Below are 57,507 nucleotides of genomic sequence, written 5' to 3' on the forward strand. Positions count from 1 at the left end.
GAGGCTTACCCCAATCAGGTTGTGCTTTATCAAAGAAGTTCTGCCAAGCATTGGCCAAGTCCGTAACGGCTAGCTGTAAACATCTAGATGATAACTGATACTGCCATTCTGCTTTATTGGCAACTAATTCATCTCGCACTCGATATTCGTTTGGACTAGGATTATCTTCCTTGTTTAAACTACGAGCTTCATAGCTTGATTGGGTTTTAATTCAACTACTTGAGCTTTGATCACTTGTTCCACCTCCAATGCAAACATTAGTTTAACAACTTAAGCAGTTAAGACAAGCGAACAAATTCTTAAATTTTTAGCTTTCGAAAACTGATATACCTCTATGTTTTTTACTTTCTGAGTAGATCAGTTTCCATAATTAACCATGTTTTTCTATGTTTTAGTTAATCATTGCAGCCTCCCTTTTCTTACTTTTTCATAGTCGCTTTTCTATTATAGGTAACTATCGTGAAAATGTACAATGATAAGTTTCTATAGGAAATGATAGTTTTTATGTATTTCAAACTACTAAAAAAGCAATGGCTTAACACCATTGCTTTTTACTCATTAATTAAATGAATTTCTTTATCAAATAAATTATTCATATCCTCATTAAAATTATGGGCAATAAAAATTATAGTATATGGACTCTTCATCAACTGTTTTAAAATTTTCATGGTTGCTCTTTGATCAACAGCACTTGTGCCTTCATCAATCAAAAGAAAATTATCATCGTGAATAGCGGCTCGGGCTAAGACAATCTTTTGCCTTTGACCTCCAGAAACATTTAATGCTTGTAAACTTATTTTAGTTTGCAATCCTAATGGTAATTTTTCAATATCTTGTTCAAATGAAAATTTATCAACATAATCTTTAACTTTACTTTTAAGATTAGAATTAAACATCGTAATGTTGTTTTCAATACTGTCAGGAAATAAAACAGGATCTTGTGGAATATATCCTAATTTAATTTCTTTAGGATTAATCTCATTCCCAGTATTATCCTTAAAAACAACTTTACCCGTATAAGTCTTAATCTTACCAAGAAGCACTTTAAATAAAGTGGTTTTCCCTGCACCAGAGTCTCCAGTTAATAATACCTTTTCACCTTTATTAATTTTTAAGTTAGGAAAATGAATCTCTTTACCATTAGCAAAACGAACTGAAACATTGTCAGTTGTCAAACTAACTGGTGACTTTAATACAAAGAAACTATCCACCTTAGTACTATCTTGATTAATTTCTTCGTTTAATTTATCGACTGAATGAATTTGACCCAACTCAGTAATTAACATTTTAAAAGAAGAATTTATATAAAGACTAAAACTTTCAACCGTTACTATTACACCAAATAAAACCAAATGCTTAGTAACCAAAATAGCAGTCACAGCTAGTAAAGCAAATTGTAATAAAGCGGCCGTTGCTTTGTTTAAGATGGTAAGTGCCTGCACTGTTCCTGTTCTTGTAACATTAGCTTTTTCTAAAGTATTAGAAGCTTGATCCATAACTTTAAATAGCTGTAAACCAGCAGCAAACTTACGTAACTCAGCTAAACCATCTAACCACTTCTCGACTGCATTTAAATAATTTCTATTTGCCCTAGATAAACTTGAAGCGGCTCTTTGCAATGCGGGATGAAGAAATTTAGGTAAGTAAAAGCTTAACATACCCAATAATAAAACAACTACTAACAAGCTCCAATGAAATAGTAATAACCCGATACATGAAAAGATTATCTGTGCTGCGTAGTAGGGAATATCTGTATATACTGACAGCTTTGATTGTTTAATTAAATTCAAATCATTAGTTAAACGATTTTGAACTTTAGCTGGATTATGATTTTCTTGATCATAAAAGTAATGTCTTACAATTTTAGTTCTAACTAGATGATTATATTGTTGAATTTGCTGTTCAATCCAGTACTGACAAACATTCAACCCTATATAACTTATGGCAGAGGCAATTAAAGCCGCAATAATCAGAATAATGAACCGTTGCCATTTTTCTTCTTTAATAGCAGTAATCTGATAGGTTGTAATATAGCTAACTCCAATTGTTAAAGCTGAAGTCAGAAACTCCAAAATAAGTAAAGCAATCATTCTTGGCTTATTAACAGAATACAATCCCTTAAAAGACATTACCATCACCTCTTATTTGCAAGATATATCTTTTTGCTAAATAACTGTTTGGTAGCAGAGTTTAAATTATGAGCTATCACAATAACTGTTTTATTAGAAGACATCAAATTTTTTAATATGCGATAGCTACTCTTAGCATCAATTGCACTCGTGGCTTCATCAGCCATAATAATAGAAAAATCGTAAATTTCATTACGCGCTAAAATAATTTTCTGTTTCTGACCACCTGAAAAAATATTTACGTCAAGATCAACTTCTGTATCAACCCCATTTGGCATCCCCGCTATGTCCTTTTCAAAATCATTTTTTCTAATAATTGAGCTTAACATCTTCTTCAAGCGTCCATTAAACATCGTAATATTATTAGCAATGGTTGTAGGAAATAAGATTCCATCTTGTGGGATATAACCAATTTGACCATAATCTGGAGAAATTATCTGCCCCTTTTTATCTTTAAAGATAATCTTTCCTTTAGTAGGATGTAATTTCCCTAAAATCAATTTAAACAACGTGGACTTTCCAACTCCACTATCTCCATAAAGTAAAACTTTTTCGCCTTTTTTAATAGTGACATCAGGATAAGTAATTGTTTCGCCATTCTTAAATGAATAGCTCAAATTACAAGTGCTTATAGAGTATATATTCTTGGAATTATTAACCGATTTATCCTTTCTAACACATTGCAACTTAATTAGTTCTTGATTAATACCTTGAACTGATTGAATTCTAGTTAATGCCGTTGTAGTCGTTAACAAACAACTCAGAATAGCTGTAGAAAAATTGCCTGCAGCAATAACCACACCAAAAGCAATTTGATGATTAAAAAATAAAATAGCAGCCAAAAGAAGAATAGCAAAATACTACTAACGATAAATAATAAAAAGCCCAATAGTATATTTTTTTCTAGTTGATTGTAGGCAAATTGAATAATGTATGAACTAGCTGCTGATCCCACTGCATACAGTATTTCTAAAATAATTACAATAATGAACAGAGGCTTATCATTTCGAATTAGTTCTCGAAACTTCATTTTAAATCACCTACTCATTGAGATATTTCTCTAATAACTTATCATTGCTTGGCATTAAGCTACATATACTTGTTGAATATAACCAATCTGTTTAAAGATTAGTCTTATAATATTGCTGATTTATTAATAAGTCAATGCTTTATCTCATTTTTTACTTATTTATTTAAGCTCGTTTTAATAGAAATGGTAATCAAAAAAGCAATGGCTTAACACCATTGCTTTTTAAAATCTTATTATTACTTACGATGTCTGACTACATAAACTAAGGCCGCTCCGATCAGGAACAAAGCCCCAACGGTTACGGAAATCCGCGTATCCGGATTAATAAACATAAAGACCACAATCAAGGTCAACATGAATAAGGCAAAGTAATTAGAATACGGATAAAGCGGCAACTTGAACGGATGCTTCTTCATCAAGTCAGGATTCTTTCTTCTGAAGCGTAATTCAGCTAACAAAATTACGAACCATGCTACCATCCCTGGCAAGACGGATGAACTATAAACAATTACGAAGACATTCTCAAGTGACTTGCTAAAGAGCTGAATAATTACATTCAGAATAAAACCAATAAAGATCCCTGAAGTAATTCCGATAATGGCATGACTAGGAACAATTCGCTTGGAAACATGCCCAAAAGTCTTAGGCGCATAACCTTCATGAGCCATCTTATACAGCATTCGGCTTGAGGAATAAATTCCTGAGTTAGCCCCGGACAAGGCTGCCGTCAAAACTACGAAGTTAATCACAGAAGCTGCAGCGGTAATGCCCACTTTTGCAAAAGTTGTTACAAATGGTGACCCAATATTGCCCAGTTCATTCCATGGATAAATTGTCACAATCACGAAGATCGCACCGACATAGAAGATTAAGATGCGCCATAACACTGACTTCACACTCTTCACAATGGCTTCTTGCGGATTAGCAACTTCCCCAGCGGAAATCCCTATTAATTCAATTCCTTGATATGAACCAACGATAATCGCCATTGAGAATAAGAAGCCTTTGATTCCCCCGGTAAAGAAACCACCATGACTCCATAAGTTAGAAAAGCCAATCGGATGGCCCCCATTACCAAAGCCAAAGAGAATTACCATGAAGCCAAGAATAATCATCAAAACAATCGTGACTACCTTGATCATCGCGAACCAGAATTCTAGCGTTGCATAAGCCTTAGCACTCGCTAAGTTAGCCAGCAGCAAGAAGGCAATAATGATAATTCCGGCAATCCAATCAGAAGTATTATTCCACCAGAAGCGTAAATATTCAGTTGTCGCTACTACTTCTGAAATCCCAACGACAACGTATTGGAAAACGTTCGCCCATTCAGCTAAATAGCCTGCAATAGGATGAACATGTTCCGTTGCATAGTCTGCAAACGAACCAGTACCTGGATCAACATAGAGCATTTCTCCTAAAGCCCGCATCACAATATACAAAATTAAGCCGACAAACATATAAGCCAGTAAAACTGACGGCCCGGTCCACTTAATTGTTGAAGCTGACCCCATAAAGAGCCCAACCCCGATTGCGCCTCCGAGCGAAATCATTTCCATCTGCCCAGCAGTCATCGAGCGTTTTAATTCTGGCGCTTTCTTCTGCTTTCTCATCTAAACTCTCCCTAATTTAGTTATCAAAGCAGATTATTTCCTCGGAAATAGTCTGCTTTTTTTAAAATCATCTATCTTAAAAAGCTAATTTCAACAATTTTCAATTGTTTTTAATTATAAGAAGCATCTAGATAATTGTCAATTGCACCAAAAAAGCCATCCGCTAAGCGGATAGCTTCTTCATTTATTTTTAACTAAATTAGTCTTCTTTCTTGTCTTCTTTGGCGTCATCCTTAACTTCGCCATCAGCTACTTCAGCTGGCTTAACTAAGTCTAAGATTGACTTACCGTTCATGTACAAGTGCTTGTCATCAGCAGTAAATTCAACCTTCTTAGTGTCAGGGTAAGCCATGATTAACTTAGCAATTGGAGTTTCAAGGTCTTGTTCAACCACTCTTCTAAGTGGACGAGCACCGAATTTCTTGTCGTAGCCTTTTTCAGCAATCACTTTCTTAGCTTCGTCAGAAACTGTTACTGCAACACCCTTCTTCGTCAAGATGTGTTCCATCTTCTTCAAGTAGATGTCGATGATCTTGCCCATGTCCTTTTCAGTCAATGAGTTGAATGGTACGATTGCGTCCAAACGGTTCAAGAATTCAGGTCTGAAGTAGTTTTCAAGAGCGTGAATTAACTTGTCTTGGTCAACCTTGCCGTCTTCAAGTAACTTGTCTGAGAAGCCAGCATTAGAAGTCATGATCAAGATGGTGTCCTTGAAGGAAACAGTTCTACCTTGAGCGTCAGTTAAACGACCATCATCCATAATTTGAAGTAGTGCGTTGAAGACTTGTGGGTTAGCTTTTTCAATTTCGTCAAACAAAATCAAGCTGTATGGTTGGTGACGAACCTTTTCAGTTAATTGACCACCTTCACCATAGCCAACGTAACCTGGAGCAGAACCGATTAACTTGTTAACGGCCATTTCATCTTGGTATTCAGACATGTCCAAACGAATGAAGTGGTCTTTGTTACCAAAGAGGTTAATTGCTAATTGTTTAGCAAGTTCAGTCTTACCAACACCAGTAGGACCAGTAAGTAAGAATGAACCAGTAGGACGGTCGCTGTCTTTGAAGACTTGCTTACGAGCAATTGCGTCAGTAATTACATCAATTGCCTTGTCTTGGTCAATAACGACTTCCTTCAACTTCTTAGCTAAGTCTAAGTTCTTCTTAGCTTCATCAGCATGAAGTTCACTCATTGGGATATTAGTCTTTTGTTCAATTAAAGCGTAAATATCCTTTTCAGTAACAACTGGAGTTTCAGCCTTATTAGCCTTCTTCAAGTCTTTTTCTAATTCTTCAATCTTAGTCTTGATTTCGCCAGCTTTGTCATAGTCTTCAGCCTTAGCTGCTTCTGCTTTCTTAGCTTCTAAAGCATGAATCCGAGTCTTAAGACTAGCTTCGTCAGCTGGTTCAACAAGTAATGCCTTCTTAGCACCAGCTTCATCCATCAAGTCAATAGCCTTGTCTGGTAAGTAGCGACCTTGAATGTATCTTTCAGATAATTCAACCGCTAACTTCAAAGCATCATCATCGTATTTTACGTGGTGGAACTTTTCGTACTTCTTCTTAAGGCCTTCCAAGATCTTTACAGCAACCTTAGTTGAAGGTTCTGGAACTTGAACTGGTTGGAACCGACGAGCAAGAGCAGGATCTTTTTCAATTCTTTGGTATTCACTAGTAGTAGTAGCACCAATTAATTTCAATTCACCGCTTGCAAGAGCTGGCTTCAAAATGTTAGCAGCATCCCCATTGTTAGTTTCTGAATCAGTAGAACCAGCACCAACAATGTTGTGTAATTCGTCAATGAAGAGCACGATGTTAGGATTCTTCTTAGCTTGGTCAATTACTTCCTTCAACTTCTCTTCAAAGCTACCACGAAGGCTAGAACCAGCAACCATGTCATTAATATTAATAGAAATAATGTGCATGTCTTTCATCTTAGCTGGAACATTACCTTCAGCAATTCTTTGAGCTAAGCCTTCCACAATTGAAGTCTTACCAACACCAGCAGGTCCGATCAAAACTGGATTATTCTTCTTACGTCTTGACAAAATTTCAATTACTTCGTCAATTTGTTTGTCACGACCAATCACTGGGTCGTATTTATTATTTTTAGCTTGTTCAACTAAATCGATCCCAATTGCTTTTTGCTTTGGTTGTTGTGGATTTTGTTGAATGGTTTGTGGATTTGCCATGTTACTTGAGTAGTGAACTGGAATTGAACCATTAGATGAACTTCTAGTAAAGTCATCATTAAAGAATGAGCTGTTTAATTCGTTAAATAAGTTATCAAAATCATTGTTAAAGTATGCCATATTCGCAACACTCCCTGTATTCAAATTGGTAATTAGCACTCTCAACTTTCAAGTGCTAATTCTTTATATTTATAAGTATAGCAGGTTATCCACAAAAAGCAAACAAAAATATAAAAGTTTTCCACAAATATTTCAATTTTTGTGAAATGGTAGTTTTTATCGGCTGAAATTATCGGTATAAAGCTATTTTGCTCACTTCACAAATTCTAAAGAATTTCTTAAGAAAGCGATTAGCTAGTTTATCAATTCAATAAGTTTTCCACAGAAGCTAAAAAATAAGAACCTGAGTAGGATTTGCTCAGGTTCTTATATTGACTCAATTAAATTGTGGATAAATTACTTAATTTTCTTCTTTTCGCGTTGCTTTCCTTTTTTATTATCTTTTGGTATTGGCGCATTTTGCTTATTCTTACTTAATAAGTATTGCTTCATTACCTGCACTACCTGCTCATTTTGCGGTAAATCCGAGTGGTTAGCTTGCTTACCGGTCACCGTAATTTCCATAAAACTCTTTACTTGGTTTTGGAAAATATACTTGGCGGCAGCTACACTATTTTCAGGTACAATCCCATCTGACTCATAAGTTTGACCACCCGTTAATGAATAGACCTTGAGACTCTTAGGGAGCTGCTTCTTATATTTAATAAAGTCGGCCAACATTTGCGTCCGGTGATTTAAATTGTCTTCGTCAAAGTTAAACGGCGAGGCCAAGGTCATCAAGCGTTTAATTTTGATTTCTGACTCATACTCTGAATAACAGTGCTCTAACCAATAGGTCCAGACTAAACCACCATTTGAGTGGCCAAAGGCCTTAAAGTTGTTAAACTTATAAGTCTGCGAGATCTCATAAAAGGCCGTATCTAACCAACCTGCTTGCTTTTTGATATTGCTGTAGCCATCTTTATTATTTTCGAAGCCAATCACAATAAAGGGTTCATTATCGCCACGATTGATGCTTCCTTTATATTTCAGACTACCATCTTTCATCACCTTAATTTTTAAAACACTGTGCGGGTGAGGCGAATCTTCATTCAGCATCGCAATTAGTGAATTGAAGCGCTCGATTGTTGCACTTGATCCTGGCACCATCACTACTGGTGACAAGAGTGATTTTCGCCGCTGGGCCCGATCATGGTTGGTCTTTTTCATCCAAAAAAAAGCTGGAATTGATAAAGCTAGTAAAACTATGAACAGTACCACTAAACACTTTAAGTTACGTTGATTGAACTCAATTTTCCATTTCTTGTTCATATTGCGCCAGCCTTTCACTGATTCTTTGACCAATTAAAACTACTGGGATCAGTATCAAAATGTCCAAAATAAACAACAAGACGGTAAAGATAAAAGTCGGCCAGTTACCGTTTGAACCAAAGAAAGAAATCAAAATTCCAGGAGTTCCACCAAGAACCGGATAAACGCTGGGCCAAATTAAATTAAGCGTAATTGCACCAGCAGCAATCAGTTCATTAATTGCCGGAATCACGATAATCGGTAACAAATAAAGTGGATTAAGTATCATAGGTAAGCCAATTGCTAAGCCATTAGAAGCACCAAAGGCAACTGGCAACAGGTTTATCTTCGCAATCGATTCTAATTGCTTATTATGCGTGTACAGTAAAATTACCACGGTTAAGGACAAAGCCACACAGGCATCCCCCATCAAACCATAACCCTGAATCAAGGAAGAACCCAAATATTTATAAGGAACATTGGCACCACCATGCCGCAAGGCGTAATTTAAATTGGCGATTGCAGCTCCACTATTAGAGGCTGAAACCATACTAGCCAACGGATAACCAATCCCGCACCACCATAAAAAGGTAGCAAGCATGGTTAACGGAATGATTAAGGCTAAGTTATTCGAAGCCTTCATTCCACTGATTAAGCTGCGGAAGTAAACATCATCGAGTAGTTTTACCTTAAAAAGATAAATAATAATGCCAAAGACAATTCCTACTAATAAGGATACTGCCGTTGGAATTAAGGCGCTCCAAGCCCGTGCTTGAATGTGAGCAGCGTGTTCATGGCGAATGTGGTGATAGTCTTGCCCTAGCCAATGGAAGACTTGACCAACCAGATACCCACAAAGTAAGGCAAACAAGATCCCGTTGATATTGAGAATTCGGGAATAAAAAGTAATTCTCGTTCCGCTCACCCGGCCGACCCCACTTAAAAAGGCTGTAAAAGTAATCACGATAACTGAAGTAATTCCGGCCATCGTAGCGTCTTTATGATAGATGCGGGCCGTATAGAGCGCAGAAAAGTAAGCCGCAAAAATCCCAAAGATTCCGAAGGTAACTTGCACCATGCCGGCGCTAACTAAATTACCCACATCCCATAGGCGATCTGACATAATATAGTCAAAATTGAAAATATTATAAATTAAACTATCTGGTGAAAAAATGCAGTCACGTAATAATTGAAAGTATGAGCCAATTACCGCTACCGGCATCAGCATCATAAAGGTGCGTTGCACTACCCTAAAAAATGACCGCCGCCTCAACCAGAAGAGCAATTGGACAACTCGATCGGACATAATTCTCATTCCTTTATTCGTTCTTGTTTTTTACATTATACACGCCTACAAACGCATAAGTTAGGCAAATTTTTGAAAAATGATATAATTATTAACAAAGGTAAAAGGTGAAAAATATGGCAAAAAGAAAAGTTGAATTAGACAGTCAAGCCGATAAGTTAGCAGAAAAGTATATGGAAATAACTGAATCAGACTTTAACGAACTAACTAACGCCGCTCTTAAGTACTATATTTCAAAGCGGTTAAGTTCTAAAGAAATTAGACAAATTATGAAAGAAAAAGATTCTGAAGATTCAAAGTATCTTGATGAATACTTGCAACATACTTTGAATAGTAATTGGAATATTTAAAAAAGCCTGGGAAAATAAATTTCCCAGGTCTTTTTACTTAAAGTGCTTATATCTAAAGTACTTATAACCAATCTTTTTGCCTAAAATCTGCTTAGAAATCTGCGTCTTATTGGTTAGCCAAATATAAAGGGCTAAGCCTAATAAACCATAGATCACTAAGTAAACAAAACTCCAAGTTCGACTAGTAATACCATCGAAATGTTGGCCAATAATAAAGTAATAAAATGCAACGGCGATAAAGAAAATAAAATTGTCTTTGAGTAGCGGCAATAAGTTACCTAACTTGACAGCATAAGTTTTATCAAGGGCAGCATAACTAACTAGCACTACGACAATCATCGCTACATTAGTTGAGGCAATCGCACCGTTGGTTTGAAACAGCTGCACTAATGGAAATTGCAGGGCCAGTTTTAATACTAAACCTAAAAGCATGTAATAAACGGCGAGCCGGTTCATATTCAAAGCTAAAAGCAAAGTCAGTGAGTTCATAACTAAGCCTAAGAAGAGACTTTGAATAATGTTTTGCATCAAATAATAAGTCCCCACATTATCATGGGAGAACAAGATGGTGTAAATAGCGGAACTAGCAAAGGCCGCCATCGTAACGATTGGCAACAAGACAAACAAGAGCAAGCGGTAGTTTTCAATTAATAACTTACGGATCTTAGCAGTTTGCCCATTGGCTCTTAGCCCTGAGAGTAGTGGCAAACTGGTTTCAGAAACAGCCGTAGCAAGAGAAATAATTACCGTGGTAATCTTGCTAGGATTAGCTGAGAAAACTGTGTAGAGGTAACTAATGTAGTTATTACTCCAGTGGGTGGTTTGCGCTAAAATCTGCTTGAAGAAAACTTGATCTACAAACTGCGTCAGCGTAATAAAAGAACCGAGCAAAACAAAGGGAATGGACCGATACCAAAGAGTAATTAAGTTAGACGTTACGTTATCAAGCGTCCGCGGCTCACTGCGAGTTAGATTTTCCCGGTAAGTTGCCATTTGCTTTTGTCCATAAAAGAAAAGATAAAGATATGAAGCAATTGCACCAACCCCGGCCCCAAAAACGCTTAAGTAAACCGCAAAAACATAATTCTGGTGGAGCACTTCGATGACAACGAAGGTGGCAGCTAAAATAAAGAGCACACGTGAAAATTGTTCCCAAAGCTGTGAAATGCCGTATGGTTTCATGTCATTGTTCCCTTGGAACCAACCTCTAACCATACTCATCGATGGCAAAATAATGACGGCAGGAACTAACACTCGAATGGAAAAAGTACCTTGCGCAACTGAGGCAACTGGACTATTTTTCGCAATCATTGGTGCGGCTATATAAAGGGCAACTCCGCACAAAACACCCATAATTAACATGACTAACCAACCGAGCTTAGTCAGATAAACCGCGTCCTTGTAACGCTTTTTTGAATTAAGCGCTGCTACTTCCCGCGCGATTACTGAAGGCAAGCCCGCCGTTCCTACTGACAGAAACAAAGCATATGGCGTATAAGAAGAATTAAAAATTGCTTGAGCATTCAACTGATGATGATAACTGCCCAGCATGATCAGCCATGGAATTAGGTAGATAACTCCTAATACTCTGGAGAAAATGCTGCCGAAAGACAGCCAAAATGAACCTGATAGCATTTTCTTATTCAAAACAATCCCTCATTTAACTTTTGCGTCAACTTTCAATCCTTCATTATAGGCAAATTTACGTAAAAAAACAGGTAAGAAAGCCCATTTTAAGGGTTTCTTACCTTAATTTGACATTAAGCCATTACTTTCACATAATGCCGATTATACAAATACAAGCAAATAATTGCAGCAATTGCGAGTGGGAGAAATACTCCTGCCACTACTCCTAATGGAAGAGTTCCTGTACCAACGTCTTTTGCTACAAGGATTGGCTTAAAATCGATCCAAAAATGCAGCAGTATTCCCCAGGAAATATTGTTAGTTGCTAATCGCAAGAAGGCCAGAATTAGCCCCAATGTAGCAGCAACTATCACCTGTCCTAAAGTTGATTGTAATGGTTGATGTGACAAGTTGACCAAGTGCATAAGGCCGAATAAAACTGCAGTAATGATACTTGTCCAGAAGAAGCGATATTTTTGCTTGGCTAACAGCAATATGACGGCATTAAACAGTAACCCGCGGAAGAGTAATTCTTCAACAAAGGCAACTAATACAGCCGTAATGAAGACTTGAATCAACTTTTGTCCTGGTAAACGCAGTGCTGTGATTGTTTGACCAAAATTGCCAATGATGAACGGCAAGCACACCACTACTAGCACAATCCCCCAGATAATTTGCACTTTATTTTGCGGCAAGCGCGTAATTAAAAGTTTAGTCGTCCGGCAAAACTTCCAAGCACAGAAAGCAATGAGTGCAAGTACGACTATTAAGACTAGTTGATGGAGCCAAAACTCTTTGATATGAGCAAGTCTAATAATTCTTTGTCCGAAAACGTAAGCGATATTTAAGATAATGGTAGCTAAAAGCATAGTTAGAACATTGTGTCTTCTGCTATTTTCATTATCTATTTCAATAAAATCACTCAGTGCTAACTCATAATTATTTTGCATAATTGTCCTCGCTTTCTTCCTATTTGGTCAATTCTTGTTGCGCTAAGTTATAATCCTTAATCAAAGCCTTCATAACCCGGCCAAAACGCCGTGAGAAAGTAATTACTTCCCCACTTGGAAAAGTAATCGTGTGCTTTTTCAAATCGATCTGACGGACGTTTTTCGGGTTAATTAAGTAAGACTGCGAAACTTTTCTCAAAAATTCATGCTGTTCATCAACACTTTTAATATCACCAACAAATTCAGCCTCACCATCCTTCCGCACTAACCGCAATTTGTGCGGGCTTTAGTGGTTGAAATGTAATAAATATCATCAATATTGACGTTTTTGATAATCCGCCCTAAGCGGTAGGAGAAAGTCATTTGCTTAGTAAAGTTTTCGGTATCTAAGTTATGAACAGCATCCCGCAAGGTTTCGTTTAACCGTCTTTGCAAATCGGGATTATTCTTGTTGATGTAGTCCACCGAGCCGATGCGACGTTCATAGGTCAGCTCCATGTATTCGTTATAGGCCGTGACAAAAACGATCTGCGCTCTCTGGTCCAGCTTTTTGATCTGTTCGGCTAAATCCACGCCGTTTGGCGCATCTTTACCCTGACCTAGTTCAATATCAAGGAGGTAAATTCCGCCGTCTAAGGGATGCTGGTCTAAATATTCCAACACTTGCCCATAACTACTAGCAATTGTGCCGATCTCTAATTCAATTCGGGTCTCAGGCGTTTCACCCGACTCCATCATAGCGGCTGTCCTTAACTTTAAAGCTAAATTCGATGCTTGTTTGACGTCATCATCACAAATTATTACGGTATATTTCATTTTCACTCCTACGCAATCACTAAACTAAAGCTGAACCAGTTGTTCTTGCTGCCGTACTCGATAAACATATTGTCATATTGATCATTAATCTCTTGAATATTAGCTAGTCCTAAGCCTTGATGATGCTCCTTAGTCGTGTAGCCCTTTTCTTTAATTTGGGTCAAATTTACCTGCTGCAAGCGACTCTTATTCTTAAGCTCAAATTCCAATTCACCGGGCTCTTCTTGATAAAACATCGCCTTCACCTCGGCTTGCTCAGTGCCCACTTTTTGACTCTCTTCGATGGCATTATCAAAAACGATGCCAATAATGCGCACCAGATCGAAAAGTTTGACGTTTTTTGGCACAGTGGTGATTTCTTGCTCACACTCAAAAGAATACTTGATGCCAAGCTCATTTAAGCGATTCAGCTTCTCGACTAGCAAGCTCTTCAATGCATCATTATGCAAGTGATTCAGGTTCTTGTACTTCCAGAGATTCTGCTGGTTCAGCTGGCTTTCAGTATATCGGTCTAGTTCCGCCACTAGCTCCTGGTTAGCACCACTTTCAGCACTAGTCCGTAAACTCGCTAAGAGATTGGGGTAATCGTGCTTGAAGCGGCGCAATTGGTCCTCACTCTGTTCTAAGTCATGCAGATATTCTTGTAAATTTTGTTGTTCTTGTTCATCAAGTAACCGCGTTTGAATTTTCGTATTGATAAAGTACATGTAAAAAGCAAACCCGATCTGCGTTAACAGCAAGAAAATATAAAGTAAGAGTACCTGCGATGACTCACCGTAAAGCATATTTAAAATGACAATCACTCCTGCAGAAAAATAGGAATAGCCAACTGCTACCAAAAATGAGCGGGCATTCTTTCCAGTAATTTGGTGATAAAACCAACTTGCCTTTTTCTTTACGAAAATAATTGCGAAAAGGTAGAAAATGATAAAGATTAACACTGCTAACCAAGGTCTAACAGCACTACCTTTAGTAACTAACCTTGCTTTAAGTAAAATATTAAAAATAATAGATTGCAAAATCCAAATTACTAAGTAAAAAGTAGTCCCAGAAATGACGGCGTTTACGATCGCTAGGTGGTCGTAACGCCGATAGCGTAAATAAAACAAGAGCATACTGGCTAAAGTGGTAATTAAAATCCCATATGAACCAAAGATTGCTGGAATATATAGCAAGACTGAGATTATTCCGAGAAAGAATTTGTTTTTAAATCCCGCTTTAGGCAGACGAGTAACTTTGAAAAAATACCAAATCAGGAAACTAGTTGAAGTAATCGATTCAACTAGCATTAAAACTAAATAGCCTAAAATAAAATCAGCATGGGGGCCAAAGCCGGAAATGAAACCTTGGATAAAATCGTGAACTGCCTGCATCCCTCTCACCTCGTTAGTTAGATTTTACCCTGCTTTGCCTTTTTCTCATACAAAAATTCAAATTCGGTTGTTTTAGTGCAAATTTGGACAAGAAAAAAGGATAGCCACTACCGGCTATCCCATTTTTTACATTAAATTACCAAAGCAAAGCCCGCGCCATTTCAACTCAGATCCACTTTGACTAACCATCGCCAAATACAGCTCTCTCACCTTATCCGACATTTTTCCTTGCAAAGCAAGTGGCTGCAATCCATCTTCAAGGTCGCGTAAAACTCGCGGTAAGTACTCGTTCTTTTCCAAACCAGCCTTAGCTACTTGCAAAATTTGCCGTTCTTGCGGACTAATTGATCCATCTTCAATCAAATCATTAAGATTAGTAAGTAATTGTTGTTCTGCTTTTTTAGTTTTCTTAATCCCAAACATATTCTTATCTTCTTTCAATTTACATCAAAAATTATAACGCAATTGATTTTGGTGAGACATTAGGATTCAAATTCGGTTGATTTTTAAGCGGATTTGGTAAAAATCAGGACCATCCCTAAATAATCGGTATCATTTTACCCGATTTGATACCGATTTTTCAACTATGATCCTAATTACTGATCTAAAAAAGCAGCCCGTGGGGCTGCTTTTTCTCAATTATTCCAATCTAACATCCGCTGCTGCGCTTCAGGATACTGATCCCGATTAAACTCAGCTACGGTGCCGATTTTTAAGACCGTTACTGTTTGCCCTTCCAGAGCAAACTTAATTTCCATTCCTAATTCTTCATTGACCAAGTACTCAGCGCCCGTTAAATCATCTTGTTTTAAATGTTCCAAGCCTTGATCAATATACGTCCGTTGCGCACCGGTTAATTCTTCGTACTTTTCTTTAGCAGCTAATGAAAATCTAAGCTTTTTCATTTCTTAACCCATTGATCTTCTTTACTAATTGGTACAGAACTACGGCTGCGCTCGCCACGTACTTCAGAATCAGGAAAAGTCTTTTGATTTTTGCTTTTTTCGGCAACATACATAAATACCACCTTCCGTATCTCTAACTATACAGAGGGTGGCATTTAAAAGATATTTTACTGCCTGCTTAGCAGCATTATTTATTTTTCCTTAAGAAATTGATCGCCAGCTAAATTCCGGTAGAAGTTAGCCATCGTTTGCCGGTAGTATGGCGTGATCCAAAGAAAACCAATTCCACAAGTAATGGTTCCAAGAATTGCCCAGCCAATGAAGCTCAGCCATAAAACAAATAAGTCAGTCTTGTGACCATCCATCAACTTCCGGCTAGCAGTAATGGCTTCTGTAGCTGCAGGTTTCTTACCTGCATCGTACATGTCTTTCATAATATAAGGCGTCATGGCATATGAAAAGCCTTTGATAATTCCAGGAATAATAAGTAGACAAGTCCACAAAGCTAAAAAGATAACTTCAACTAAGTAAGTCACAAAAGCTGTAGTAAAGCGACCGTTGGTATAAGCACTAAAGATTCCTTTGATAATGTCATCTTTTTTACCAGTATCTCTAAATTTAAGAATGGTAAAAGCAACACCCCAAAGAATTAAACCAATAATTACAGTGGCAATTAATTGGACAATTTCTCCGGCTGCACTCTCTTGGCTCGCAACAACATAATCTACGCCATTAACAATATTAGAAACTTGCTTATAAACAATGTCTTGCCCATTAAAGATCAAGCTAATAATGTCATTGATTAAATAAGTAATTAACCCAGCAATAAAGGAGACCAAAACGGCCCAAGTCCAATTACCGCGAAGTTGATCTTTAGCAGCTTGTTTTAATTCTTTTCTACTCATCTTACTTCTCCGATCTATCCACAAAATCTATATCTATGTACACATTGTAACACTATTAGAGCATCAAAAAAGCCTAATTCCAACAACGGAACTAGGCTCACACAGTGTGTACCACCATCTCTGACCACATATAGAAGATAACATTTTCGCTACCGGAGAAAATGACTACTTTCTAGTGGCGGTACAATCTTGATTGTAGCATTGACAACTGCAAAATACAATTTTTTATACTTGTATAAAAAACTTTTCTTAAGAAAAAAGGGTTAGAAATTAATATTTCCAGCCCTTTTTGTTAAATCGTAAGATTAACGACATGATATTATTAACTTTTTTTCTTAAATGAACAAAGCGGCCCTTCTTAGTATGATTAGATTGAATAATCAACATATTCTGACCATCATCACTTGCTCTAAAGAAGGTATAATACCCTGAACCAGCACCATTAGCGGCTCTAAAACGTGGTAAGTTGTAAAAACCACCATTATAGTAAGTTGGTGCTTGACCCTTAAACAAGATGGCCTGACTCTTCTCACTTAATAACTTGCCATGCAGAATTGCCGTCATCGTTTTGGCTAAATCATGATTCGACATCACAATTGAGCCGGCTCCTAATTCATCATGCGCATCCTTGACAGCTTTAGCATGCGGGAAGCGCCGATAACGCTGGAGTTCAGAGCGGTATTCATAGCCAGGTAGCCAATGACTAGCCTTTAGTTCGGCTTTACTTGACCACAAAAATTCCGTCTGTTTCAACTTCAATGGTTGAATATAAGTCTTTCTGAATAATTGCTCATAGGACTTATGCTCCAATTTTGAAATTATCCCGCATAACAAGATATAGTTGATGGCCGTGTAGTGCCACTTACCGAGCTGTTTTTCATCAAAAACCGTATTAGCAATGTCACTAGCTAAATTCATCTTATCGGAAATAAATGGATCGGTCCCCAATTCTTTTCCTTTGGCAAGATTCAAGCCAGAAGTCATGTTAAGTAAGTTCTTAACCTTCACTTCTTTAGCACCTGGAACATCAGCAAAGTACTCACTCAAGGGATCATTCAATTTCATGTGATGCTTTTCAACTTCGCGCATCACCATCGTTGCCGTCATTGATTTTTGAACGGAATTAATCAAATAACTAGTGTCAGCCTTATTGCCCGTTGCATAATTGAGCCAAGGTTTGCCATGTTTAATCACAAGAACTGATCCCTTAACGTTCAAACGGTCAATAGCATGTCGCACTACTTGTCTTTTAAAGCTTCTTTGTTACTCAAATTTAATGGCTTAACATTTTTCTTGTTTTGCCATTTCTTTGAGAAGTAGTAGTTACTCAAATCATAATTACAACGACGATTTGGCGTTGCCATAAATGGCTTAACAGCATCATCCACAGCTAACCAACCATTCCACCCAAGGTGAATCGTATCTTCCATGAAGTACTTCTTACCACCATCTTTCGATAAGTCGGCAATGTTTTCAAAGCCTTGGTTAGTCAATTGATTTTCAATCTTAGCCACTGATTCTTGATACATCTTTTGTGATAAACCAGTGTACTTCGCCCATTTAGCATTAATTGGTGGAATGATAAACAAGACATTCGTGTGTTGCTTCGCAAACTGCGTTAACAATAATTGGAAATCGGCATATTCAGGTGACTTAACGTAATCAAAGTGCTTTTGACTACCCTTCAGCTTCTTCAAGACCTTCTTAGGTAACCGTGTCCGGTAGAAGGTATTATCGATCCCCAAATTATTAGAGTTAGTATGCATTGCTGCTTGTTCATCCGCTACTTTTCTCAAAGCAGACTTGGAATAAGTATTCGGCAACAACTTAGCTTTTTGGCAAATCTTATTTACCCGGTTACGCAATTGGAAGGTGCTGAAAAAGTTATCTTCATTAACTAGCATCCGTTGCCGCTGCTCTAACAAGAAGCGGTCCCAATCACTTAACTTTTGACCGCGAGCCACCTTCTTCAAGCAACTCTTAATAATCCCGTTCTTAACGGTTGGCATTGCAGCGATTCTTTGAGCCGCATAACGGTCAGCTTTGCTTTTAGCGTTAGCCTTCAATAAGAACATTGCTGTTTGCAATGGTGAGTAGTATAAATCAAAAGCTTGTGGATTTTGACCTTGTTTGGTGAACCATTGTGGTGAAATAATGACCACAGCTTTTTTATCTCTCAGTTGTTTACTTGTTCCTTGCATCCCTACAAACTGAGCCAAACTCTGACTACCGGCACCACCCAATAAGAATGGGCGGTAATTACGGTGATACTTTTCGGCAAGAATACTTGGGTGCAGCGGATCAAACCGTGACAATTCACTTGAACCGTAGAAAGGCACGTAATTGCGCTTAAAGGCTTCCTGCTTCATCTTCACACCCTTAAAGACAGTGGTGTTTTGCGAATTGGCAGCTTCATAAATTGCCTTATTAGAGAAAGTCCGCTCCCAAGGAATCAAGAAAACAACGATCAACAAAATAACAGCGCAAATAACTGGGCCAAAGATTTGCCACAGCCGGCGTTTATTATTCATTTTCTAAGCTTTCCACCTTTGCAACAATCTTGTTAGGAGTATCCCATTCATCACGGTTGAATTCTGAAACTGGCACATCAATGCCGAACTTTTCTTGTAAACTTAACAACATTTGTACACTAGCCATGGAGTCAAGTAAACCATCTTCAAAAAGGTTGCTGTCCATGTTTTCTGATAAATCTTCACCAGTTAAATTGTTTAAAATGTCTAAAACTTCTGTCTTTGTATCCATAATAAAAACCTCACTAAAATAAAACTAACTATCCCCTCTTGGCTTATTTCCAGCCAAACCAAAGTTGGCTAAGGAAACCTGAGAAGATCAAGAAACTGAAGCAAACTACATTGAAAGTTAAGAAAATAGCAAACCATTCCGTAAACTTATTACGTGGAATTTGCTTTTTATGTTTACGCTTGAAGCGCAGCCATGCATCGTTGATACAAATGGCGGTCGCATGGAAAATACCATAGACAATGTAGTACCAGGTTAAACCATGCCAAAAGCCCATGATCAAGAAGAGCAAGAAGTAAGAAACTTGCGATAATCTAATCCGACTCTTAAATAATTTCTTCTTCATTGCAAAGAAAGTGAACCGCATGTAGATGTAGTCCCGGAACCAGAAGGACAAAGTCATGTGCCAACGATTCCAGAAGTCCTTGATATTCTTAGAAATAAATGGCTTGTTGAAGTTCATTGGGGTGTGAATTCCCATGAAGTAGGAAATTGACACAGCAAATAATGAATAACCAGCAAAGTCAAAGAACAAATACATACTGTAACAGTACATATAAGCTAAGACCCACCAAGATAACTTCAAACCACCAACAGAATTACCAACTAATAAGGCTGCCTTAGCAATCTTAGGTAAACAATACGTTCCAAAGAACCAACCGATAATGAACTTGTACAAGAAGCCTTGGAACAAGTATCTCACGGCATATTGCATATCTGTAATATAGTCTTCTCGGCTTGGTGCTTTATCAAAGTCTTTCTTAAAACGCCGGTAACGGTCAATTGGTCCTGAAGAAATGGTTGGGAAGAAGAGTAAGAATCGAGCATAAGTGCCGGGTTCAATCTCCTTAATTGCGCCATCGCGGGTTTCCATAATTACCTGCACATTCTTGAAGGTAATGTAAGAAAGACCCAAGAACCCCACAACAAATGGGACTGTTCCGACCGGCATTGCCGTTAAGATTTTAACTGCCGTTAATGGCAAGATTGCTAAAATCACCGCTAAGTAAAAGACCCAAGTCTTATTCGGGCTCTTCTTTTTCGTCCGGTATTTCAAATATGCAAAAGTAATCACAAATTCATAAATCAAATACAGGATGATGTTAATTCCTTGTTGCCAGTGATCACCATCAAAAATTAAGAAGATAAAAACTAATGAAAAGATTGCTTCATATGTTTTAAATCTCTTACCATTGTAAAGACCAATGATCATTGGAATTAAGGCAATTAACAAGTAAATAAAGTACTGCGGATTGGAGTAAGGTTGTAAGTTAATGAAATTAAAATTCACTACTTATTAACCTCCTTAATCACGGCCTTGATATCTACCTTGCCGTTTTGTGAAATTGGCAATTTATCTTGATAGATAAACCGTTGTGGGATCATGTATGGCATTACGTTCTTCGCCAAATCTGCCCGAATCATTTTGGTTAAAGCAGCATCAGAATACTTCCGGCGGACGCCGTCTTTTAATTCAATTTCAGCTACAATCTGTTGCACAGCATGATCCTTGTTGTATTTAGGAGCTGCAACCCCGTAACGCACTAAGTCATTCTTAGTTAAGTAGAAGTTAATTTCTTCTAGTTCGATCCGGTAACCGTTGAACTTAATTTGGAAGTCAATGCGGCCACGGTAGAAGAGCATGCCGTTATCATCAAAGAAGCCAGCATCCCCAGAACGGTAACTTGCATATTCATCGCCATCGTTCTTAAAGAAAGCAGCTTCTGTTTTTTCAGGATTATTCAAGTAACCCTTAGAAACGCTTGGACCACTGATGATAATTTCACCTTCGCCAGGGTTATCGCCTTTGGTAGTATCGATACTAATCTTCGTATCTTCTTTGGTGCGACCAATTGGCAAACGATCATACTTGGCTAAAATTTCATCAGTAATTTCAACTTGCGTTACGGCCACAGTGGTTTCAGTTGGACCATAAGTGTTGAAAATGTGAGCTTCTGGGAACTTCTTCTTAAGCATCGCAGCTTCAGTATGAGGTAATTCTTCCCCGCAGAAGAGGAAGTGCGTCATCTCTGGATGATGCTCACCATCGAAGGTCTTATCCAAAAAGCACATTTGTGCAAATGAAGGAGTTGAAACCCAAACGTTAAAGTGCATCTTTGGCAAAGTTTGGAACAATTGCGCAAAGTTTTGGGTCGTTTCGTGTGGCAAAACCACTAACTTACCCGCAGCAGTTAAAGCTGGATACAAGCTCATAACTGACAAGTCAAAGGAATATGGTGCTTGCGCCAAAAAACTTGGATGTTCTGGCAAGTTAAAATCAGTCAATTCCCAGTTAACAAAACTGAGTAAGTTGTCATGACTAATTTGCACACCCTTAGGTTTACCAGTCGTACCGGAAGTGAAGATAATGTAAAAGTTATCGTCACCTTCCACAAATTGACTTTCATCGATCGTGTAATCGCCGTCAGTAACTTCTTCTGACTTAACTACTACTAAGTTAGACACATCAACATCAGGTAAGTCATCAATTGCCAAAACAGCTGGTGATTCTGATACTTCTTCAATCATCGTTAATCGTTCAGCATTAGAGTAACTAGCGATCGGAATGTACGCATGTCCTGACTTAACACAGCCTAAGAAGCTAGCAATCATTTCAAAATTTTGCCCACCCCAGATCATAATTGGTGCATGAGCTGGCAAATCTAAACTAGCTAATTTGTGTGCCCAAGCATCAGAACGCTGTTTAAGTTCCCCATAAGTATTAGTTTCACCTAAATAGTCATAGGCAACGCGATCAGGATCTTGAAGTGCGATTTCATCAATCTTCTTGATTACATTATTAATCATTATTTGCACCTGCTTCCTAAAATTCGTTATAAATAAAGTGAACTGCGTTCAGACCACTATATTCATACAAATATATAAGGGCCATCAGGATTGCAAAATAAATTACAGTCTTTAAGATAAACATCCCTATTTGTTTACCTCGAGATTCAACTTTTTTTGTTTTTTCCATTATTTCTCCCTTAAAAGTAACAATAGATTTTCATGGTCCTATCTTACTACAAAAAAGCCTATATTAGTAACATTTGCCATTTTTTTACTAAATTTAAAGATTTGATAAGTTCAAGCTTAATTACTGAATAAGGCGTTGATATTTAATGAAAGGATTCGATCCATAATTACTAAATCCCGTTTGGCATATTGCTTAGAACCTGATTCAAAAATGCATAGTAGTTGCCCCTTATAAGCAGTAATTTGTTCCAAGTAAGGCGGCATGATAATCACTTTTTCGGCATTCTTTTCGTCTAAGGCATTTACTGCGGTAGATGGGAAAATATAGAGCTTAGAATCACCACTGCCGTAGGACTGACTAAGAAAGATCTTATTGTCATAAATGGCAAGCCCTTGAATCTGTTTATCCATTGAAGTTTCCCCGGTCGGGTCTGACCAAGAAACAGTTCCCGTCACTGACTTAATTTCATTATTAGTAATTGAGCCCTTGTGTTTACCGCTACGAGCAATGGTGTAACCAGCAACCCGGCCGCGGCCGTACATGTTGAAGAAGCCGACAAATAATTGATTATCATAATAAGTAACCGCTGATGCTCTTTCAATGGAAGGAATTGAAATCCGGTGGTTATATTCAATCGGCATGCGCTTAGCCGGATGATACTTTTTCAGTGCAGCAAGTGAAAAAGACATTAAGGCTGAGGATTCACCCATTGAGCCCGTTACCCAGATATTCTTGGCAATCGGATCATAAGCAATCCCGCCTAGGTGCGGCTTACCTGGAACTTGGAGCGTCTTCAAGTATTTGCCGGTTTTCTTATCCAAAACATAAACCACTGATGCGTGCACGTGATCGCCATCATAAGCCGTCAAGAGTAAGTATTTGCCCGCCACTGTAATTCCTTGCGGCGTCATCGCTTCGGCAGTGTCCGTCTTTTTCGTCTTGAAGTTATAACTCTTAGTTGTCCGCAGTCCCGGAATAATTGCATCTTTACCATCCCAAGTGCGCGGTGGCACATAAGTCGAGGCCCGGTTAATAAAGGAATAATGCTGGCGCAACTTCTTTTGATAAGTAGCAAAATTCTGCCAGGCTGCACTGGTGTTAGTGCCGTCTTTTGCTTTAACTAATTGGGGGCGATTGTGCCAGAATTGCTGGTCTTGGAACCATTCGTAGCCAAAATAGCCACCAGTCCCCACTGCGGCAATAATTAAAATTGCGCCTAAGATGTGCAATAATTTCTTACCGATTTTTTTCACGAAGAACTACCTTTCCGTTAAATTTTTGCAATTATAAATATTATACTTAACTTTCGATGCTTGCCAAATCAAGGTTTTTAGCCTAAGCAAAAACTTATTGTCCAATTATTACTAACTTTGAAACAATTTCATCACAGAAAGTTCACATTTATAAGTTATTTTTTATGTGTAACGAAATACGAAAACAAAATAGTTCGTTACACTCAACTTTTTTGTTTTTCATTCATACTCCTCCAAGTAAATAATGAAATAAAAAAGAATTGGCTTTTGCCAATTTCATATCTATCCCTTTCGGCTCACGTGCGTTGCGTGAGCTTTTCTTTTTGCCCTTAAAAAAATCTCTTACATTTCTTTACTTTTTCATAATATTTTAGACACTTTTAGTTCACAATTTCACCGTATTATATAAACCGTAACGAGATGGTAGAACTTGTTACATACTCCCACTTTTTTATTTCATTCATTCTTACTCCTCCAAAGTAGATGAAACTAATAAGGCTCGCATAACTTGCGAGCCTTTTTCCTTTTTCGCAGAAGTTTAGTACACTAGAGGGAGAAAGCGAGGAAGACGATTACATGTTCTCACCATCAATTAAGCACCTGATCCAAGAAAAATCAGGCTCCTTTTTAATTCCAGCCAGTCGGATTGCCTTTGTGCAAGATGATAATCCACTCTATCACGCTTTTTTGATTTTAACTAAAGTTAAATATTCAAAAATTCCTGTCTTAGACAAGGAAAAAAGAGTTGTTGGCTTACTTAGTTTGGCCATGATTACAGACGAAATGCTTAAGACGGATGAAATTTCAATCGATCCGTTAAACCAGTTAAAAGTGCGCGATGTGATGCAAACCAAGTTCGATAAGATTAACTTTGTGCAAACTACCCTAGAAAAACAGCTGCACTTGTTAATTAACAATGCTTTTTTACCTGTCGTTGATGATCACGGCGTGTTTCAAGGTTTGTTAACTAGGCGTGAATGGATTAAGGCTTTTAACTATGTGGTCCACACTTATGATAGCCATTATGAAGTAGTCAATATTAAGGAAGAAGTTGAGCAATAACTTTCCTAGACTTTTTAATATTCTTTACTACAGAATTGTCGTGTTCAGAAACTTTCTCAAATAGTTTCTGAACACTTCTTTTTTTGCTTTTCTAATTTAGAATGATTATAATTTAGATATAAAAATACTACAGGATTTATCATTTAATTATTTTTGGAGGGGAAAATGTTAAAGAACCAGTGGAAATTAATCGTTGTATTAATTCTTGGTGTCATTGGCGTAATTCTTGACTTCCTATGTGGGAAACCCACAGTCGGGAACTGGCCAATCGCTGGAGTTTTAATTGATATTTTTGGGATTTATGTTGCTATCGGCATGGCCATCGAAATGATCGGCGATATCCGCAAGGGTCGTTGGGGTGTCGATATTTTAGCCATTATTGCTATTATTTCTACCATGGCAATTGGTGACTACTGGGCAGCTTGGATGATTTTAGTAATGTTCACCGGTGGTGAATCACTTGAAGATTACGCTACTAGCCAAGCTGACAAGGAACTTCGTTCTTTGATTAGTAACTCACCACGGAAGGCTAACAAGTTAGTCAACGGTAAGGTAACGCAAGTTGAAGTTGATGACTTGCAAATTGGTGACCATATTATTGTTAAGCCAGCTGAACAAGTGCCAGTTGACGGTAAGATCGTTAAGGGAACTTCAAGCTTTGACCAATCATCATTGACTGGTGAATCTGTACCAGTTAATAAGAAGCCAGGCGATGAATTAATGTCTGGTTCAATTAACGGGGATGTTGCGGTTGAAGTTGAAGTTACTAAGTTAGCTAAGGATTCTGAATACCAGACAATTGTTGCCTTGGTTAAGTCTTCTGAAGCTCAACCTGCTAAGTTCGTTAAGATGGCTGACCGTTACGCCGTGCCATTTACTGTTGTTTCCTTAGTAATCGGAATTATCGCTGCTGGTGTCAGTGGCTGGGACTTTACTAGATTTGCGGAAGTAATGGTTGTGGCTTCTCCATGTCCATTGTTGATTGCCGCTCCTGTGGCTTTGGTTTCAGGGATGAGCTCCATGTCACGCCACCACATTATTGTGAAGTCTGGTCCAACCTTGGAAAAATTATCTCGGGCTAAGACTTTTGCCTTCGATAAGACTGGGACTTTAACCCAAAACAAGTTAAAGGTTAGCGAAATCGTACCTGAACAAGGTGTTGATAAAGATGAATTACAAGCTTTAGCTGCTAGTGTTGAACAACAATCAAGCCACATTATTGCTTCTTCATTGGTTGACAGTACTGCTAAGAGTGCCATCATGCCAGTAACTAATTTGAAAGAAACTACTGGTGAAGGTGTCACTGGGACAGTTGATGGTAAAGAAATTAAAGTTGGTAAGTTAAGTTTCGTCGCACCAGATCACGCTAAAATCGATGCTGGTGCTACCGCAGTCTACGTAGCCATTAACGGCAAGTTTGCTGGTTACATCACCTTTAAGGATCAAATCCGTCCTGAAACCGCTGAAACCATTGCTCGTTTGCGCCGGCAAGGGGCTAAGCAAATTATGATGCTGACGGGTGACCACAAGAACGTTGCTGAACAAATCAGTCAAGCCGCTAAGATTAACGATAGCGAAGTCCACGCTGACTTGTTACCTAAGCAAAAGATTGAAGCTATCAGAAACGTGCCTAAGGACCTACGTCCAGTAGTCATGACTGGGGACGGGGTTAACGATGCCCCAAGTTTAACGGCTGCTGATGTCGGAATTGCCATGGGTGCTAAAGGCGCAACGGCTGCGAGTGAAAGTGCTGATGCCGTTATTATGGTTAACGACTTAAGTAAAGTTAACGATGCGGTCGCTATTGGTAAGCACACCATGAAGGTTGCTAATATCGACGTTTTGACAGCTATTACGATCGTAATTATCTTGGAAATCATCGCCGCAACTGGTGTGATTCCGGCCTTTATTGGTGCGATCTTGCAAGAAGTTGTCGACTTGATTACCATTTGCTTGGCCTTGCTTGCTAAGACTGAACCTAAGAATCCTGAACAAACAGGACTAGAAAAGTAAATTAAAAATTATATTTAAAAAAGGACGAAAGCTATTCGCTTTCGCCCTTTTCTTATGCCCTATTTCAACATGTTATAGTCACTTTTCACTTTCATGTGCGTTAAGACATCTTTCAGGATAACTGACAAGATCATAATTCCAATGACGGCCACCCAGAAGACGACATCATTTAAAGCAGCCAAGCCAATTAAGACCAACATGGTAATGACTGCTACAACTACGTTTAACCACCAAAGTAATTTTTTGTTATTAACTAACTTTCTGATTTTGACCAAGCGATCAAAGTCTATAATCGCTACCCGCATCTCTACTAAAACACCGGAACCCAGGGCGAAATAATAAAACTTAATGCGGATCAAAATCACCAATACTGCAATGGCAATAACGATCAAAATCCCGCAAACAATGTTGACGATTTTGATCAGCTTCGCATTTTCATTAGTAACCACGTGCTTTTCATTGAAGGAGAACTGTTCCGCAAACTCATTAGCTAGATCGATGCCATAATAAATTGGCGCAATAAAGCCAACTTCAGCCATGGGAACAAGCGCACCGAAGAAGGCAGCTTCAATTGCCATCATGGCGATCGCAAAAACTACGATCAAAATTAAAATCTTTTGTGCTTGTTCACTTCTTCGATGCATTAAGATTATCCTTCTTTCATTACCCTTATTCTACTTGATACTGTTTTTGATTAAGATCGATTAACTGATTATACTGTGTACTTTGCTCTTTTCCAACAACATGCTCAATTTCTAAGACAGTTCCTGGAAATTCCATTATTAAATCAAAAATCTTTTTACTACTCTTTTCGTCAAGTCCAGACAAACCTTCATCAACCAAAAGAATTTCTTTTTTAGCTAATAAAGCTCGTGCTAATTCAATCTTTCTTTGTTCACCCCCTGATAAATTGAGGCCATTTTTACCTAATTTTTGATCTAGTGCTTCTAATTTAGCAAACTTTTCAAGATCTACTTTCTTTAAAACTTCAAGTAAAGTCGCATCCGCAATTTTTTGACCTAAAGTCAAATTAAAACGTAAAGTATCAGAAAAGATATAGCTTTCTTGGCCTACAACACCAAACTTTTGCCCAAAATTTGATTCGACATTGATCACACCATTTACTAATGGAATCTCATTTAACAAAGTCTTAAACAAAGTTGATTTACCAATTCCTGAACGCCCCACAATAAGAACTTTCTCTGCTGAATTCACCGTGAAATTAACATTTCTTAGCAGAGCTTGATCTTGATAACCTAATTGACAATCTTTAAAAGCTAGAACTTCATTTTGCTTAGCTACAGTCAAATTATTAATTGATGCTGGCTTAGTATTTAACATACTATTTTCTTTGATTAACGGTGTTGTTGTATTTAATTGATTGAAAATTTGCGAGATAGTAATGATTGGGCTAGTTAAACGATCAGAAGCTAAGAAAAGTGAAATTAAACCACCAACAGAGACTTGGCCATTAACTACAAATAAAACCCCAATACTCAAAGCAATAATTGAAGAAATGGAGTAACTAAGTTGAGAGTAAAAGCTAGCGGTACTTGACCGATAAGACATCTTCCAATATTTATTTTCTTCATTAGCTAATTTTTGATTAACTCGTCTCTTAAACAGGCTATTAACTCTGAAATGACTAATTACAGGAAAACCACGTAAAGATTAATTCAGCGTTAAATTATATTCCTCATAACTTTTATTCCATTCCTCTGAACCCTTTTCAACCCATTTACCAGTTAATCTTGGTACTAAAGAAGGCAACAACCCACAGATTAAAAATGCCATTGAAACGATGCCATTAATACTAATCACGTAAATAAGAGAGAATACGGCCTGCTCAATACAGTAAACTAAGTTTACAACTGAATTAACGTACGAGCCTTCTATTTGTTTAACATCAACATTGACGAAGTTGTTTACCTTTTCAATTCGTTCTGGACTAGGACTATCTAGAAAATGATTAAAAACGTCTTCGCGCATTTTTAGATTAGCTGCTCTTCTAGCTCTGGCCCACAATAATTGCCAAAGCCAATAGCTAATGGTGATGATTAAAAATAGAACTAAATACAGTATCAAGATTTGCGGAACTTTATTAAATTTCTTTGCCATTAAAACATTAGTTAAAGTACCAATAATGTATGGTGAAGCAATCCCATCTAATGACGTAAGTCCACTGGCAATGATAATTCCTAACCACAATAGTTTTTTATGTGGATATAAGTATTGGAAAAACTTGAATTTCATTTGGATTGCCTCTTTTCTAAAATATTTTTATTCTATTTTTAATCATTTTACTACTATTAGAAAGGCTTTGGGGCAAAATTATCAAATTCGATAATTATCTCTTATTTGCATCTTTTTTTCAAAAATCATAGAATATTAATTAACAATTTAATATTATTTGTGGTTGGGTTTTTGCATAAAGCTTTCAAGAATTGCTTATTTGGGTCAATAAGCACTAATCCTTGGAAGCTTTTTTCTTACCATTAGAAGGGAGTCACATGCATTTTTTAGGGGAGTTAATTTTAATCTTAATCACTACTGTCCTGCTCGGACAGCTCTTTTCACGGCTGAACATGCCAGCCGTTATCGGTCAATTATTATCAGGGATCGTCCTAGGACCTGCCATTTTAGGTCTTGTTCATCCTAATAATATTGTTAGTTTATTCTCTGAATTCGGGGTTATTCTCTTGATGTTCTTAGCGGGATTAGAGAGTGACCTTGATCTATTAAAGAAATACTTCAAGTTAAGTTTTACGGTTGCTACCATTGGTGTCATTTTACCAGTAGTTTTCATTGGGATTGCTTCAATGGTCTTCGGCATGAAATTCCTTGAAGCGCTCTTCATCGGGATTGTCTTTGCCGCAACGAGTGTGTCTATTTCCGTTGTGGTATTACAAGAAGCACACCAATTGCACAGCCGCGCCGGCACAGCGATTCTAGGGGCTGCTGTGGTTGACGATATTTTAGCCGTAATTGTCCTTAGTTTGTTCACCACTTTCAGCCACGAAGGTGGTAAGAGCGGTTTAACTAATAACTTCTTCTTGAACTTATTAATTGAAGCAGCTTACTTTGTAGTTGTCTGGTTCATTTACAAGTGGGTGGCACCATACTTTATGAAGCTGGCGGAAAAAGTTGACGTTAACTATGCCGTTGTCATTGCTTCCCTAGTTTTAGCTTTAGCGATGGCTTGGGCCGCTGACTTCGTTGGTTTATCTGCTGTAGTTGGGGCCTTCTTCGGTGGTTTAGCAATCCGGCAAACGCCCGAATATAAAGAAGTTAACTCTTCTGTATCGGTTATTGGTTACGCCATCTTCATTCCGGTCTTCTTTGCCGACATTGGTTTGTCCATGACCTTTGAAAGTTTCTTTAAAGACATCTGGTTTATCATCGTGATGACAATCTTAGCCTTACTTTCCAAATTCTGGGCTGGTAAATACTCAAGTGAAATGTTCGGCTTCACGAAAGATGAAGGTAATATCGTTGGGGCAGGGATGATTTCACGTGGTGAGGTGGCCTTGATTGTGGCCCAAATCGGAATTAACCACCACCTCTTCCCTGAAGATATTTACTCAAGTTTAATTTTAGTCATCATCGTGACAACGGTACTTTCACCATTCATCTTGAACCACTTTATTAAGAAACATCAAACCGAAATGGCTGAAAAATAAGGAATTAAATCATGAAAGAATTCGTCTTGACCTTGGTAGTTTTCTTTTGCCTAGGAATACTTATTGAGACATATTATCTTTATCAACTAACTGTCTTAGATGCTAAAAGTCGCGGCATGAAGCAGCCACACTTGTGGGGCTACTGGGTTTCAGGTGGTAATTTCTTACTTTATTTGTTTAAGCGTAAAAACCACCCACCATTAAGGTCACCGGCTAAGCAAGCAGCCTATTTAGCACTTAAGAAAAAAGCGACAATTGTTGCTGTAATTTGTGCTATTTTAGTGGTAATAATTTTGTTAACAGCGATATTCATCTAAGAAAAAAGATCTGAAAATTTCCAGATCTTTTTATTTTTTCTCTAAATAAAACCTAAAGCGTTATAACACATATGCGTTAACATCGAGTAACGTAAATCCTTGGTCGACATGTAGACCCAAGCCAATACGCAACCTAATACCCAGTAAATCAAAATGAACTTGGTGAAATGCGGATCATGCAGATAAGCGAAGACAAAACCACTAGCTAAAATTCCGGCCCATTTATTCAAGCGCGTCGCCTTCGTAAAGAAAGTGTTGAAGAACATCCCTCTAAAAATCACTTCTTCACAGGCTGGCGCAATAAAGACCACCATAATCTTAAACAATTGCCCGCTTTGCTTAGCTAATGAATTAAGCTGCTCCTGATTAGCAGAAACCTTACCTTGCCCCAGAGCCTGTAACATCACACCACCTAAAACAACAATTAGTAGTAAACCAAAAAACGCGGTTAAAATGCGTTTCAGACTCCAGTGTGGTCGCTGGTTAAAGCCCCAATCGTTAACTTCGCGCAATTGCTGCTTATAAAATTTAAAACTCAGCCATAAAACAAGAACCGTAATCAGCGCCGTCAACCAAATCTGCGCCGTCCAATTTAAATGGAAACGTTCATGCACTTTAACTGGCAAAAAGTATAAATTTTGTAAAAGACCATACAAATAAAAGGCAATAATAATTTCGGCTACATTACCTAAATAATGGAAAAATTTTTTCATTTAACCAACCACCTTGATTTCTAGAGATTTTTCCTAATGTTTCCATTATAATGGATGTGATTCAAAATGACTAAGGGATGAAATAAATGACGACATTTTTACACTTTTTTGAAAACAATCGTGAATTTACCTACTTCTCAATCCTGTTAACCCTTGCCTTAATCATCTGGCTGGTCTGCTGGCTAAAAGAACCACGCCGCTTAATTAACGGCATTTTGTTTACCGTTTTTATATTGCTGCTGGCAATTTGGTTCACCATTATGGTCTTTTCAACTCATCTGAAGACCTTAATGTCCTTTTACGGCTTCCTAGTTTTGGCAATTATGCTTTTAATTTTATTGATTGCGGCCTTTTCTTGGGTCTTTCTCTTCTGGAACGCCTATTTTGTCTGGAAGTATGAAAGCCACACCTTGCCTAATTTATTAACTTTAATTCTGGGGATTGGCATCATTATTGCCTGGGTAATAGCCATCTGGGATCCGAGCCACTACTTACCCGAATGGGTCAAGCTCATTCTAACTTCTGCCCCAGCGATCGCAATTTACCTACTCTTCATCATGTATAATTTCTTGGTAAACCTGATTCTTTACCAGTTTGTACCGCGCCGCTACAATCAAGATTATTTGATCGTCCTAGGCGCTGGTTTATTAAAGGGCCGCACAGTTACTCCGCTACTTGCCGGCCGCATTAACCGCGCCATTCAATTTGCCCACAAGCAAGTGGCTAAGGGACGTAAAATGCCTAAATTCATCATGTCCGGCGGCCAAGGTGGCGATGAAAAAGTGGCTGAAGCCCAAGCGATGGCCGAATATGCGATGAGTCGCGGGATTGATCCAAAGCAAATTTTGCTTGAAAAAGAATCAAAAAACACTTACCAAAACATGGTCTACTCCAAAAAAATTGCTATTAAGGACTTTGGCAGTGAAAACTTCAAAGCTAAATTCTTTAGTAACAACTACCACATTTTTCGAGCTGGTCTGTTTGCCAAAATGGCTGGCCTTAACGCGAATGGCGTGGGCTGCTACACCCGCTTTTACTTCTTACCTAATGCTGTCATCCGCGAATTTGCTGGCGTCTTCGTCATGCACAAGAAGCGCCACTTTATCGTGATGGGCCTCATCATCCTCTTCTTTGTCATCCAGGCCTTCTTACAATTAATTGGCCTAGAGCGGTTTATGCTCTTTTAAAAAAGGGTTAAGTCTAAAGCACACCTTTTCTGCTTACTTTTAATCAATGTTATACTAATTATTAACATTGTATTTCCAGAAAGAGGTAGAAAATGCTACAGCTAGAACATTTATTTAAATCCTACCACGTTGGAGATACCGTCACCCATGCCCTAGACGATGTCTCCATTTCTTTTCGTGATAAAGAATTTGTTGCCATTTTAGGTCCTAGTGGTTCCGGTAAGACCACAATGTTAAACGTCATCGGTGGTCTTGACCGCTATGACAAAGGGGACTTGATCATTAATGGGAAGTCGACTAAGAATTTTAAAGAAACTGATTGGGATGCCTACCGCAACAATTCCGTTGGTTTTATCTTCCAAAATTACAACCTGATTTCTCACCTCTCCATCATGGATAACGTCGAATTAGGGATGAACTTGTCAGGTGTGCCAGCTAAAGAACGCCGTAAGCGAGCTGAAGAAGCCTTAGTTGAAGTGGGCTTAAAAGAGCACATGCACAAGAATCCTAACCAATTATCCGGTGGTCAAATGCAGCGGGTAGCTATTGCCCGGGCAATAGCTAATAATCCCGACATCTTGCTTTGTGACGAACCAACTGGAGCCCTAGATACCGAAACTTCAGTCCAAATCATGAAGTTAATTAAAAAGTTGTCGAAAGACCGCTTGGTTATCATGGTGACCCACAACCCCGAATTAGCGAAAGAATATGCCACTAGAATTGTTAACTTCCAAGATGGGAAAATTTTAGACGATTCTGCGCCTTATACTGCTGAAACTGAACAGGATACCTTCAAGCTTAAGCGGACGAAGATGTCCTACTGGAACGCCATTAAGTTGAGTTTTACCAATATTATGACCAAGAAAGGCCGGACGATTTTAACTGCATTTGCTTCCAGTATCGGAATTATCTCTATCGCTGTCGTTCTGTCTTTATCCAATGGTTTTCAAAAACAAATTGATACCACGATGAGTAAGGCCTTAGCCAAATACCCTGTTGCGATTGCTCCTACCGCCACGGACATGAACGCGATGAGTGAACGCAAAGATTCAGACAAAAATGTCAAAAATCGCGGTTACTTAATCGCCCAGCAAGATGAAAGCGAAAAGGCGACTCACGTTAACAAGATCACACAAAAATACGTCGACTATGTAAAAAAGATCAACCCTGACTACGCTAATAATATTTCTTACCAACGCGCAACCAGTTTGAATTTATTAGCTAAGGACAATGGTAAGATCAAGCGGGTTGAATTTTCTAATAATGATCCTGACCAAAATCAAAATATGAGCGCAATGCGTTCACAAGCCATGTCTTCAGTCGGTGTTGGTTCTAGTGTCTTCCCAACCACCCTTAACAAAAATAAAGGTAATTTCTTAAAAGAAAACTACCAATTGTTAGCTGGTAAATGGCCAGACAAGGCAACAGATTTAGTTTTAGTGACTGATAATAAGAACACTGTTAACATTAATGCTTTGAAGAACTTAGGTCTTAAGCCAAAAGATAATCAGAAATTTAAGTTCAAATCTTTAGTTGGCAAGCAATTCAGTGTAGTTAACAATAATGACTTTTACCAAGAATTGCCAACTGGGATGTTTGTGCCGCAGAAGGCTAACCAAAGCATGTACAATGCTGGGACTAAGCTACACTTAACGGGAATTATTCGGCCAAAGAACGAAGACTCTCTAGCCTTGCTTTCTACAGGAATTGCTTATAGTGACCGCCTTTCACAAAAGATCATTAAGCAAAATGAAAATTCAGCCATTGTCAAAGCCCAAAAGAAGACTAACCGTAACGTCATGACTGGTCAAAATCTTAATCAAGATGCCAAGAAGCAACTTTTACAAACTTTAGGTGGCTCGAGCATCCCAACTGGGATCATGATCTACCCGAACAACTTCGATGACAAAGACAAGGTTTTAGATTACTTAGATAAATGGAATAAAGGGAAGTCTAAGAAAAATCAGATTGTCTACACTAACATGTCAAGCATGGTCACAACGATGACTGGTGGCCTATTAAACGGAATTACCACTGTCTTAGTTGCCTTTGCCGCTATTTCCTTAGTTACTTCCATGATTATGATCGGAATTTTGACTTACACTTCCGTACTTGAACGAATCAAGGAAATTGGGGTTTTGAAGGCCTTAGGTGCTCGTAAGAAAGATATTACCCGGGTCTTTGATGCCGAAACCTTCATCCTCGGAATCTTCTCAGGGGTTCTTGGAGTAGCAATTGCCTACCTGCTTACTTTCCCAATCAACAGCGTGATCTACCACATTACCGAGTTAACTAATGTAGCTCAATTAAACCCAACGCACGCCTTGATTCTAATTATCATTTCAACTATTCTGACCTTGCTCGGTGGTCACTTGCCAGCCCGCATGGCTGCCAAGAAAGATGCTGCCATTGCTTTAAGAAGTGAATAACTATTAGATTTAGCTAATATGCTTTTATTTCATAGTTAATTTAAGGTAGAATAGTAACTGAATATCTTTAAAAAAGAAATACCGCCCTTTCGAACTGAAAGGACGGTTTTTTGTCGTCAATTAAATCATTGCTAATGGTTGTTTACTAGTTGGAACAGGAAAATCAGCGTTAATCAAACGTAATTCATCATCAGTTAATTTGATTTCTTGGGCCGCAATATTTTCCTTCATATGTTTAACTTGCCCAGCCTTGGGAATGGTTAAAACATTTTGATCGCGCATGGTCCAAGCTAACATAATTTGGTGCGGAGTAGCGTGGTGGGCCCGAGCAACTTCTTTTAAGTTGTGCGTAATGCGGATACTGTCACCGGCATCTGAGTTAAACGGCGAATAACCAATGAAGTTGACCTGCTTTTCTTTTTGCCACGGCAAGAGATCATATTCCACGCCGCGGTTAGCTAAATTGTATAAGTCTTCGTTGGCAAAGCACTTGTCGCCATCGGGTACGGTGAACAGTTCCTTCATATCCGCCGTATCAAAGTTAGACACGCCCCACTGCCGGATCAAGCCTTCTTTTTTCAATTCTTCTAAGCCTCTGACCGTATCTGACAAGCGGTGGTTACCCCGCCAATGTAATAAGTAGAGATCCAAATAATCCGTGCCTAGCCGCTTTAAACTAGCTTCTAAGCTTTGCCGTTCTAATTCTGGCGTCGCGTGATATGGATAAAACTTCGAAATTAAGTAAAGCTGGCTGCGATCATAACCTTTGATGGCTTCACCGACTAGGCTTTCGCTCTTGCCTTCGCCATACATCTCGGCCGTATCAATCACTTTTACTCCGTTATATAAGCCATAACGCAGGGCCGCCAATTCATCTTTCCGCTTCTTGGGATCATCACCTAAGTACCAGGTTCCCATTCCTAAACCAACTAAATCCATCTTTTTCACCTCACTTTTATTTTACTACATTTACCAGTTTGACAAAATGGCATAGACCAGTATATAATGGACTAGACCAGTAAGTGAGGAGGATTTTATTATGATGAAGATAATTGTTACTAAAAATGATATTCAAGGTGGAGCTAAGGCTTTTGAATTATTCGAAAAAGGCATTAAAAATGGCGCCAAAGTTCTTGGTTTAGCTACTGGCTCTACTCCTGAACCCCTTTATCAAAATTGGGTTGAAAGCGACTTAAACTGCAACAATTTAATTAGTATCAACCTTGATGAATATGTTGGCTTAAAACCTGACGATCCTCAAAGTTACCACTACTTCATGCAAAAGCACTTATTCGATAAGAAGCCATTCAAGAAGACTTATGTTCCTGACGGCACTGCTAGTGATGTAGCACAAGCTTGCAAAGATTATGATCAAATTATCAAAGACAACCCAATCGACATCCAATTATTAGGTATCGGCCGCAACGGTCACATTGCCTTCAACGAACCAGGTACCCCATTTGACATCGGGACCCATGAAGTTAAGTTGACTGAAAACACGATTAAGGCAAATTCTCGCTTCTTTGACAGTATTGATGATGTACCAAAGAGTGCGATCTGCATGGGAACAGCCAACATTATGCAATCTAAGAGCATTGTCTTAATGGCCTTTGGCGAAAAGAAGGCTCACGCTGTTAAGGAAATGATCGAAGGTCCAATTACTGAAGAAGTTCCAGCTTCTATTTTGCAAAAGCATCCCGACGTAACGGTGATTGTCGACGAAGCTGCTGCTAGTGAATTGGACGATAAGTACAAGAAGTAAAACAAAATTTATTTTAGTTACCAAAAGCACCAACGGCTTTTACGCTGGTGCTTTTTTAATATTTTAAAGTTCAATGCTATGCGTTTTTTGTGCAAAACAGTCTTCCGTGACTTGACTTTTTCACTCAGAATAGAATTAAATTTTCCCTTGTTTAATACTACATCTCGTATTAAACTTATTAATTGTCCCAGATATAGTATTTAAGAAAGAGCGTGATTCAAGTTATTGTCTTAAGTGGGCCCATTGGAGCCGGTAAATCCAGTTTAACCAGTATTTTAGCCGAACATTTAGGTACTCAAGCCTTCTATGAAGGGGTCGATAATAACCCTGTCTTGCCGCTTTATTATAAGGATATGAAGCGGTATACTTTTTTGCTTAACACCTATTTGCTCAATCATCGCTTAGCTCAGATTAATCAAGCAATTCAAGAGAAAAACAGCGTCTCTGATCGCTCCATCTACGAAGACGCCTTGTTCTTCAGAATGAATGCTGACAGTAAAGTCGCTGATCCAACTGAATTTAAGATCTATGATGACTTATTAGAAAACATGATGGAAGACACGCCAGGTAACCCTTCTAAGAAGCCTGACTTGCTAATTTATATTCATGTTTCATTAGACACCATGCTGAAGCGAATCAAGCGCCGTGGCCGGTCATATGAACAATTATCTAGCGATCCTGGCTTAAAGGACTACTACGCTAGACTCATTAAGTATTATGAACCATGGTACAAACACTATGATGCTTCACCTAAGATGCAAATCGACGGTGATCATTTAGACTTCGTCGATGATGAAGACGCTAAAAAAGAAGTTTTGAGTGAGATTGATAATAAATTACGCGATATTGGTAATTTATAATTTTACGAGATAAAAAGAAGGAACGTGATGACAGTTATTGTATTAAGCGGGCCCATTGGAGCCGGTAAATCCAGTTTAACCAGTATTTTATCAGATTATTTAGGTACCAAGCCTTTCTATGAAAGTGTGGACGACAATCCTGTCTTGCCCCTCTTCTACGCTGATCCTAAAAAATATGCCTTCTTACTGCAGGTTTATTTCTTAAATACGCGTTTTCACAGTATTAAGGCGGCCTTGTCTGAAGATAATAACGTCCTTGATCGTTCCATCTATGAAGATGCGCTCTTCTTCCAAATGAACGCTGATATTGGCCGAGCTACTAAAGAAGAAGTCGATACTTACTATGAACTCTTGCACAATATGATGGCCGAACTGGAGCGGATGCCAAAGAAGAATCCTGACTTGTTAGTTCATATCAATGTCTCCTATGACACGATGATTCGCCGCATTAAGAAGCGTGGTCGTCCTTATGAACAATTGAGTTATGATGCTACCTTGGAAGACTATTACAAGCGCTTGTTGCGCTACTACAAACCATGGTATGAGAAGTATGATTATTCACCAAAGATGGAAATTGATGGTGATAAATACGACTTCATGGCTAGTGAAGAGGATCGACAAATTGTGCTTGATCAAATTGTGGCCAAGTTAAAAGAAGTTGGCAAATTACCTGAAGATTGGGATAAGTCAACTGACATTCAAATTGAAGCTTAAAAAGTTTCTAAAATTTAGAAACTTTTTTTATTTAGTGTTGTATTAAGAAAGTAAAAATGATATTATTGTTAAAAATTAAGATAGAAGGAAAAGATAATGAAAATAAAATCTAAATTATTTATGTTATCCTTGGTTGGTTTGCTCAGTATCAGCACATTTTGTGAATTTTCACAAGACGCCTATGCTGCTGATCAAGCATCTAATATCGATGATTCTACCACTACACTTAAATTAGACAATAGATCATTGTTCTTTAATAAATATAATCTTTCAGAGTCTAAATTTTTTGAAAATCCAGCATACCCATCCTTATCTTGGGGTGCCCCATTAGGAAATGGAGGACAATGGGGAAAGTTTGAAAATCCTGGTTACAAAAGTCCTGGTCCTGGACCTGGACCTGATCATCATAAAAAAACTAAACATAAAAAAGGAACTAAAAAGCACTAATAACAAGGTTGAGACGGTTTTCTCAACCTTTTAATATATTATGCTTTGCGAAAAGGTAATTATGAAAAAATATTGGAAAAACATCTACCACTTGCAACTGTTAGTCAATATTGCAATTGGCATTTACTTTATCTTTTGGCTTGATCCTGCAGTCGATGCCGAGCCTGTCACTAAATACACTGATATCATTTTCACTGGCATTGTTTTATTGCTTTTTCTTCTTAACTTCATCTGGACGAAAAATAAGTACATCAGCTTTAGTGTAAGATGGGCTAGTATCATTACCCTGCCGATGATCTTCCTGTACTTTTTAAGTGGAATTTTCGATACTTGGTCTGATAATTTCAGTCAGCATAATCTGTACGCTGCTATTTATATGTTACTAATCTGCGTGCTCTTCATCCCGATTGCAGAGACAGTGTTTAAACAAGTAATTTCACCGCTAGGTAAGATGATTAGTGTCCTTTTTCTCTTCGTTGAAACCGTAACTTTGGGTTATTATGACACTTTTTCTAAACTTTCCCCAATTATCAAGGCCATTAATGACTATCATGTCGCAAGTGCCGTTGCTAGTTTTTTAGTCTTCCAAATTATCCTTGATCAAAAAATGAGCCTAAGAAAACTTAAAAATCCATATTTTAGTTTTCTCATTTTAATCCTGATTATTTTATTCAATATTTGGTTGGCCTTTTTCGAGCAATTCTTTGGTAATGCACACTCTTACGCTGAAGCATTCTGGGATTGGGGCCATAACTTTGATCCGACTGCTTTTACATTTTTTGAATTTAATTTTAGTAATGTATTTAGGTCACTTTATGCGGGGATCCTTGAAGAGGGAATGCGTGTCCTTAACATTATTATGTTGCTAGTAATCTTCAAGAATACCAAGTATCGCCTCTCACTCTCTGTTTTTATTAGTAGTTTGATCTTCGCACTATTACACTTTAATCTTCTATTTGATCCAAGTCGGGATTTAATTAGTGTTATTCAGCAAGTCATAGTCGTCTTTGGAGTTGGCTGTCTCTGGGCAGTTACGTACTTATATACTGGCCAACTCTGGCTTAACGTACTGCTCCACACCTTCTTTGATTACATTGCTTTTAGTACAACTCCGCTTGCTCATGCTGCACTTAGTCCGCTCTCTATCTACTATGATGGTTTCGTTGAGGCGATCTTCCTGGCCCTAATCCCAATTCTCTTTACCATCTTCATGTTCTTTGGCAAACGTAAGCAAACCATGCTAGACAATGCAGATCAACTAATTCAGCCGCAAATTGAAGATTAACAAAAAGCCATCGCGTCGCGATGGCTTTTTTCTATATCTAAATTTCTATTAATGCATAATAGTCGTAAGCATTGCTCCAGCTAGGATCAATACCAAACCACATAAGGTGAAAATGTAACCCTTCTTGCTTTTTTCTTCATGCAAGAACAACATCCCACCTAAGGTTGAAATCACAACTGATAATTGCGAAACAACAAAGGCGGTGTTAACTCCATTGTCCTTAACTGACATGATGTAGCCCAAAGCCGCAATGGAGAAAATGAACCCAGCTAACAAACTTTGCCAGCTGCTCTTTTCCTTCAATTCCTTACCTTGCTTGGTGAAGAGTAAGTAAAGTAAGACTGCAGCGACCATTCCGACTGATTCAGGGAAGAAGATGGCTGCACCTGAAGCAGATAAGGCCTTAGGAATGGCGTTATAAACAATAAAACCAAGAGTGGTACAGATCAACATGATGATCGTCCCCATTTGGTTACTTTCACTACCTTCACTAGTTCCAGTGTCAGAAACTGAGGTTAAAATCGCGCCGATAATCAAAAGCGCAATTCCGATGAAGCCCCAGATTTTCGCACTAGTCGTAGCCCATTCACCAAAGATTACTACCCCAACTAAAGAAGTCCCGATCAACTGCAAACCAGTGGAAATCGGCATCGTTTCAGAAACACCGACCTTGGCATAACCGGTGTACTGACCAAGTTGACCAATAACCCAGAAAGCTCCAGCCAACGCAGCTAACCAGAAAGTCTTAGCATCAACGTTTAACTTAATAAATGGCAAGGCAATAATCGCCACAATTAAGGTTCCGACGGTGGTTCCGATAATTTGATTAATCGGCTTCCCATTAATCTTTGCGACAGCTAATGGCAAAATTCCCCACGCCAAAGCTGGAATTAACATATAAACAATATTCATTTTTTCTCCCTATTCTTGCATATTTAAAGTAAGTATTTAAACATTCTAGCGCTTTCATCGCCTTGCGGTCAACTTTTTTGTCTTTTTGGTGCTTGCTCTTTTAAAAAAATAAGTACACTTTTAATTGCATATCCAAGTACATAATTCGTGTTTACAAATCTTGTAAAGCATGCTAGAGTTAAATAGTTGTCTTTGACAAATAAAAACACGAACATTTACTTTGGAGAGGAAAAATGAATTTTATTAAGCGTTACTTTCAATTAGAAAAGTACAAGACTAGCGTCAAGACAGAATTTATTGCTGGTCTCACTACCTTCATTAGTATGTCATATATCTTATTTGTTAACCCTAGCGTTTTGGGAGCTAGTGGCATGAATACCGGTGCCGTCTTCACCGCAACTGCTCTAGCTGCCGCTCTTGGGACCGCCATTATGGGGATTGTTGCTAACTACCCCATTGGTGAAGCCCCAGCCTTAGGGATTAACGCTTTCTTTGCCTACACCGTCTGTGTCGGCATGCATGTGAAGTGGCAAACGGCTTTAGCCAGCGTTTTTGTTGCTTCCATTATCTTTATCTTAATTACCTTATTTAAGTTAAGAGAAAAGATCATCGACTCAATCCCATCTGACTTGAAGTTTGCTATTTCTTCTGGGATTGGCTTGTTCATCGCCTTCTTAGGTTTACAAAATGGGAAGTTAATTGTTGCTAACAAGTCAACCTTAGTTGGTTTAGGTTCACTTCATGATCCGCTGGTTTGGATCACTATCTTTGGCTTATTAGTAACTGTCATCTTAATGATCTTAAAAGTTCCTGGTGCCATCTTCATCGGGATGGTTTTAGCTGCAATCTTCGGCATCTGCACCGGTCAAATTGCTTTACCACATAAAGTGATTTCTACGGCTCCAAGCTTAGCACCAACCTTTGGTCAAGCTATCTTCCACGTAAAAGATATCAACACTGTTCAAATGTGGATCGTCGTTTTAACCTTCTTATTGGTAACCTTCTTCGATACTGCCGGTACTTTAATTGGCTTAGCCCAACAAGCCGGTTTCATGAAGAACAACAAGATGCCCCGGGTTGGGAAAGCTTTAGCAGCTGACTCTAGCGCCATGGCAGTTGGTTCAGTCCTTGGTACTTCACCAGTTGGGGCCTTCGTTGAATCAAGTGCCGGAATTGCCGTTGGTGGTCGGACCGGTTTAACTGCAGTCTTTGTTGCCATCTTCTTCTTGATTTCCATGATTTTCAGTCCTTTGCTAGGTGTATTCACGGTCCAAGTGACTGCCCCTGCCTTGATCATCGTTGGGGTCTTGATGGCACAGAACACTGCTCATATTCACTGGGATAAGTTAGAAATTGCGGTACCTTCATTCTTGATTATTTTAGGAATGCCATTAACTTACTCAATTTCTGATGGTTTATCCTGGGGTATGATCACTTACCCAATCTGTATGGTGGCTGCTAAGCGCGGCAAAGAAGTTACACCGATGATGTGGGTGTTGTTCTTTGTCTTCCTCATCTTCTTATGGGTATTGAATTTCTAAAGATCATTAATCTAAAAAGACTAGCAATCAATGTTCAAGTTGATTCGCTAGTCTTTTTTTACTTTTCCAATAAAAAATCAATCAAATTTTGATGAATGATGCCATTACGACTCATATCGAATTTATCCATTGAAAGTACGTATTTAGGATAGTTATCGACAATTCCAGCATAAGCGCCAAATTCACGCTCAATTGTCTGCTGACCGCCCAGCATATAAGTCACTTGATAATATCGTTTATCATTGCCTTTTTGCGCGATAAAGTCGATTTCTTTCTTATCGTTAAGACCAACTGAAACCTGATACCTTCTTCTTAATAATTCAACAAAAACGATGTTCTCTAGTACCTGATCAATATTCTGTTGATTGCTGCCTAATACTGTTTGCCGCAAGCCATGATCAGTAATGTAGTATTTATCATTTACCTTTAAATTTTGTTTACCTTGTAAATGAGTCCGTGGCACACGAGTGAATAAGTAAGCATCACAAGTATAAGAAATATAATCAAGAATCGTATCGATCGAGCTACCACGATGTTCATTCTTAAGGAATTTACCTATTCCTGTCGCTGAAATAGGATGACCGATTTCCCTACTCAAATAACTGATAACTCGGCGCAATAAATCGACAATGCGAATACTATAGCGATCAACGATATCTTTTAGCACGACAGAGCTATAAATATCTTGCAAATAGGTATCACAAGCTTGTTGGTCTTGATAAATTAATGAAAGAAATGGCATTCCACCTATTTCTACATAAGTTAAAAAATCATGGTCCAAATTTTGACGATCAGAATTAATCGCTTCTAAGAATTCTTCAAAAGAAAAGGGATAAACCTTGATTTCAACATAACGCCCAGCAATTTCAGTAGCTAACTCACCTGATAAGAGCTGAGAATTTGAACCGGTAAGATAGATATCACAAGCGTAACTTGCACGTAAGGAATTAATTGCCTTTTCCCAGGAAATAACTTTTTGAATTTCATCTAAAAACAAATAAGCTTTACCGTTAATCTGTTTGATACGCTGAACTAATTCTTCATTAAGTGCTTGATAGTCCAATAATGATTCATATTGCAGCTCTTCAAAGTTGATGTAAATAAAATTATCTTTACTTTTACCGCGCTTTATCAATTCGGATTGAATTTGCTGCAATAAAACAGATTTACCACTACGCCGAATACCTGTAATTACTTTGATAATATCCTTATCAATAAATGGACTAATTCGATTTAAATATACAGTCCGCTTTATCATTTAATCACCTCATTTATATCGATTATAATCGATAAAACCACAAAAAATAGAGTATCTTATCGACTATAATCGATAAGATACTCCATTACCAGGGAAATATTAGCGTGCAATTTCTAAGCAATATGACTTTTGATGACAGTTTGGACAAACTAATCTTCTGAATTTAGGTGTATGAGCGGAAAAGATAAATGTAGTTAAATTAGGAACAAACTTATTGCCACAATTAGGACAAAGATGTTCAACTTGATCATAGTAGTACTTGGTCAAAGTTGCAGTTAAACCTAAGACTAAGACCAACATCATCGCTATACTTAGCCACATTGCAGACAAAAAATTATTCTGTTTAAACTGATATGCACTAACAATTCCCACTACTTCAATCAAAAGAATTGAAAAGCCAAACAACCACATTTTTCTTCTTAAACTAGTTAGTCTACTTTCTTTGTTCATGATTTTTGCAATGTCAGTTAACTCATCGGCAGCAATTCTGTGCGTCGCAATTGTTTTCGTTAGACTTTTTAATTCTTGTTGTTGCTCCTCAAAAGCAGCAATTTGGATTTCATTTTCTGTGAGCTGTTGTTTGAAAAGTAACAATAATGATTCTGAGCCGTTATGATCATTAAGCAATTGCTTAATTTGTTTAATTGAAAAGCCTAACTGTTTCAAATAATTAATTAACTCTAACTTTTGAATCTACTGCTCGCCATAATAGCGATAGCCATTTTCACCAACAAATTCTGGCTTGACCAAATCTTTTTGATCATAGAAGCGAATTGCTCGGGTAGTCATGTTTAATTTCTTCGCGACGTCACCAATCGAATATTTCTGTGACATTGCCTTCACCTCCTAAATTGAATATACGGTTTTGCCTTAGGTTAAGGTCAAGATTTTTCTGAAATAAAATAGATTATCACAGAAAATCGAACAAAAATCTAATTTTATATTGTAATTATTAACTATTTGGGTATAATTCTAAGTGAATGTTCATCTTATACAAATTCTGGAGGTTAAAATGAACTCACTTAGCAATTTCTTCCACCTAAAGGAGAACAATACATCCTTTAGAACTGAATTATTAGCCGGATTAACGACCTTTGTCAGCATGTCTTACATTCTTTTTGTTAATCCGAACGTTCTAGGTGCTAGTGGCATGGATAAGGGTGCCCTCTTCACTGTCACGGCGCTGTCAGCTGCCTTTACCTGTATCGTCATGGGGCTAGTTGCCAACTATCCGATTGCTTCAGCGCCAACCCTAGGCCTGAACGCCTTCTTTACTTACACCGTAGTTTTGGGAATGAAGGTTAAATGGCAAACAGCCTTGGCTGCAGTTTTAGTAGCTTCAATTCTCTTTATCATCTTAACAGTTTTTAAAATTCGAGAAATGATTATTGATGCCATTCCCGCCGATATTAAATATGCAATTTCAGCTGGGATTGGGCTCTTCATTGCCTTTATCGGTTTGCAAGGCGGGCATTTAATTCAAAACAGTGACTCCACCCTTGTAACGATTGGCTCCTTAAATACTCCGGCCGTTTGGATTACTATCTTTGGCTTAATCATTACCATCTTCTTGATGATTGCCCGCGTACCGGGTGCGATCTTTATTGGGATGATCCTCGCAGCTATTTTTGGCGTCGCAATTGGGCAAATTTCAATGCCAAAGGGGATCATCTCGGCGGTGCCAAGTATCGCGTCAACCTTTGGTCAAGCGGTCTTCCACTTGAGCGATATCAATACTGTTCAAATGTGGGTTGTCGTCTTTACCTTCCTCTTAGTCACTTTCTTTGATACCACGGGAACTTTAATCGGCTTAGTCCAGCAAGCTGGCTTAATGAAAAACAATAAGATGCCTCGTGCTGGCCAAGCTTTAGCTGCTGATTCTTCAGGGATGTTAGTTGGTTCTGTGCTTGGAACCTCTCCTGTTGGCGCCTTTGTTGAATCAAGTGCCGGTATCGCAGTTGGTGGGCGAACTGGCTTAACTGCCGTCTGGGTCGGGATTTTCTTCATTATTTCAACGATCTTCTCACCAATTTTAAGTGTCTTCACAACTGAAGTTACTGCACCAGCTCTAATCATTGTGGGAGTTTTGATAGCTGAGAACCTTGCTCATGTGCACTGGACTGATCTTGAAATTGCCATTCCTTGTTTCTTGATTGCATTGGGGATGCCGTTAACTTACTCAATTTCAGATGGTTTAGGCTGGGGCTTAGTGGTTTACCCAATCTCCATGCTGGCTGCCAAGAAGATTAAGCAAGTCACACCGATGATGTGGATTCTGTTTGTGGTCTTTGTCATTTACTTCTTTGTTTTGAACTTTAAATAAATAATTTTCTCCGTAAAAATCGCTACACAAAAAGCTAGTTTAGCCCTCATCGACTAAGCTAGCTTTTTAATATTTCCCGGGAAATATCTTTACGAGCAAGAAACTTGTGCTAAACTAGATACAATTAGTTTCTTAAAAAGTGAATATACGGAGGTATTTTTAGATGCAGACATTAGATAAAGTCTTTCATTTACAGGATGCTCATACCAGCGTCAAACGTGAGTTAGTCGCCGCATTGACTACGTTTGTCTCTCTCTCCTACATCCTATTTGTTAACCCTAACATTTTGCACGCCGCTGGCATCCCTGCCGGCGCTGCCTTCACCGTCACAGCTCTTGCAACTGCAATCGGCTGTTTCATCATGGGTTTTGTTGCTAACTATCCTATTGCCTTAGCTCCAACCTTAGGCTCTGGTGCCTTTTTTGCTTACAACGTTTGTGTGGGCATGCACATCAATTGGCAAACTGCCTTAGCTGCAGTGTTAGTAGCATCTATTTTATTTGTGTTAATCACAGCCCTTCACTTACGAGAATTAGTCGTTGATGCGATTCCGCAAGATTTGAAGTTTGCGATTTCAGCCGGAATTGGCTTGTTCATTGCCTTTATCGGTTTACAAAACGGTAAGTTAATCGTAAACAGTGATTCTTCACTGGTAACCTTAGGTAAGTTCTCATCACCAGCCGTTTGGATTACTCTTTTCGGTTTAGTCTTAACAGTCATCTTGATGGCCATGAACGTACCTGGTTCAATCTTTATCGGAATGATCATAACTGCCATCTTTGGTATCTGCATCGGTCAGATTCCATTGCCACATTCCATCATTTCTACTCCACCATCAATTGCTCCAACCTTTGGTCAAGCAGTCTTCCATGTGACTGACATCAATACACCGCAACTATTCATTGTCGTGTTAACCTTCTTGTTAGTTACCTTCTTTGATACTGCTGGTACTTTGATTGGGATGACCCAACAAGCTGGCTTAGTTGATAAAAATGGTAAGATTCCACGGATCGGTCGGGCCTTTGCTGCCGACTCAACTGCCATGATTGAAGGGGCTATTTTAGGTACTGCTCCTCTTGGAACTTCAGTTGAATCAAGTGCCGGAATTGCCATGGGTGGTCGAACAGGTTTAACTGCGATCTTCATTGGGATCTTCTTCTTGATTAGTATGATCTTCAGTCCATTGTTAGCCGTTATTCCAACCACTGTCACCGCTCCCGCTTTGATCATTGTTGGGGTTCTTATGTCCAGCAACTTGAAGTACATTAATTGGGAGAAGTTTGAAATTGCCTTCCCTGCTTTCTTAATTGTGGTCGGCATGCCATTGACTTACTCCATCTCTGATGGTTTGTCTCTCGGAATGATCGCTTACCCAATCACCATGATTGCCACCAAGCGTTATAAAGAAGTTTCAGTGATGATGTACATTCTGTTCTTCATCTTCATCGGCTTCTTCTTGATTACGAATTTATAGAAAAATGACCGCAAAAAATATTATTCATGACGTGACCTTTTTAAGTAAAAAATCACAAGCAGCAACTAAGGCTGACTTGCCTAACGCAACAGACTTGCGTGACACCTTGATGGCTAATCAAGGCCGGGCTGCTGGCCTAGCTGCCAATATGATCGGTGTTGATAAGCAAATTATCGCTTTCTTCGTGGGACCATTACCAGTAGTAATGCTTAACCCCATAATTACGAGTAAAAGTGGCTTGTACACCGCCAGCGAAGGTTGCTTATCCTTAACCGGTGAACGCCCTGCCAAACGCTATCGTGAGATTACCGTTCAATATGATAATTTGAATTTTGAAAAGCAAACACAAACTTTTACTGACTTTACAGCAGAAGTGATTCAACATGAAATTGATCACTGTCATGGCATTTTGATCTAGCAAAAAAAGCATTATATTTTAGCTGATCTAATGCTTTTTTCATGCCCAAATAGCCTAAGTTGACAAGATGCAAATACTAATTGACAAGATTCTGCCAATAATTGCTCGACATTTTTACCGAAAAAAGCCAAGATAAAAATATAAATTTTCAAATGAGGAGTGAAAATGAATGATCGACGGCCAAAAAGTTGGTCAACGCATCAAAAATTACCGTGAAGATGCCCAACTAACTCAAGATAATCTCGCCCAAAAATTGAATGTTTCGCGTCAATCTGTTTCTAAATGGGAAAAAGGCGGCTCACTACCAGACATTGATCGGCTAGTCGCAATGACTGAATTATTCAATATCTCACTAGATAAGTTAATCTTAGGACAAGATAAAAATGTGCAAAAAGTAGTTTTAGAAAAATCTGCTTCTGCTCATCTGAACTTCTGGGACTTTTTAGCCAAATATTGGTGGTTAATTATTATTTTGTTCCCATTACTCATTACTACTTTGAGCGATGCCATTTCTGAAATTATCGAAGCTTTTTCTTAGGAGTTAAAAATGAAAAAACGAATTCTCTTAATTACCTTATTATTAACACTGACCTTTACTTTAACGGGATGTCGCTTGGGCCTCCATCCCCACACCAATGCCGGACCAACCATTTACCGAACGCTGACGAAACAAAACTTCAATGAAATTGATGCCAATGTCAGTCTGCTAGACTTCAAATTGAAGCCAAGTGACACTTCCAAAGTTGTTTTCCACGGTGGTAAAAAATTAACACCGCAAGTTAAAGTCAAAAATGGCAAATTGATCATCCGCGAAAAGCATCATTTTTTGATCACTATCAACGATAATCAAGAAAATTTACTGACGATTTATTTACCTAGACAGCAGCTAAAGCGAATTGCGATCGACACTAGCGACGGCGATATTACGAGCAATGGCAAAATCGCTGCCAACAAATTAGACCTCAGCAGTGATGATGGGGATATTACAGCTGACTTCTTGCAAGTGAACAAGGGCTCTGTCAGTTCTGATGATGGCGATCTCCAAATTAATCGTCTGCGCTCAACGGCTGGCTTTAAGGCTGATTCCGATGATGGGGACATTACAATTAATAATAGTAACGCAACCGGCTTTGATTTAAGTAGTGATGATGGCGACGTAACTTGTCGTGGTCATAATTATGATGACGATGCTGGCGGCTCTTACCAGCACCATCGCCGCAGCAAGAATGTTCTCATTGCACATAGTGACGACGGGGATGTAGAAGTGAATTAGTCAAAAAGACGGAAAAATTCCCGTCTTTTTTATTTTTCTCTAAAAATATAATTTACTTTTTCCCTCAATGGCTTAACATAGGTAAGTGGCAATTCTTTTGGGGGAATATGAATGAAAAAATATCGCAATTACAGCACATTTCTATTAATTATCATCAGCTTAATGCTGCTAACTACTTGTCCAAGTAGGGCTTTAGCCAAAAGTCGCAATAATGCTCGTCTGCTTTTCCGCCTGCATAGCCTCTACCCAACAGTAGTGCAAAAGACAACGGTTAAAGGCAAACACATCTATGCCTTACAAGAAGTCAACGAAGACACAATTATTAGTGCTGCACGCCGGCCGCATCATCGCCGAACAGCGCACTTTTCTATGCATCATCAATTAGTCTTGCGCAACTTCGGGCATACCCAGACCTTAGTCGCTACTAGTAAAGATCACTGGCTGGTAGGCGCCCGGCCCGTTCAATTCCGCGGTGAAGAATATAGTTGGGACACTGAACTGGCACGGGTCCGTTTTCCTAAAAGAGGACATAAGACTATTGTACATTTAAGCAAGATCCCCCACTTAACTCATTTAAATTACGCAACCGACATGTCACAAAAGAAGTTCAGCCGCGTTAAACGTTCTGAAGCAGCGATCTCGCCTGATTATAAATGGCTTTTAATTGCGACGGTTGATACCCATAACAACGGTCACTTTGCCGTCTACCACTTCAAGACGATCAATCATGCCTTAGACAAGGCGAGTCATCGCAAATATAAGGGCATTAACTTAAAGCACCACAAGCCCGTGTCTGCCTTTCACATTCGCCATTTCTTTGGCAAGCATTTAAATTCCATCCAGGGATACGCAATTGATAATCACTGCAACATTTATATTTCACGTGAGCACACTCCAACAGGACGCAATAGTTCTTATCCCCGCGAGATTGTTAAGATCAAGTGGCATCAGACTAATCATAAGAAGTGGCGTCACTACCACGTTAATACGCGACACTGGAAGCATGTGGCGACTGAATTAGAGGGCATTGAAATAAATGGCAACAAGCTGCGCGTAACGGTGGCTTACCACGAGCGGAATTACACGCACCGCGTAACTAAAAATCGCATTTATCAAGTTGCGAATATTGTGAAGTAAAAAAACGATCAGGGACTCTTATTTTAAGAGTTCGCTTGATCGTTTTTTAGTATTTTTAAGTACTCGGCAATCTACGCTATCCATTTTCAACCCATTCTCTTACATCTTCCGGAACATCGGCAGGTAATACTAATTCACCTTTATCATTTATCGTTGGTGTAATTATTGCTTTTTTATCAAAATTTTTATTGTCTTTTGATCTAATTGGAAGACTATTATCTTGTAATAATTGGTCAATTCTTTTCTTCTCATCATCTGAAACTGTAATTTGCATTGTTGCCATATGAATTCATCCCCTCTAATTACCACAATAATTATGCCATATTTCCATACTTTTCATGGATGTTTAAATGTTTTCTGCTTTTATTTAACTTAATATAATTTGTTAAACACCCTTATTCCCACCATTCCATGCTATAGTGAAGATAATACTAGCCAACAAAGGAGGCCTCTCTACATGGACGCACAATTAACAGAAATTCACCTTAAACACGATGACCCTGATAATTATTATCTCGGCTATCAAGTTACAAAATCAGCTAACTTAACGACTTTGATCGCTCTTGATGAGGATGGTAATGAAGGCGGACTAATTTTAATTAATAATCAAGCAATCGCTACTCAGACAAGCAGTTCAGACAATATTGACTTCTTCCAATTTATCATTGATCATGGCATGTCAAAGGATAATTTCAACTTATCACCGCAAAACGCTGCTTTATTGAAAGCAGGTTTTACTAATCTAGAAACTGCCTTAGCTTATGCTCTCAAAGAGCAGCTAATTATTTCACTAGATGCCGCTGACGGTTACACCTATACCGGCCTAGTCACCAGCGTCAACAATCAGGAAGTTGCATTAAAGGAAGAAAATGGTTACGAACTCAACCAATACCCTACAACGATTCCGCTAACTGACATTGATGCTCTTGATCTGAATAGTGCTGACAATCTTCAATTTGCGGCTTGGCTCCAAGAAAAAGATCATCCCGAAAATGACCTTAACTTAGTGGAAATTTACTTCAATTTCGCTAGTGATGACCGTTATGGCGACTATTTAACTGCGAAAATTTTAGGTAAAAATCAAAACAACCTGCTGGTCCAAGTCTATAACCAGGTAGGTCAAGTGGCAGCCATTAGCTTGTTAAACTACCAACAAATTTCTCACATTAGTGAAGCAAGCGACAGTCTGGACTACTACGCCTTTGTGATCAAGCGCAACCAGCAAGCTGGTATCCTTGATCCATATGCCCTGATGCAGCTCTGGCAACTTGACGCCCATGTCTGCGATTTAGCTAACATCCCTACCATCAAGCAAGTTTTGACCTGGAAGAAGCATTCAACTAACCTGATTGAAATTGACGATCGCAATCGCGATGACAGTAGCTTAGGCATGATTACTAAGGTTGATGAGAAGACTGTCACGCAAAAAATTGCGGATGAGTACCAGTTCAACCGTGAAGACACCTTCTTCTTTGATGACATTTGCTTAGTAGATCTTTGCAGCAGAGATCTACTTCAGATGCAGCTGTATTTATCAAGTAAGCGAAAATAATTGACTATATAAAAACCTGCTAAATCTTTTAATCAATTTAGCAGGTTTTTTAACGCACTTTAGAATCAAAAAAGTACTTTTGCATCATTTATCCTTCTCGTCCAATATGATAATCTGGCATTCTTAATTCAGGATCATTAGCAACTGCCTTTTTAAAGTCATAATCTCCCCATTCTGTTTCATACAAATTAACTTCTTTATGAATTTCTACATTTTCAATACTTGATGAAGTCATAACTACCACTCCTTTACATTCTAGCGTCACTATATCATGCAAATTATTTTAATTTAGGTTTGGTATCTTTCTCATTCTTATTTTTCTGTAAAATTATTCAAAATTAACACGATATTTAATATATTTTCCTACTTTAGGATTTTCAACCAAATATAAGGTATTTTGTTTAGTTGGAGTCCCTGTGTAAATCACAACTGTATTATTGCCCTTCTTCAATTTCGTAGTCTTTTTGCCATTGATTGTAGGAACATCAATAAATTTACTTGGTTGATTTTCTTTTCCACGATATAAAACTAACTTATTCAATGGAAACAACGTATTACGTTCAGAGTCAACCTTTAACTTTGCATAATATATCTTACCCTTAACAAAAGATTTCTCCGGAGAAATCTTTAAAGTATGATCAACATAGGAATATTGGTTGGAAGATAAATCTTTAGTTTTTACTTGGAAATCCTTATATGTATTATTAACTTTCACTTTAGCTACTACCATTAAGATAATCATAATACATAAAACTACTGCAATTAGTATTTTACTTTTATTCTTCATTATCTTCTTCTCTCACAATTTTTCCATTACTAAAAACAAAAATATGATCTGCAACTTTTTCTAAAAATTCTTTATCATGACTTGAAACCAAGATGGTTTTGCCTTCTTTTTTTAAATCTTGAATTAAATCAATTAAAAAAATTTGTCCATCTTCATCTAAAGCATTAGTAGGTTCATCCAAAATCACGATTTTATCATCATTAAGTAAAGCAGAAGCTATTAATAAACGCTGTTTCATCCCTAGTGAATACTCTTTCAATTTTTGAGTATTTTTTGGATCTAATCCAACTCTTTCTAGTAAGGACATAAGCTCTTGATGATCTTTATGATGCTTATTCAAAATGTCTAGCAACTGCAAGTTTTCTATCCCTGTTTTATCCTCTAATAAGCCATACTCTGCAATTGCAAAACTTGTATTAGGAGCAAACATAACATCTTTTCTGACATATTTTCCATTAACTTTTACGGTCCCACTAGATGGCTTAACAAAACCTAAGATGGTCTTAAAAGTAACAGTTTTTCCTGAACCATTAGGTCCTTTAAAACCATATATTTTATTACTTTGAACAGAAAAGCTAATGCCATTCAAAACACTTTTTTTCTTAAATTGTTTAGTAACGTTCTCAACTTCTATAATATTCTTATTCATACACCTTTTACTCCTCAAGCTACAAAGTCTATTTTTTTAATACAAATACTGAGTACAACATCAACAACTACAATCACAATAAGCCCAAGAGGCCAACTAATATTGCTGTGCCAACGTGAATACATTAGTAACGATATAAATGGAAAACTATTTATTGAAATTGTAAGTATACACAAAACAATGACAAATAGAAGATCAAACAATGGATTAATAAAAAACTGAATATTTATAAATAATGTGGTTAATGTCCCAAGTACCAACCATACCGTTATAAAGAAAAGGCTATCTCTGTTTTCGGATATTAGATACCAAGTTATAACTATAACTGTATCAACGATAACGGCTAACAACATTATTGAAGAAATATACAGCTTTAAGCTCACTTCATGTACCATTGGATATTCCTTTAAAAACAGTCTTCTCGGTGCTCCTCCTATTATTAAAAAAGAAGAAATAACTAGAAAAAACCATTCTAAAGGAAATTGAAAATTCCCTGGAATTTGAACTACTCCATTAAGCATATTTATAACTGAAAGTTGTTGCCACTTGCGTAAAAGAATCAGCATTAACATACTTAAATAAATAATCCCAAATCTCCATCTTATATCATGAAAAAACAATGTTGCATTACGCTTTATCAACAATAAATTATTCATATTTAATTTGATCCTTAAAGCTAAAAGATGATAAATAGATATCTATAAATATCAGATATGCTAAATATATTAACAAATCAGTTACTACATTGAAGCCGTATTCATTTCCTGGAATACTCATACCATTAGTCAAGAAGATTGAAAACCTAAATATATTAAAAATCGAATAATCGATTAAAAGTATTATTTCTATTCCAATCAATGCAATCAATTTATTAGATAAAAGCGCTATGATATTAACTACACTCAGGTAAATAAAGCTGCCTAAAAGATTACACCCTAGTAAATACACTCCAAAGATTACATTTTTAGGATTAATTATTTCCTTCCCAATACTTAGAAAAAATAAGACACAAATAATATAAGAAATTAGCAAAATAAGTACTGGTAATAAGGTAGAGACAGTAACATATTTTTTAAAATCTTTACCCTTAATCATCCTGAAATATTCAATATTTGTTGGACGATTAAATAGAAGCAAGTCACCAATCGTTAACATTGGAAGGATAAAATATAATTGATTGTGCATACTAGTAACTGTTGTAGTCAAATTAACAATTGCATCTTTATTCCTAAAGCTCAAAGAGCTATTTTGATAAAAAAGCAAGCTTATAATTATCAAAAAAGAAAAAGCTACAATTATTAATTTAACAACATCTTTAACCGTACATTTAGCTTTTAAATACTTAAATAAATACATTTCTCTTAATACCTACATATACCAAAATAAGCTCTACTAGCATTAACAAAATTATCCCTATAACTACAAAGCCAAAACTAGGTACTACAACTGGGCTCATAGGTATTATGAATAAGGTTGGAGCTGCAAAATTAAATGGGAAAGCAGCTGCAATTACATCCATAATTACTGTTAATAAAAACGGCCCTGCAAAATCTGTAAAATAATTTCTAATAAAGCCCATTAAGGTGACAGATGTTATTGCGCATATGCCACCTATGATTCCAGCAAGAAAGCAATAAAACAGTATTACCGAGACAGGATTCTTGTAATAGATATCCAAAAAATATGTCACACTAGGTGAAATAAAATTGTCACTATTTAATATTCTGTCAGGAATTATATTAGGTAAAGTGCAAAAGAATAAAAGAAAATTAATTATTAATGGCAAAAATACTGTAAAAAAGCCATTTAAAAAGACGTAGAAATAATTAATAAAAATATATTTCTCAAAGCCTAATTTCTTAACTAAATGAGTTATAAACCCAGTCTTCAAATCATCATAGATTGCTTGATTAAATCCTAAGCAACTTATAATAGGTATTACTAAATAGAAAAGTATTGTCCATGAATCCGTATGATAACCAATCCATTGTGTATATGGAGTAAATAACATTTGATTGCCATTTAAATACTGCTTTATAGTAAAAAATTTAACTCCAAAGTGAAGAATTGCAATGATTAGTCCAACCCACAAGCCAATATAATATTTAGGCTGACTCATTCTTTTTAAAAAATACATTTTTAATCCCTTTTCATAAAATTTTATTTTAGCTATTGATTTACTCATCAATCTCATTTATGGTTAATCATTATATCAGAATATTCAACTTTAACAATCATATTTTTGGAGGTATTTTATGAAAAAGAAAATCTTATTTGCCACATTACTTTTATTCTTAGGTTTGGGTGGACTTGTTTCTTCTAAAAGCGTAAATGCAGCAGATACAGATCGCGTTCACTTTGGTTTTAGATGGTATAATCCAGACGACACTACCTACAGACAACAAAAATGGACAAAGAGTGGTTACTACATGAAATCTAATACAGTTACTGTACCTTGGTATACTGCAGCTGCATGGGGTCATTCCTACAAAGCTGGTAGAACAGGAGAAGTAGATGTATCAGAAGGACACAGTGTTCAAGTACATCAAAACACCACTTATAATCTATACAACAAATTAGTGGAATGGTACGGTACAGGAAATAACGCCTACATCAAAGCTTGGTCTTACAGCAATGGATCAGCTTGGGGCTATTGGCACGCAGATCATTAATTTTGAGTTGAAATTCTGATATAATTTCTTGCAAGAATTAAAAACAATGAAATTGATTTTTTAAGAATTGAATCATAACGATTCAATTCTTTTTTTATTTTTAGCATAGATATATTTATAACTGTAAATTAAAAACATACAGTTACGTAAGTAAAAATCAAAACAACCTACTGGTCCAAGTCTATAACCAGGTAGGTCAAGTGGCAGCCATTAGCCTGTTAAACTACCAACAGATTTCTCACATTAGTGAAGCAAGCGATAGTCTGGACTACTATGCCTTTATGATTAAGCGCAACCAGCAAGCTGGCATCCTTGATCCGTATGCTCTGATGCAGCTCTGGCAACTTGATGCCCATGTCTGCGATTTAGCTAACATCCCTACCATCAAGCAAGTTCTGACCTGGAAGAAGCATTCAACTAACCTGATTGAAATTGACGATCGCAATCGCGATGACAGCAGCTTAGGTGTGATTACTAAGGTTGATGAGAAAACTGTCACACAAAAAATTGCGGATGAGTACCAATTTAACCGTGAAGACACCTTCTTCTTTGATGATATTTGCTTAATTGATCTTTGCAGCAGAGACCTACTCCAGATGCAGCTGTATTTATCGAGTAAGCGAAAATAACTCCCCTCAAGCATGAATTCAAAAAATTCGTGCTTTTTTTAAGCAATTATGTTTACAAATGTAAACTAAGAGTATATAGTTACAATTGTAAACGAAAGGAGTCAATCATGACTAAAACTCTTGCACCTGAAAAGAACATCTCAGACAGTGAATGGGATGTCATGCGGATTGTCTGGACTTTAAAACAAACCAGCTCCACTAAAATCATCGAAGAATTGCAAGCTAAACACGCTTGGAGCGAATCAACCATCAAGACTTTGATTCGTCGGCTTGTACAAAAAGGTTGCCTGCAAACCCACAAAGATGGGCGCCGCTTCCTTTATTCAGCAACAGTCAGTCAAACAGAAATGATGATTGCTGCCGCTCAAGAATTGCTGGATCGCATGTGCGACATGCACAAAGGTGAAGTCATTCTTAAGTTATTAGCTGACTCCCCGATCTCCCAAGCGGATCTAAGTAAAATGGCAAAGGTAATTACCAAGAAGCAAAAAACAGCTCCAGCAATGGTGCCGTGCAACTGTCTTCCTGGTGAAGAAAAAATGTGTATGAGGTGATGCAGATGAGTATTGGACAGATTCTTACTATTATTATTGGCTTAACTTTAATTGCCTTCATCGTTTGGTGGTTCTTCGGTAAGCACACTGAAGAAAGTGGAACTTCCACGATCGTCAATGATGAACAAAATGCCACCATTGTTGTTAACGGTGGTTACTCCCCTGCCACGGTTGTCTTGAAGAAAGGAATCCCTGCCCAAGTCAACTTCGACATGCGCGACTCCACTGCGTGCTTGTCCCACGTGGTCTTTGAGCAATTAGGGGTCAATAAAGATTTAACTAAGCAAAAGATTACTACCATTGATATTCCGACTGACAAGGCTGG

The 57,507-nt window shown here is 37.8% G+C and carries 60 protein-coding genes, 2 pseudogenes and 1 other annotated feature (1 of these 63 only partly in view); of the genes and pseudogenes, 24 read left to right on the forward strand and 38 right to left on the reverse strand.

Translation table 11 applies throughout. The annotated features are described in order from the left end of the window. From EJK17_RS01585 to EJK17_RS01615, 7 genes and pseudogenes are all read right to left on the reverse strand, one after another. Positions 1 to 202 (reverse strand): annotated as a pseudogene (locus EJK17_RS01585) (RNA-guided endonuclease InsQ/TnpB family protein); the annotation flags it as partial. Between the two features lie 349 nt (positions 203 to 551). Then, positions 552 to 2,129, reverse strand: a complete 1,578-nt coding sequence (locus tag EJK17_RS01590; protein ID WP_103660652.1) for an ATP-binding cassette domain-containing protein — start codon at positions 2,127 to 2,129, stop codon at positions 552 to 554. A gap of 5 nt (positions 2,130 to 2,134) precedes the next feature. Then, positions 2,135 to 2,971: an ATP-binding cassette domain-containing protein gene (locus EJK17_RS01595; protein ID WP_236629282.1), complete on the reverse strand. Its 837-nt coding sequence runs from the start codon at positions 2,969 to 2,971 to the stop codon at positions 2,135 to 2,137. A 424-nt stretch (positions 2,972 to 3,395) separates the two neighbouring features. Then, positions 3,396 to 4,769, reverse strand: a complete 1,374-nt coding sequence (locus EJK17_RS01600) for an amino acid permease (protein WP_103660651.1) — start codon at positions 4,767 to 4,769, stop codon at positions 3,396 to 3,398. A gap of 199 nt (positions 4,770 to 4,968) precedes the next feature. Then, complete coding sequence (locus EJK17_RS01605) at positions 4,969 to 7,083, reverse strand: ATP-dependent Clp protease ATP-binding subunit (protein WP_103660650.1); 2,115 nt, start codon at positions 7,081 to 7,083, stop codon at positions 4,969 to 4,971. 336 nt (positions 7,084 to 7,419) lie between these two features. After that, the gene (locus EJK17_RS01610) at positions 7,420 to 8,334 is read right to left on the reverse strand and encodes an alpha/beta hydrolase (protein WP_103660649.1); all 915 of its coding nucleotides are present in this window, start codon (positions 8,332 to 8,334) and stop codon (positions 7,420 to 7,422) included. Beyond that, entirely contained in the window at positions 8,312 to 9,619 is a 1,308-nt protein-coding gene (locus EJK17_RS01615) for a PTS transporter subunit EIIC (protein WP_103660648.1), read from the reverse strand. The genes EJK17_RS01610 and EJK17_RS01615 overlap by 23 nt, the downstream gene beginning before the upstream one ends. A gap of 116 nt (positions 9,620 to 9,735) precedes the next feature. On the opposite strand from EJK17_RS01615, the gene EJK17_RS01620 reads away from it, so the two are divergent. Then, positions 9,736 to 9,969, forward strand: coding sequence for a hypothetical protein (locus EJK17_RS01620; RefSeq protein WP_103660647.1), 234 nt, complete (start codon positions 9,736 to 9,738; stop codon positions 9,967 to 9,969). A gap of 33 nt (positions 9,970 to 10,002) precedes the next feature. Here EJK17_RS01620 and EJK17_RS01625 read toward each other — a convergent pair whose 3' ends face one another. The 15 genes from EJK17_RS01625 to EJK17_RS01690 form a co-directional block, all read right to left on the reverse strand. Continuing rightward, the gene (locus EJK17_RS01625) at positions 10,003 to 11,616 is read right to left on the reverse strand and encodes a polysaccharide biosynthesis protein (RefSeq protein WP_103660646.1); all 1,614 of its coding nucleotides are present in this window, start codon (positions 11,614 to 11,616) and stop codon (positions 10,003 to 10,005) included. Between the two features lie 113 nt (positions 11,617 to 11,729). Further along, entirely contained in the window at positions 11,730 to 12,545 is an 816-nt protein-coding gene (locus tag EJK17_RS01630) for a CPBP family intramembrane glutamic endopeptidase (RefSeq protein ID WP_103660645.1), read from the reverse strand. Between the two features lie 19 nt (positions 12,546 to 12,564). Then, positions 12,565 to 12,810 carry a LytTR family transcriptional regulator DNA-binding domain-containing protein gene (locus EJK17_RS11700; protein ID WP_236629283.1) on the reverse strand — a complete coding sequence of 82 codons (246 nt, stop codon included), beginning with the start codon at positions 12,808 to 12,810 and terminating at the stop codon, positions 12,565 to 12,567. Then, entirely contained in the window at positions 12,810 to 13,283 is a 474-nt protein-coding gene (locus EJK17_RS01635) for a LytR/AlgR family response regulator transcription factor (protein WP_342769156.1), read from the reverse strand. Before EJK17_RS01635 ends, EJK17_RS11700 begins: the two co-directional genes overlap by 1 nt. 86 nt (positions 13,284 to 13,369) lie before the next feature. Beyond that, the gene (locus EJK17_RS01640; RefSeq protein ID WP_103660644.1) at positions 13,370 to 14,734 is read right to left on the reverse strand and encodes a sensor histidine kinase; all 1,365 of its coding nucleotides are present in this window, start codon (positions 14,732 to 14,734) and stop codon (positions 13,370 to 13,372) included. Between the two features lie 126 nt (positions 14,735 to 14,860). Then, on the reverse strand, positions 14,861 to 15,157 hold the full coding sequence (locus EJK17_RS01645) for a bacteriocin immunity family protein (RefSeq protein ID WP_103660643.1): 297 nt from the start codon (positions 15,155 to 15,157) through the stop codon (positions 14,861 to 14,863). 212 nt (positions 15,158 to 15,369) lie between these two features. Further along, positions 15,370 to 15,639, reverse strand: coding sequence for a hypothetical protein (locus EJK17_RS01650; RefSeq protein WP_103660642.1), 270 nt, complete (start codon positions 15,637 to 15,639; stop codon positions 15,370 to 15,372). A 191-nt stretch (positions 15,640 to 15,830) separates the two neighbouring features. Continuing rightward, complete coding sequence (locus tag EJK17_RS01655) at positions 15,831 to 16,544, reverse strand: DUF975 family protein (protein ID WP_103660641.1); 714 nt, start codon at positions 16,542 to 16,544, stop codon at positions 15,831 to 15,833. Between the two features lie 270 nt (positions 16,545 to 16,814). Beyond that, the gene (locus EJK17_RS01660; RefSeq protein ID WP_103660640.1) at positions 16,815 to 17,783 is read right to left on the reverse strand and encodes a serine hydrolase domain-containing protein; all 969 of its coding nucleotides are present in this window, start codon (positions 17,781 to 17,783) and stop codon (positions 16,815 to 16,817) included. Further along, the gene (dltD, locus tag EJK17_RS01665; RefSeq protein WP_103660639.1) at positions 17,783 to 19,075 is read right to left on the reverse strand and encodes a D-alanyl-lipoteichoic acid biosynthesis protein DltD; all 1,293 of its coding nucleotides are present in this window, start codon (positions 19,073 to 19,075) and stop codon (positions 17,783 to 17,785) included. The genes EJK17_RS01660 and dltD overlap by 1 nt, the downstream gene beginning before the upstream one ends. Further along, positions 19,068 to 19,307: a D-alanine--poly(phosphoribitol) ligase subunit DltC gene (gene dltC, locus EJK17_RS01670; protein ID WP_103660638.1), complete on the reverse strand. Its 240-nt coding sequence runs from the start codon at positions 19,305 to 19,307 to the stop codon at positions 19,068 to 19,070. The genes dltD and dltC overlap by 8 nt, the downstream gene beginning before the upstream one ends. Positions 19,308 to 19,350: 43 nt before the next feature. After that, the gene (gene dltB / locus EJK17_RS01675) at positions 19,351 to 20,595 is read right to left on the reverse strand and encodes a D-alanyl-lipoteichoic acid biosynthesis protein DltB (protein WP_103660637.1); all 1,245 of its coding nucleotides are present in this window, start codon (positions 20,593 to 20,595) and stop codon (positions 19,351 to 19,353) included. Then, entirely contained in the window at positions 20,595 to 22,112 is a 1,518-nt protein-coding gene (gene dltA, locus EJK17_RS01680; RefSeq protein WP_103660636.1) for a D-alanine--poly(phosphoribitol) ligase subunit DltA, read from the reverse strand. The genes dltB and dltA overlap by 1 nt, the downstream gene beginning before the upstream one ends. 16 nt (positions 22,113 to 22,128) lie before the next feature. Continuing rightward, a complete protein-coding gene (locus EJK17_RS01685; RefSeq protein WP_103660635.1) occupies positions 22,129 to 22,281 on the reverse strand; it encodes a teichoic acid D-Ala incorporation-associated protein DltX in 153 nt (50 codons plus the stop codon). 116 nt (positions 22,282 to 22,397) lie between these two features. Then, positions 22,398 to 23,534 carry a YncE family protein gene (locus tag EJK17_RS01690; protein ID WP_103660634.1) on the reverse strand — a complete coding sequence of 379 codons (1,137 nt, stop codon included), beginning with the start codon at positions 23,532 to 23,534 and terminating at the stop codon, positions 22,398 to 22,400. A 576-nt stretch (positions 23,535 to 24,110) separates the two neighbouring features. Between EJK17_RS01690 and cbpB the strand changes: the two genes are divergently transcribed. Next, on the forward strand, positions 24,111 to 24,596 hold the full coding sequence (cbpB, locus tag EJK17_RS01695; RefSeq protein ID WP_103660633.1) for a cyclic-di-AMP-binding protein CbpB: 486 nt from the start codon (positions 24,111 to 24,113) through the stop codon (positions 24,594 to 24,596). Between the two features lie 165 nt (positions 24,597 to 24,761). Continuing rightward, entirely contained in the window at positions 24,762 to 26,609 is a 1,848-nt protein-coding gene (locus EJK17_RS01700) for a heavy metal translocating P-type ATPase (protein ID WP_103660632.1), read from the forward strand. A 59-nt stretch (positions 26,610 to 26,668) separates the two neighbouring features. Here EJK17_RS01700 and EJK17_RS01705 read toward each other — a convergent pair whose 3' ends face one another. The 3 genes and pseudogenes from EJK17_RS01705 to EJK17_RS11710 form a co-directional block, all read right to left on the reverse strand. Beyond that, positions 26,669 to 27,253: a hypothetical protein gene (locus EJK17_RS01705; protein WP_103660631.1), complete on the reverse strand. Its 585-nt coding sequence runs from the start codon at positions 27,251 to 27,253 to the stop codon at positions 26,669 to 26,671. A 25-nt stretch (positions 27,254 to 27,278) separates the two neighbouring features. Beyond that, positions 27,279 to 27,950, reverse strand: a complete 672-nt coding sequence (locus EJK17_RS11705) for an ATP-binding cassette domain-containing protein (protein ID WP_342769159.1) — start codon at positions 27,948 to 27,950, stop codon at positions 27,279 to 27,281. 102 nt (positions 27,951 to 28,052) lie between these two features. Next, a pseudogene (locus EJK17_RS11710) lies at positions 28,053 to 28,862 on the reverse strand (ABC transporter transmembrane domain-containing protein); the annotation flags it as partial. A 161-nt stretch (positions 28,863 to 29,023) separates the two neighbouring features. Continuing rightward, positions 29,024 to 29,075: a sequence feature (sodium ion sensor (DUF1646 type); this cis-regulatory element may regulate processes involved in with the transportation of sodium ions), on the forward strand. A 44-nt stretch (positions 29,076 to 29,119) separates the two neighbouring features. Here EJK17_RS11710 and EJK17_RS01715 point away from each other — a divergent pair. Together EJK17_RS01715 and EJK17_RS01720 are read left to right on the forward strand one after the other, a co-directional pair. Continuing rightward, positions 29,120 to 30,289: a cation:proton antiporter gene (locus EJK17_RS01715; protein WP_127796149.1), complete on the forward strand. Its 1,170-nt coding sequence runs from the start codon at positions 29,120 to 29,122 to the stop codon at positions 30,287 to 30,289. A gap of 11 nt (positions 30,290 to 30,300) precedes the next feature. Next, on the forward strand, positions 30,301 to 30,606 hold the full coding sequence (locus tag EJK17_RS01720; protein ID WP_103660629.1) for a hypothetical protein: 306 nt from the start codon (positions 30,301 to 30,303) through the stop codon (positions 30,604 to 30,606). A 41-nt stretch (positions 30,607 to 30,647) separates the two neighbouring features. On the opposite strand, the gene EJK17_RS01725 is transcribed toward EJK17_RS01720, so the two are convergent. Next, a complete protein-coding gene (locus EJK17_RS01725) occupies positions 30,648 to 31,319 on the reverse strand; it encodes a type II CAAX endopeptidase family protein (protein ID WP_103660628.1) in 672 nt (223 codons plus the stop codon). A gap of 86 nt (positions 31,320 to 31,405) precedes the next feature. Here EJK17_RS01725 and EJK17_RS01730 point away from each other — a divergent pair, with 86 nt between their 5' ends. Then, positions 31,406 to 32,506 carry a YdcF family protein gene (locus EJK17_RS01730; protein ID WP_103660627.1) on the forward strand — a complete coding sequence of 367 codons (1,101 nt, stop codon included), beginning with the start codon at positions 31,406 to 31,408 and terminating at the stop codon, positions 32,504 to 32,506. A gap of 92 nt (positions 32,507 to 32,598) precedes the next feature. Continuing rightward, a complete protein-coding gene (locus tag EJK17_RS01735; RefSeq protein ID WP_127796150.1) occupies positions 32,599 to 34,935 on the forward strand; it encodes an ABC transporter ATP-binding protein/permease in 2,337 nt (778 codons plus the stop codon). Between the two features lie 120 nt (positions 34,936 to 35,055). Here EJK17_RS01735 and EJK17_RS01740 read toward each other — a convergent pair whose 3' ends face one another. After that, positions 35,056 to 35,874, reverse strand: a complete 819-nt coding sequence (locus EJK17_RS01740; RefSeq protein ID WP_103660625.1) for an aldo/keto reductase — start codon at positions 35,872 to 35,874, stop codon at positions 35,056 to 35,058. A gap of 103 nt (positions 35,875 to 35,977) precedes the next feature. Here EJK17_RS01740 and nagB point away from each other — a divergent pair, with 103 nt between their 5' ends. From nagB to EJK17_RS01765, 5 genes are all read left to right on the forward strand, one after another. Continuing rightward, on the forward strand, positions 35,978 to 36,697 hold the full coding sequence (nagB, locus tag EJK17_RS01745) for a glucosamine-6-phosphate deaminase (RefSeq protein ID WP_103660656.1): 720 nt from the start codon (positions 35,978 to 35,980) through the stop codon (positions 36,695 to 36,697). A gap of 212 nt (positions 36,698 to 36,909) precedes the next feature. After that, positions 36,910 to 37,557, forward strand: coding sequence for a deoxynucleoside kinase (locus tag EJK17_RS01750; RefSeq protein ID WP_103660624.1), 648 nt, complete (start codon positions 36,910 to 36,912; stop codon positions 37,555 to 37,557). A gap of 27 nt (positions 37,558 to 37,584) precedes the next feature. Further along, entirely contained in the window at positions 37,585 to 38,271 is a 687-nt protein-coding gene (locus tag EJK17_RS01755) for a deoxynucleoside kinase (protein ID WP_103660623.1), read from the forward strand. 96 nt (positions 38,272 to 38,367) lie between these two features. Then, positions 38,368 to 38,718 (forward strand): hypothetical protein, encoded by a 351-nt coding sequence (locus tag EJK17_RS01760; RefSeq protein WP_103660622.1) that lies wholly within the window; start codon positions 38,368 to 38,370, stop codon positions 38,716 to 38,718. Positions 38,719 to 38,779: 61 nt separating this feature from the next. Further along, positions 38,780 to 40,003: a CPBP family intramembrane glutamic endopeptidase gene (locus EJK17_RS01765; protein WP_103660621.1), complete on the forward strand. Its 1,224-nt coding sequence runs from the start codon at positions 38,780 to 38,782 to the stop codon at positions 40,001 to 40,003. A gap of 48 nt (positions 40,004 to 40,051) precedes the next feature. Here EJK17_RS01765 and EJK17_RS01770 read toward each other — a convergent pair whose 3' ends face one another. Then, the gene (locus EJK17_RS01770; RefSeq protein WP_103660620.1) at positions 40,052 to 40,915 is read right to left on the reverse strand and encodes a GRP family sugar transporter; all 864 of its coding nucleotides are present in this window, start codon (positions 40,913 to 40,915) and stop codon (positions 40,052 to 40,054) included. Positions 40,916 to 41,148: 233 nt separating this feature from the next. On the opposite strand from EJK17_RS01770, the gene EJK17_RS01775 reads away from it, so the two are divergent. Further along, positions 41,149 to 42,456, forward strand: a complete 1,308-nt coding sequence (locus EJK17_RS01775) for an NCS2 family permease (RefSeq protein WP_103660619.1) — start codon at positions 41,149 to 41,151, stop codon at positions 42,454 to 42,456. Between the two features lie 58 nt (positions 42,457 to 42,514). On the opposite strand, the gene EJK17_RS01780 is transcribed toward EJK17_RS01775, so the two are convergent. From EJK17_RS01780 to EJK17_RS11715, 3 genes are all read right to left on the reverse strand, one after another. Continuing rightward, positions 42,515 to 43,714 (reverse strand): ATP-binding protein, encoded by a 1,200-nt coding sequence (locus tag EJK17_RS01780; RefSeq protein WP_103660618.1) that lies wholly within the window; start codon positions 43,712 to 43,714, stop codon positions 42,515 to 42,517. Positions 43,715 to 43,813: 99 nt separating this feature from the next. Next, a complete protein-coding gene (locus EJK17_RS01785; protein WP_304466326.1) occupies positions 43,814 to 44,407 on the reverse strand; it encodes a MerR family DNA-binding protein in 594 nt (197 codons plus the stop codon). Beyond that, a complete protein-coding gene (locus EJK17_RS11715; RefSeq protein ID WP_236629277.1) occupies positions 44,408 to 44,548 on the reverse strand; it encodes a MerR family DNA-binding transcriptional regulator in 141 nt (46 codons plus the stop codon). 178 nt (positions 44,549 to 44,726) lie between these two features. Here EJK17_RS11715 and EJK17_RS01790 point away from each other — a divergent pair, with 178 nt between their 5' ends. The 6 genes from EJK17_RS01790 to EJK17_RS01815 all read left to right on the forward strand — a co-directional run bounded on the left by EJK17_RS01790 (position 44,727) and on the right by EJK17_RS01815 (position 50,339). Further along, positions 44,727 to 46,037, forward strand: coding sequence for an NCS2 family permease (locus tag EJK17_RS01790; RefSeq protein WP_103660617.1), 1,311 nt, complete (start codon positions 44,727 to 44,729; stop codon positions 46,035 to 46,037). A gap of 163 nt (positions 46,038 to 46,200) precedes the next feature. After that, positions 46,201 to 47,511, forward strand: coding sequence for an NCS2 family permease (locus tag EJK17_RS01795; RefSeq protein ID WP_103660616.1), 1,311 nt, complete (start codon positions 46,201 to 46,203; stop codon positions 47,509 to 47,511). 4 nt (positions 47,512 to 47,515) lie between these two features. Continuing rightward, positions 47,516 to 47,929, forward strand: a complete 414-nt coding sequence (locus EJK17_RS01800; RefSeq protein ID WP_103660615.1) for a peptide deformylase — start codon at positions 47,516 to 47,518, stop codon at positions 47,927 to 47,929. Between the two features lie 169 nt (positions 47,930 to 48,098). Beyond that, a complete protein-coding gene (locus EJK17_RS01805) occupies positions 48,099 to 48,467 on the forward strand; it encodes a helix-turn-helix domain-containing protein (RefSeq protein WP_103660614.1) in 369 nt (122 codons plus the stop codon). A 9-nt stretch (positions 48,468 to 48,476) separates the two neighbouring features. Further along, complete coding sequence (locus EJK17_RS01810; protein WP_103660613.1) at positions 48,477 to 49,202, forward strand: DUF4097 family beta strand repeat-containing protein; 726 nt, start codon at positions 48,477 to 48,479, stop codon at positions 49,200 to 49,202. Positions 49,203 to 49,313: 111 nt separating this feature from the next. Next, positions 49,314 to 50,339: a helveticin J family class III bacteriocin gene (locus EJK17_RS01815; RefSeq protein WP_103660612.1), complete on the forward strand. Its 1,026-nt coding sequence runs from the start codon at positions 49,314 to 49,316 to the stop codon at positions 50,337 to 50,339. A gap of 76 nt (positions 50,340 to 50,415) precedes the next feature. Here the strand turns inward: EJK17_RS01815 and EJK17_RS01820 are convergent, their stop codons facing one another. Then, on the reverse strand, positions 50,416 to 50,622 hold the full coding sequence (locus tag EJK17_RS01820; RefSeq protein WP_103660611.1) for a hypothetical protein: 207 nt from the start codon (positions 50,620 to 50,622) through the stop codon (positions 50,416 to 50,418). Between the two features lie 174 nt (positions 50,623 to 50,796). Between EJK17_RS01820 and EJK17_RS01825 the strand changes: the two genes are divergently transcribed. Continuing rightward, positions 50,797 to 51,891, forward strand: a complete 1,095-nt coding sequence (locus tag EJK17_RS01825; RefSeq protein ID WP_103660610.1) for a hypothetical protein — start codon at positions 50,797 to 50,799, stop codon at positions 51,889 to 51,891. An 88-nt stretch (positions 51,892 to 51,979) separates the two neighbouring features. Here EJK17_RS01825 and EJK17_RS11365 read toward each other — a convergent pair whose 3' ends face one another. The 6 genes from EJK17_RS11365 to EJK17_RS01850 form a co-directional block, all read right to left on the reverse strand. Further along, positions 51,980 to 52,126 (reverse strand): hypothetical protein, encoded by a 147-nt coding sequence (locus EJK17_RS11365; RefSeq protein ID WP_161494888.1) that lies wholly within the window; start codon positions 52,124 to 52,126, stop codon positions 51,980 to 51,982. 93 nt (positions 52,127 to 52,219) lie between these two features. After that, positions 52,220 to 52,678: a hypothetical protein gene (locus tag EJK17_RS01830; protein WP_103660609.1), complete on the reverse strand. Its 459-nt coding sequence runs from the start codon at positions 52,676 to 52,678 to the stop codon at positions 52,220 to 52,222. Continuing rightward, a complete protein-coding gene (locus tag EJK17_RS01835; RefSeq protein ID WP_103660608.1) occupies positions 52,668 to 53,327 on the reverse strand; it encodes an ABC transporter ATP-binding protein in 660 nt (219 codons plus the stop codon). Before EJK17_RS01835 ends, EJK17_RS01830 begins: the two co-directional genes overlap by 11 nt. A gap of 14 nt (positions 53,328 to 53,341) precedes the next feature. Next, positions 53,342 to 53,983, reverse strand: coding sequence for a hypothetical protein (locus EJK17_RS01840; protein WP_103660607.1), 642 nt, complete (start codon positions 53,981 to 53,983; stop codon positions 53,342 to 53,344). Continuing rightward, entirely contained in the window at positions 53,976 to 54,683 is a 708-nt protein-coding gene (locus tag EJK17_RS01845; protein WP_103660606.1) for a hypothetical protein, read from the reverse strand. Before EJK17_RS01845 ends, EJK17_RS01840 begins: the two co-directional genes overlap by 8 nt. Next, the gene (locus EJK17_RS01850) at positions 54,670 to 55,512 is read right to left on the reverse strand and encodes a hypothetical protein (protein WP_127796151.1); all 843 of its coding nucleotides are present in this window, start codon (positions 55,510 to 55,512) and stop codon (positions 54,670 to 54,672) included. Before EJK17_RS01850 ends, EJK17_RS01845 begins: the two co-directional genes overlap by 14 nt. Before the next feature lie 70 nt (positions 55,513 to 55,582). Here EJK17_RS01850 and EJK17_RS01855 point away from each other — a divergent pair, with 70 nt between their 5' ends. The 4 genes from EJK17_RS01855 to EJK17_RS01870 form a co-directional block, all read left to right on the forward strand. Beyond that, entirely contained in the window at positions 55,583 to 55,999 is a 417-nt protein-coding gene (locus EJK17_RS01855) for a hypothetical protein (RefSeq protein ID WP_103660604.1), read from the forward strand. 200 nt (positions 56,000 to 56,199) lie between these two features. Next, complete coding sequence (locus tag EJK17_RS01860; protein WP_103660603.1) at positions 56,200 to 56,628, forward strand: hypothetical protein; 429 nt, start codon at positions 56,200 to 56,202, stop codon at positions 56,626 to 56,628. A 107-nt stretch (positions 56,629 to 56,735) separates the two neighbouring features. Continuing rightward, positions 56,736 to 57,182: a CopY/TcrY family copper transport repressor gene (locus tag EJK17_RS01865; protein ID WP_103660602.1), complete on the forward strand. Its 447-nt coding sequence runs from the start codon at positions 56,736 to 56,738 to the stop codon at positions 57,180 to 57,182. A gap of 5 nt (positions 57,183 to 57,187) precedes the next feature. Further along, on the forward strand, positions 57,188 to 57,507 hold the 5' portion of the coding sequence (locus EJK17_RS01870; protein ID WP_103660601.1) for a cupredoxin domain-containing protein. The gene runs 58 nt beyond the window's last position; the window shows 320 of its 378 coding nt (coding positions 1-320); its start codon is at positions 57,188 to 57,190; its stop codon lies off the right edge, out of view.

This window comes from Lactobacillus xujianguonis (genome assembly GCF_004009905.1).
Taxonomy (GTDB): domain Bacteria; phylum Bacillota; class Bacilli; order Lactobacillales; family Lactobacillaceae; genus Lactobacillus; species Lactobacillus xujianguonis.

What these genes read in the sequence shown, in the direction of transcription:
- EJK17_RS01590 (WP_103660652.1), bottom strand. Translation starts at nt 2,129, where the DNA reads ATGTCTTTTAAGGGATTGTATTCTGTTAATAAGCCAAGAATGATTGCT.
- EJK17_RS01600 (WP_103660651.1), bottom strand. Translation starts at nt 4,769, where the DNA reads ATGAGAAAGCAGAAGAAAGCGCCAGAATTAAAACGCTCGATGACTGCT.
- EJK17_RS01605 (WP_103660650.1), bottom strand. Translation starts at nt 7,083, where the DNA reads ATGGCATACTTTAACAATGATTTTGATAACTTATTTAACGAATTAAAC.
- EJK17_RS01610 (WP_103660649.1), bottom strand. Translation starts at nt 8,334, where the DNA reads ATGAACAAGAAATGGAAAATTGAGTTCAATCAACGTAACTTAAAGTGT.
- EJK17_RS01615 (WP_103660648.1), bottom strand. Translation starts at nt 9,619, where the DNA reads ATGTCCGATCGAGTTGTCCAATTGCTCTTCTGGTTGAGGCGGCGGTCA.
- EJK17_RS01620 (WP_103660647.1), top strand. Translation starts at nt 9,736, where the DNA reads ATGGCAAAAAGAAAAGTTGAATTAGACAGTCAAGCCGATAAGTTAGCA.
- EJK17_RS01630 (WP_103660645.1), bottom strand. Translation starts at nt 12,545, where the DNA reads ATGCAAAATAATTATGAGTTAGCACTGAGTGATTTTATTGAAATAGAT.
- EJK17_RS01635 (WP_342769156.1), bottom strand. Translation starts at nt 13,283, where the DNA reads ATGATGGAGTCGGGTGAAACGCCTGAGACCCGAATTGAATTAGAGATC.
- EJK17_RS01640 (WP_103660644.1), bottom strand. Translation starts at nt 14,734, where the DNA reads ATGCAGGCAGTTCACGATTTTATCCAAGGTTTCATTTCCGGCTTTGGC.
- EJK17_RS01645 (WP_103660643.1), bottom strand. Translation starts at nt 15,157, where the DNA reads ATGTTTGGGATTAAGAAAACTAAAAAAGCAGAACAACAATTACTTACT.
- EJK17_RS01650 (WP_103660642.1), bottom strand. Translation starts at nt 15,639, where the DNA reads ATGAAAAAGCTTAGATTTTCATTAGCTGCTAAAGAAAAGTACGAAGAA.
- EJK17_RS01655 (WP_103660641.1), bottom strand. Translation starts at nt 16,544, where the DNA reads ATGAGTAGAAAAGAATTAAAACAAGCTGCTAAAGATCAACTTCGCGGT.
- dltD (WP_103660639.1), bottom strand. Translation starts at nt 19,075, where the DNA reads ATGAATAATAAACGCCGGCTGTGGCAAATCTTTGGCCCAGTTATTTGC.
- dltC (WP_103660638.1), bottom strand. Translation starts at nt 19,307, where the DNA reads ATGGATACAAAGACAGAAGTTTTAGACATTTTAAACAATTTAACTGGT.
- dltA (WP_103660636.1), bottom strand. Translation starts at nt 22,112, where the DNA reads ATGATTAATAATGTAATCAAGAAGATTGATGAAATCGCACTTCAAGAT.
- EJK17_RS01685 (WP_103660635.1), bottom strand. Translation starts at nt 22,281, where the DNA reads ATGGAAAAAACAAAAAAAGTTGAATCTCGAGGTAAACAAATAGGGATG.
- cbpB (WP_103660633.1), top strand. Translation starts at nt 24,111, where the DNA reads ATGTTCTCACCATCAATTAAGCACCTGATCCAAGAAAAATCAGGCTCC.
- EJK17_RS01700 (WP_103660632.1), top strand. Translation starts at nt 24,762, where the DNA reads ATGTTAAAGAACCAGTGGAAATTAATCGTTGTATTAATTCTTGGTGTC.
- EJK17_RS01705 (WP_103660631.1), bottom strand. Translation starts at nt 27,253, where the DNA reads ATGCATCGAAGAAGTGAACAAGCACAAAAGATTTTAATTTTGATCGTA.
- EJK17_RS11705 (WP_342769159.1), bottom strand. Translation starts at nt 27,950, where the DNA reads ATGTTAAATACTAAGCCAGCATCAATTAATAATTTGACTGTAGCTAAG.
- EJK17_RS01715 (WP_127796149.1), top strand. Translation starts at nt 29,120, where the DNA reads ATGCATTTTTTAGGGGAGTTAATTTTAATCTTAATCACTACTGTCCTG.
- EJK17_RS01720 (WP_103660629.1), top strand. Translation starts at nt 30,301, where the DNA reads ATGAAAGAATTCGTCTTGACCTTGGTAGTTTTCTTTTGCCTAGGAATA.
- EJK17_RS01725 (WP_103660628.1), bottom strand. Translation starts at nt 31,319, where the DNA reads ATGAAAAAATTTTTCCATTATTTAGGTAATGTAGCCGAAATTATTATT.
- EJK17_RS01730 (WP_103660627.1), top strand. Translation starts at nt 31,406, where the DNA reads ATGACGACATTTTTACACTTTTTTGAAAACAATCGTGAATTTACCTAC.
- EJK17_RS01735 (WP_127796150.1), top strand. Translation starts at nt 32,599, where the DNA reads ATGCTACAGCTAGAACATTTATTTAAATCCTACCACGTTGGAGATACC.
- EJK17_RS01740 (WP_103660625.1), bottom strand. Translation starts at nt 35,874, where the DNA reads ATGGATTTAGTTGGTTTAGGAATGGGAACCTGGTACTTAGGTGATGAT.
- nagB (WP_103660656.1), top strand. Translation starts at nt 35,978, where the DNA reads ATGAAGATAATTGTTACTAAAAATGATATTCAAGGTGGAGCTAAGGCT.
- EJK17_RS01755 (WP_103660623.1), top strand. Translation starts at nt 37,585, where the DNA reads ATGACAGTTATTGTATTAAGCGGGCCCATTGGAGCCGGTAAATCCAGT.
- EJK17_RS01760 (WP_103660622.1), top strand. Translation starts at nt 38,368, where the DNA reads ATGAAAATAAAATCTAAATTATTTATGTTATCCTTGGTTGGTTTGCTC.
- EJK17_RS01765 (WP_103660621.1), top strand. Translation starts at nt 38,780, where the DNA reads ATGAAAAAATATTGGAAAAACATCTACCACTTGCAACTGTTAGTCAAT.
- EJK17_RS01770 (WP_103660620.1), bottom strand. Translation starts at nt 40,915, where the DNA reads ATGAATATTGTTTATATGTTAATTCCAGCTTTGGCGTGGGGAATTTTG.
- EJK17_RS01775 (WP_103660619.1), top strand. Translation starts at nt 41,149, where the DNA reads ATGAATTTTATTAAGCGTTACTTTCAATTAGAAAAGTACAAGACTAGC.
- EJK17_RS01780 (WP_103660618.1), bottom strand. Translation starts at nt 43,714, where the DNA reads ATGATAAAGCGGACTGTATATTTAAATCGAATTAGTCCATTTATTGAT.
- EJK17_RS11715 (WP_236629277.1), bottom strand. Translation starts at nt 44,548, where the DNA reads ATGTCACAGAAATATTCGATTGGTGACGTCGCGAAGAAATTAAACATG.
- EJK17_RS01790 (WP_103660617.1), top strand. Translation starts at nt 44,727, where the DNA reads ATGAACTCACTTAGCAATTTCTTCCACCTAAAGGAGAACAATACATCC.
- EJK17_RS01795 (WP_103660616.1), top strand. Translation starts at nt 46,201, where the DNA reads ATGCAGACATTAGATAAAGTCTTTCATTTACAGGATGCTCATACCAGC.
- EJK17_RS01800 (WP_103660615.1), top strand. Translation starts at nt 47,516, where the DNA reads ATGACCGCAAAAAATATTATTCATGACGTGACCTTTTTAAGTAAAAAA.
- EJK17_RS01805 (WP_103660614.1), top strand. Translation starts at nt 48,099, where the DNA reads ATGATCGACGGCCAAAAAGTTGGTCAACGCATCAAAAATTACCGTGAA.
- EJK17_RS01810 (WP_103660613.1), top strand. Translation starts at nt 48,477, where the DNA reads ATGAAAAAACGAATTCTCTTAATTACCTTATTATTAACACTGACCTTT.
- EJK17_RS01815 (WP_103660612.1), top strand. Translation starts at nt 49,314, where the DNA reads ATGAAAAAATATCGCAATTACAGCACATTTCTATTAATTATCATCAGC.
- EJK17_RS01820 (WP_103660611.1), bottom strand. Translation starts at nt 50,622, where the DNA reads ATGGCAACAATGCAAATTACAGTTTCAGATGATGAGAAGAAAAGAATT.
- EJK17_RS01825 (WP_103660610.1), top strand. Translation starts at nt 50,797, where the DNA reads ATGGACGCACAATTAACAGAAATTCACCTTAAACACGATGACCCTGAT.
- EJK17_RS11365 (WP_161494888.1), bottom strand. Translation starts at nt 52,126, where the DNA reads ATGACTTCATCAAGTATTGAAAATGTAGAAATTCATAAAGAAGTTAAT.
- EJK17_RS01830 (WP_103660609.1), bottom strand. Translation starts at nt 52,678, where the DNA reads ATGAAGAATAAAAGTAAAATACTAATTGCAGTAGTTTTATGTATTATG.
- EJK17_RS01835 (WP_103660608.1), bottom strand. Translation starts at nt 53,327, where the DNA reads ATGAATAAGAATATTATAGAAGTTGAGAACGTTACTAAACAATTTAAG.
- EJK17_RS01840 (WP_103660607.1), bottom strand. Translation starts at nt 53,983, where the DNA reads ATGAATAATTTATTGTTGATAAAGCGTAATGCAACATTGTTTTTTCAT.
- EJK17_RS01845 (WP_103660606.1), bottom strand. Translation starts at nt 54,683, where the DNA reads ATGTATTTATTTAAGTATTTAAAAGCTAAATGTACGGTTAAAGATGTT.
- EJK17_RS01850 (WP_127796151.1), bottom strand. Translation starts at nt 55,512, where the DNA reads ATGAGTAAATCAATAGCTAAAATAAAATTTTATGAAAAGGGATTAAAA.
- EJK17_RS01855 (WP_103660604.1), top strand. Translation starts at nt 55,583, where the DNA reads ATGAAAAAGAAAATCTTATTTGCCACATTACTTTTATTCTTAGGTTTG.
- EJK17_RS01865 (WP_103660602.1), top strand. Translation starts at nt 56,736, where the DNA reads ATGACTAAAACTCTTGCACCTGAAAAGAACATCTCAGACAGTGAATGG.